Origin of the sequence: Pedobacter sp. Leaf132, from assembly GCF_920984695.1 — a bacterium.
GTDB lineage: Bacteria > Bacteroidota > Bacteroidia > Sphingobacteriales > Sphingobacteriaceae > Pedobacter.
Map to the genome: position 1 here is coordinate 1 of NZ_CAKLBO010000014.1, position 57,671 is coordinate 57,671.

General features: G+C 35.0%; 59 protein-coding genes (1 of these 59 running past the window's edge). 22 read left to right on the forward strand and 37 right to left on the reverse strand.

The genetic code is table 11. The features are described 5' to 3' along the window. Positions 1-210: 210 nt before the first annotated feature. Entirely contained in the window at positions 211-873 is a 663-nt protein-coding gene (gene mnmD, locus LUA86_RS18210) for a tRNA (5-methylaminomethyl-2-thiouridine)(34)-methyltransferase MnmD (protein WP_231465479.1), read from the reverse strand. 182 nt (positions 874-1,055) lie between these two features. On the opposite strand from mnmD, the gene LUA86_RS18215 reads away from it, so the two are divergent. Continuing rightward, a complete protein-coding gene (locus LUA86_RS18215; RefSeq protein WP_231465481.1) occupies positions 1,056-1,394 on the forward strand; it encodes an MmcQ/YjbR family DNA-binding protein in 339 nt (112 codons plus the stop codon). 138 nt (positions 1,395-1,532) lie between these two features. Here LUA86_RS18215 and LUA86_RS18220 read toward each other — a convergent pair whose 3' ends face one another. Both LUA86_RS18220 and LUA86_RS18225 read right to left on the reverse strand, forming a co-directional pair. Next, the gene (locus LUA86_RS18220) at positions 1,533-2,303 is read right to left on the reverse strand and encodes a DUF2625 family protein (protein ID WP_231465483.1); all 771 of its coding nucleotides are present in this window, start codon (positions 2,301-2,303) and stop codon (positions 1,533-1,535) included. A gap of 169 nt (positions 2,304-2,472) precedes the next feature. Next, on the reverse strand, positions 2,473-4,509 hold the full coding sequence (locus LUA86_RS18225) for a M13 family metallopeptidase (RefSeq protein ID WP_231465485.1): 2,037 nt from the start codon (positions 4,507-4,509) through the stop codon (positions 2,473-2,475). Between the two features lie 596 nt (positions 4,510-5,105). Between LUA86_RS18225 and LUA86_RS18230 the strand changes: the two genes are divergently transcribed. The 5 genes from LUA86_RS18230 (at position 5,106) to LUA86_RS18250 (ending at position 9,828) form a co-directional block, all read left to right on the forward strand. Further along, positions 5,106-7,085: a heavy metal translocating P-type ATPase gene (locus tag LUA86_RS18230; RefSeq protein WP_370634395.1), complete on the forward strand. Its 1,980-nt coding sequence runs from the start codon at positions 5,106-5,108 to the stop codon at positions 7,083-7,085. A gap of 102 nt (positions 7,086-7,187) precedes the next feature. Next, a complete protein-coding gene (locus LUA86_RS18235; RefSeq protein ID WP_231465487.1) occupies positions 7,188-8,534 on the forward strand; it encodes a DEAD/DEAH box helicase in 1,347 nt (448 codons plus the stop codon). Positions 8,535-8,537: 3 nt separating this feature from the next. After that, positions 8,538-8,810, forward strand: a complete 273-nt coding sequence (locus LUA86_RS18240) for a hypothetical protein (RefSeq protein WP_231465489.1) — start codon at positions 8,538-8,540, stop codon at positions 8,808-8,810. 100 nt (positions 8,811-8,910) lie between these two features. Beyond that, entirely contained in the window at positions 8,911-9,246 is a 336-nt protein-coding gene (gene gldC / locus LUA86_RS18245; protein ID WP_056871223.1) for a gliding motility protein GldC, read from the forward strand. 168 nt (positions 9,247-9,414) lie between these two features. Then, positions 9,415-9,828, forward strand: a complete 414-nt coding sequence (locus LUA86_RS18250) for a hypothetical protein (protein ID WP_231465491.1) — start codon at positions 9,415-9,417, stop codon at positions 9,826-9,828. Here LUA86_RS18250 and LUA86_RS18255 read toward each other — a convergent pair. The 10 genes from LUA86_RS18255 to LUA86_RS18300 all read right to left on the reverse strand — a co-directional run bounded on the left by LUA86_RS18255 (position 9,818) and on the right by LUA86_RS18300 (position 17,595). Further along, complete coding sequence (locus LUA86_RS18255; RefSeq protein ID WP_231465493.1) at positions 9,818-10,321, reverse strand: lipocalin family protein; 504 nt, start codon at positions 10,319-10,321, stop codon at positions 9,818-9,820. The genes LUA86_RS18250 and LUA86_RS18255 overlap by 11 nt on opposite strands. A gap of 51 nt (positions 10,322-10,372) precedes the next feature. Beyond that, positions 10,373-11,431 carry a hypothetical protein gene (locus LUA86_RS18260; RefSeq protein WP_231465495.1) on the reverse strand — a complete coding sequence of 353 codons (1,059 nt, stop codon included), beginning with the start codon at positions 11,429-11,431 and terminating at the stop codon, positions 10,373-10,375. After that, positions 11,424-13,079 carry an NAD(P)/FAD-dependent oxidoreductase gene (locus tag LUA86_RS18265; RefSeq protein ID WP_231465497.1) on the reverse strand — a complete coding sequence of 552 codons (1,656 nt, stop codon included), beginning with the start codon at positions 13,077-13,079 and terminating at the stop codon, positions 11,424-11,426. The genes LUA86_RS18260 and LUA86_RS18265 overlap by 8 nt, the downstream gene beginning before the upstream one ends. Further along, entirely contained in the window at positions 13,057-14,568 is a 1,512-nt protein-coding gene (locus LUA86_RS18270) for a polyamine aminopropyltransferase (protein ID WP_231465499.1), read from the reverse strand. Before LUA86_RS18270 ends, LUA86_RS18265 begins: the two co-directional genes overlap by 23 nt. A 2-nt stretch (positions 14,569-14,570) precedes the next feature. Then, positions 14,571-14,795: a DUF350 domain-containing protein gene (locus LUA86_RS18275; protein ID WP_231465501.1), complete on the reverse strand. Its 225-nt coding sequence runs from the start codon at positions 14,793-14,795 to the stop codon at positions 14,571-14,573. A 6-nt stretch (positions 14,796-14,801) separates the two neighbouring features. Beyond that, positions 14,802-14,975 (reverse strand): hypothetical protein, encoded by a 174-nt coding sequence (locus tag LUA86_RS18280; RefSeq protein WP_231465503.1) that lies wholly within the window; start codon positions 14,973-14,975, stop codon positions 14,802-14,804. After that, positions 14,976-16,289 carry a DUF4178 domain-containing protein gene (locus tag LUA86_RS18285; protein WP_231465505.1) on the reverse strand — a complete coding sequence of 438 codons (1,314 nt, stop codon included), beginning with the start codon at positions 16,287-16,289 and terminating at the stop codon, positions 14,976-14,978. Next, complete coding sequence (locus LUA86_RS18290) at positions 16,289-16,642, reverse strand: S-adenosylmethionine decarboxylase family protein (RefSeq protein ID WP_231465507.1); 354 nt, start codon at positions 16,640-16,642, stop codon at positions 16,289-16,291. The genes LUA86_RS18285 and LUA86_RS18290 overlap by 1 nt, the downstream gene beginning before the upstream one ends. A gap of 77 nt (positions 16,643-16,719) precedes the next feature. Next, positions 16,720-17,106 (reverse strand): hypothetical protein, encoded by a 387-nt coding sequence (locus LUA86_RS18295; protein ID WP_231465509.1) that lies wholly within the window; start codon positions 17,104-17,106, stop codon positions 16,720-16,722. A 9-nt stretch (positions 17,107-17,115) separates the two neighbouring features. Next, positions 17,116-17,595, reverse strand: coding sequence for a methylated-DNA--[protein]-cysteine S-methyltransferase (locus tag LUA86_RS18300; RefSeq protein WP_231465511.1), 480 nt, complete (start codon positions 17,593-17,595; stop codon positions 17,116-17,118). 277 nt (positions 17,596-17,872) lie between these two features. Between LUA86_RS18300 and LUA86_RS18305 the strand changes: the two genes are divergently transcribed. The 4 genes from LUA86_RS18305 (at position 17,873) to LUA86_RS18320 (ending at position 21,112) form a co-directional block, all read left to right on the forward strand. After that, on the forward strand, positions 17,873-18,538 hold the full coding sequence (locus tag LUA86_RS18305; RefSeq protein ID WP_231465513.1) for a heme exporter protein CcmB: 666 nt from the start codon (positions 17,873-17,875) through the stop codon (positions 18,536-18,538). A 71-nt stretch (positions 18,539-18,609) separates the two neighbouring features. After that, complete coding sequence (ccsA, locus tag LUA86_RS18310; RefSeq protein WP_231465515.1) at positions 18,610-19,272, forward strand: cytochrome c biogenesis protein CcsA; 663 nt, start codon at positions 18,610-18,612, stop codon at positions 19,270-19,272. A gap of 66 nt (positions 19,273-19,338) precedes the next feature. Continuing rightward, positions 19,339-19,545: a CcmD family protein gene (locus LUA86_RS18315; protein WP_231465517.1), complete on the forward strand. Its 207-nt coding sequence runs from the start codon at positions 19,339-19,341 to the stop codon at positions 19,543-19,545. A gap of 145 nt (positions 19,546-19,690) precedes the next feature. Next, positions 19,691-21,112 (forward strand): Glu/Leu/Phe/Val dehydrogenase, encoded by a 1,422-nt coding sequence (locus LUA86_RS18320; RefSeq protein ID WP_231465519.1) that lies wholly within the window; start codon positions 19,691-19,693, stop codon positions 21,110-21,112. A gap of 818 nt (positions 21,113-21,930) precedes the next feature. Here LUA86_RS18320 and LUA86_RS18325 read toward each other — a convergent pair. The 4 genes from LUA86_RS18325 to LUA86_RS18340 form a co-directional block, all read right to left on the reverse strand. Beyond that, on the reverse strand, positions 21,931-23,535 hold the full coding sequence (locus LUA86_RS18325; protein WP_231465521.1) for a Na+/H+ antiporter: 1,605 nt from the start codon (positions 23,533-23,535) through the stop codon (positions 21,931-21,933). A gap of 55 nt (positions 23,536-23,590) precedes the next feature. Beyond that, positions 23,591-24,940: a hypothetical protein gene (locus LUA86_RS18330; protein ID WP_231465523.1), complete on the reverse strand. Its 1,350-nt coding sequence runs from the start codon at positions 24,938-24,940 to the stop codon at positions 23,591-23,593. Positions 24,941-25,010: 70 nt separating this feature from the next. Continuing rightward, on the reverse strand, positions 25,011-27,041 hold the full coding sequence (locus LUA86_RS18335) for a hypothetical protein (protein ID WP_231465526.1): 2,031 nt from the start codon (positions 27,039-27,041) through the stop codon (positions 25,011-25,013). A 1-nt stretch (position 27,042) separates the two neighbouring features. Next, positions 27,043-27,726 (reverse strand): hypothetical protein, encoded by a 684-nt coding sequence (locus LUA86_RS18340; RefSeq protein WP_231465528.1) that lies wholly within the window; start codon positions 27,724-27,726, stop codon positions 27,043-27,045. A gap of 262 nt (positions 27,727-27,988) precedes the next feature. Here LUA86_RS18340 and LUA86_RS18345 point away from each other — a divergent pair, with 262 nt between their 5' ends. The 8 genes from LUA86_RS18345 (at position 27,989) to LUA86_RS18380 (ending at position 34,252) form a co-directional block, all read left to right on the forward strand. Continuing rightward, positions 27,989-28,423: a cytochrome c maturation protein CcmE gene (locus tag LUA86_RS18345; protein WP_231465530.1), complete on the forward strand. Its 435-nt coding sequence runs from the start codon at positions 27,989-27,991 to the stop codon at positions 28,421-28,423. 4 nt (positions 28,424-28,427) lie between these two features. Further along, positions 28,428-30,893 carry a heme lyase CcmF/NrfE family subunit gene (locus tag LUA86_RS18350; RefSeq protein ID WP_231465531.1) on the forward strand — a complete coding sequence of 822 codons (2,466 nt, stop codon included), beginning with the start codon at positions 28,428-28,430 and terminating at the stop codon, positions 30,891-30,893. A 2-nt stretch (positions 30,894-30,895) separates the two neighbouring features. Beyond that, the gene (locus tag LUA86_RS18355; protein ID WP_231465533.1) at positions 30,896-31,660 is read left to right on the forward strand and encodes a Rossmann-like and DUF2520 domain-containing protein; all 765 of its coding nucleotides are present in this window, start codon (positions 30,896-30,898) and stop codon (positions 31,658-31,660) included. 40 nt (positions 31,661-31,700) lie between these two features. Next, positions 31,701-32,033: a 2Fe-2S iron-sulfur cluster-binding protein gene (locus tag LUA86_RS18360; RefSeq protein WP_231465535.1), complete on the forward strand. Its 333-nt coding sequence runs from the start codon at positions 31,701-31,703 to the stop codon at positions 32,031-32,033. 92 nt (positions 32,034-32,125) lie between these two features. After that, positions 32,126-32,371 carry a Fe-S cluster assembly protein IscX gene (gene iscX, locus LUA86_RS18365; protein WP_231465537.1) on the forward strand — a complete coding sequence of 82 codons (246 nt, stop codon included), beginning with the start codon at positions 32,126-32,128 and terminating at the stop codon, positions 32,369-32,371. Between the two features lie 102 nt (positions 32,372-32,473). Continuing rightward, positions 32,474-33,001 (forward strand): HAD family hydrolase, encoded by a 528-nt coding sequence (locus LUA86_RS18370; RefSeq protein ID WP_231465539.1) that lies wholly within the window; start codon positions 32,474-32,476, stop codon positions 32,999-33,001. 215 nt (positions 33,002-33,216) lie between these two features. Further along, positions 33,217-33,603, forward strand: coding sequence for a hypothetical protein (locus tag LUA86_RS18375; RefSeq protein WP_231465541.1), 387 nt, complete (start codon positions 33,217-33,219; stop codon positions 33,601-33,603). 82 nt (positions 33,604-33,685) lie between these two features. Then, entirely contained in the window at positions 33,686-34,252 is a 567-nt protein-coding gene (locus LUA86_RS18380; protein WP_231465543.1) for a nucleoside triphosphate pyrophosphatase, read from the forward strand. A 1-nt stretch (position 34,253) separates the two neighbouring features. Here the strand turns inward: LUA86_RS18380 and LUA86_RS18385 are convergent, their stop codons facing one another. The 4 genes from LUA86_RS18385 to LUA86_RS18400 form a co-directional block, all read right to left on the reverse strand. Next, on the reverse strand, positions 34,254-35,168 hold the full coding sequence (locus tag LUA86_RS18385; RefSeq protein WP_231465545.1) for an exopolyphosphatase: 915 nt from the start codon (positions 35,166-35,168) through the stop codon (positions 34,254-34,256). A 3-nt stretch (positions 35,169-35,171) separates the two neighbouring features. Continuing rightward, the gene (locus LUA86_RS18390) at positions 35,172-35,888 is read right to left on the reverse strand and encodes an SDR family NAD(P)-dependent oxidoreductase (protein WP_231465547.1); all 717 of its coding nucleotides are present in this window, start codon (positions 35,886-35,888) and stop codon (positions 35,172-35,174) included. Positions 35,889-35,979: 91 nt separating this feature from the next. Then, the gene (locus LUA86_RS18395; protein ID WP_370634397.1) at positions 35,980-37,317 is read right to left on the reverse strand and encodes an ABC transporter permease; all 1,338 of its coding nucleotides are present in this window, start codon (positions 37,315-37,317) and stop codon (positions 35,980-35,982) included. Beyond that, positions 37,317-38,216, reverse strand: a complete 900-nt coding sequence (locus tag LUA86_RS18400) for an ABC transporter ATP-binding protein (RefSeq protein WP_231465551.1) — start codon at positions 38,214-38,216, stop codon at positions 37,317-37,319. Before LUA86_RS18400 ends, LUA86_RS18395 begins: the two co-directional genes overlap by 1 nt. A 332-nt stretch (positions 38,217-38,548) precedes the next feature. Here LUA86_RS18400 and LUA86_RS18405 point away from each other — a divergent pair, with 332 nt between their 5' ends. Further along, complete coding sequence (locus LUA86_RS18405) at positions 38,549-39,400, forward strand: DUF6882 domain-containing protein (RefSeq protein ID WP_231465552.1); 852 nt, start codon at positions 38,549-38,551, stop codon at positions 39,398-39,400. 69 nt (positions 39,401-39,469) lie between these two features. Here LUA86_RS18405 and dnaJ read toward each other — a convergent pair whose 3' ends face one another. From dnaJ to LUA86_RS18435, 6 genes are all read right to left on the reverse strand, one after another. Then, positions 39,470-40,636, reverse strand: coding sequence for a molecular chaperone DnaJ (gene dnaJ / locus LUA86_RS18410; protein ID WP_231465554.1), 1,167 nt, complete (start codon positions 40,634-40,636; stop codon positions 39,470-39,472). Positions 40,637-40,725: 89 nt separating this feature from the next. Continuing rightward, on the reverse strand, positions 40,726-41,307 hold the full coding sequence (locus tag LUA86_RS18415; RefSeq protein WP_231465556.1) for a nucleotide exchange factor GrpE: 582 nt from the start codon (positions 41,305-41,307) through the stop codon (positions 40,726-40,728). A 216-nt stretch (positions 41,308-41,523) separates the two neighbouring features. Further along, positions 41,524-42,207 (reverse strand): cell division ATP-binding protein FtsE, encoded by a 684-nt coding sequence (locus tag LUA86_RS18420; RefSeq protein ID WP_231465558.1) that lies wholly within the window; start codon positions 42,205-42,207, stop codon positions 41,524-41,526. A 1-nt stretch (position 42,208) separates the two neighbouring features. Next, positions 42,209-42,412, reverse strand: a complete 204-nt coding sequence (locus LUA86_RS18425; RefSeq protein WP_231465560.1) for a fructose-6-phosphate aldolase — start codon at positions 42,410-42,412, stop codon at positions 42,209-42,211. A gap of 52 nt (positions 42,413-42,464) precedes the next feature. Then, positions 42,465-44,375, reverse strand: a complete 1,911-nt coding sequence (locus LUA86_RS18430) for a gliding motility-associated C-terminal domain-containing protein (RefSeq protein ID WP_231465562.1) — start codon at positions 44,373-44,375, stop codon at positions 42,465-42,467. Between the two features lie 65 nt (positions 44,376-44,440). Beyond that, entirely contained in the window at positions 44,441-45,454 is a 1,014-nt protein-coding gene (locus LUA86_RS18435; protein WP_231465564.1) for an acyl-CoA reductase, read from the reverse strand. Between the two features lie 79 nt (positions 45,455-45,533). Here LUA86_RS18435 and LUA86_RS18440 point away from each other — a divergent pair, with 79 nt between their 5' ends. Next, positions 45,534-45,884: a 4Fe-4S dicluster domain-containing protein gene (locus LUA86_RS18440; protein WP_231465566.1), complete on the forward strand. Its 351-nt coding sequence runs from the start codon at positions 45,534-45,536 to the stop codon at positions 45,882-45,884. Between the two features lie 192 nt (positions 45,885-46,076). Here the strand turns inward: LUA86_RS18440 and LUA86_RS18445 are convergent, their stop codons facing one another. Continuing rightward, on the reverse strand, positions 46,077-46,529 hold the full coding sequence (locus LUA86_RS18445; protein ID WP_231465567.1) for a universal stress protein: 453 nt from the start codon (positions 46,527-46,529) through the stop codon (positions 46,077-46,079). A 110-nt stretch (positions 46,530-46,639) separates the two neighbouring features. Here LUA86_RS18445 and LUA86_RS18450 point away from each other — a divergent pair, with 110 nt between their 5' ends. Beyond that, entirely contained in the window at positions 46,640-47,425 is a 786-nt protein-coding gene (locus tag LUA86_RS18450; RefSeq protein WP_231465569.1) for a C40 family peptidase, read from the forward strand. A gap of 1 nt (position 47,426) precedes the next feature. Here LUA86_RS18450 and LUA86_RS18455 read toward each other — a convergent pair whose 3' ends face one another. The 9 genes from LUA86_RS18455 to hisG all read right to left on the reverse strand — a co-directional run bounded on the left by LUA86_RS18455 (position 47,427) and on the right by hisG (position 56,861). Continuing rightward, on the reverse strand, positions 47,427-48,326 hold the full coding sequence (locus LUA86_RS18455; protein WP_231465571.1) for a WD40 repeat domain-containing protein: 900 nt from the start codon (positions 48,324-48,326) through the stop codon (positions 47,427-47,429). A gap of 527 nt (positions 48,327-48,853) precedes the next feature. After that, entirely contained in the window at positions 48,854-49,444 is a 591-nt protein-coding gene (gene hisIE, locus LUA86_RS18460; protein ID WP_231465573.1) for a bifunctional phosphoribosyl-AMP cyclohydrolase/phosphoribosyl-ATP diphosphatase HisIE, read from the reverse strand. 194 nt (positions 49,445-49,638) lie between these two features. Beyond that, positions 49,639-50,394, reverse strand: a complete 756-nt coding sequence (hisF, locus tag LUA86_RS18465) for an imidazole glycerol phosphate synthase subunit HisF (protein ID WP_231465575.1) — start codon at positions 50,392-50,394, stop codon at positions 49,639-49,641. A 295-nt stretch (positions 50,395-50,689) separates the two neighbouring features. After that, a complete protein-coding gene (hisA, locus tag LUA86_RS18470; RefSeq protein ID WP_231465577.1) occupies positions 50,690-51,439 on the reverse strand; it encodes a 1-(5-phosphoribosyl)-5-[(5-phosphoribosylamino)methylideneamino]imidazole-4-carboxamide isomerase in 750 nt (249 codons plus the stop codon). A gap of 51 nt (positions 51,440-51,490) precedes the next feature. Then, positions 51,491-52,081: an imidazole glycerol phosphate synthase subunit HisH gene (gene hisH / locus LUA86_RS18475; RefSeq protein ID WP_231465579.1), complete on the reverse strand. Its 591-nt coding sequence runs from the start codon at positions 52,079-52,081 to the stop codon at positions 51,491-51,493. Between the two features lie 310 nt (positions 52,082-52,391). Next, positions 52,392-53,525 carry a bifunctional histidinol-phosphatase/imidazoleglycerol-phosphate dehydratase HisB gene (gene hisB / locus LUA86_RS18480; RefSeq protein WP_231465581.1) on the reverse strand — a complete coding sequence of 378 codons (1,134 nt, stop codon included), beginning with the start codon at positions 53,523-53,525 and terminating at the stop codon, positions 52,392-52,394. Between the two features lie 3 nt (positions 53,526-53,528). Next, positions 53,529-54,569: a histidinol-phosphate transaminase gene (gene hisC / locus LUA86_RS18485; protein ID WP_231465583.1), complete on the reverse strand. Its 1,041-nt coding sequence runs from the start codon at positions 54,567-54,569 to the stop codon at positions 53,529-53,531. Positions 54,570-54,651: 82 nt separating this feature from the next. Further along, on the reverse strand, positions 54,652-55,950 hold the full coding sequence (hisD, locus tag LUA86_RS18490; protein WP_231465585.1) for a histidinol dehydrogenase: 1,299 nt from the start codon (positions 55,948-55,950) through the stop codon (positions 54,652-54,654). 59 nt (positions 55,951-56,009) lie between these two features. Then, a complete protein-coding gene (gene hisG, locus LUA86_RS18495) occupies positions 56,010-56,861 on the reverse strand; it encodes an ATP phosphoribosyltransferase (protein WP_231465587.1) in 852 nt (283 codons plus the stop codon). A gap of 271 nt (positions 56,862-57,132) precedes the next feature. On the opposite strand from hisG, the gene LUA86_RS18500 reads away from it, so the two are divergent. Beyond that, positions 57,133-57,671 carry the beginning of a L,D-transpeptidase family protein gene (locus tag LUA86_RS18500; RefSeq protein ID WP_231465590.1) on the forward strand. 1,027 nt of this gene lie beyond the right edge of the window, so the window shows 539 of its 1,566 coding nt (coding positions 1-539); the start codon lies at positions 57,133-57,135; its stop codon lies off the right edge, out of view.

A 57,671-nucleotide genomic window follows, 5' to 3' on the forward strand; every position in this document is an offset into this window, starting at 1 on the left:
GGTGGTTGGAAAGGTTATTCATCACAGAGGAAGCCTGGTGCAACAACCCTAATACTCGGTCTCCAAAAATTCTATAATATCTATTTAGGATTCGAAATCCAAAAAGATGTGGGTACACGGTAGGCTTTACCCGGGTTTAGTTACTAAAGATTTTGCAACTATTAAAGTTTTCCTGCAAAAAGCCCATCATCCATCTTAAACCAAAACACTCTACATTTTCAATGCTCTAAGCATTTCCCTTTTGCCGGGTGCCCCAGGTAATTTCTCAATGGTGAAATTACAGGCTTTAACAGCACGCTTAAGTTTTCCGGTAATTGCATAAGTAACAAAAGTACCTCCAGGTTTTAAAAGGGTGCAGGTTTGCGCTATAATTTCGTCACTCCACATTTCGGGTTGATGTTGCACAGAAAAAGCATCATAATAAACTAAATCGAAAGTTTTCTCAGTTTTAAATTCTGCTAATGTGGTATGCGGAATTTGAAGCTGGCAAAGCGGAGATAGGGCCTTAATTCCTTTCAAGCTATCTTCATAGTTTGTTATAAAACTATTCCAGGTATCAGCAGAAACATAAGCGGAATAACCGGTTTGGTTCAGCACATCGATTGTTAAGGGAAAGGCCTCTAAACTGGTATAATTTAACTTTATATTGTTTTGTACGCAATATTCTAAGCTTAAAATAAAATTAAGTCCGGTTCCAAAACCTACTTCAAAAATCGAAATTTCTGATTTTCCTGTTGACGCAAACTTTAAGCCAGCATCAATAAAAACATGATTGCTTTCTTGCAATGCACCATGCTTGCTGTGGTAATGCTCTCCAATGGTTTCGTTGTATAAGGTATTTGAACCATCAGCAGTTTGGGTAATAATATTCATTAGCAGGATTAAAGGATTAGAAGATTTTCAGGATTAAAATGATTATCGGATTTAAAGATTCTTGAGTAGAATTGTTAATTTCGTATCTAACGCAAACATAGTGAAATTTGCATTTGTTTTCCCTAAACCCTAAACCCTAAACCCTAAACCCTAAACCCTAAACCCTAAACCCTAAACCCTAAATGGATATAGAATCATTCAGAGAATATTGTTTAAGTCTGCCCGGTACAACAGAAGGCATGAAATGGGATCATTTATGCTTTATGATTGAGGAGAAGATTTATGTTATTGCAGATATTGATCAGGGCAGTCGCTTCTCTATAAAGTGCAATCCGGATGAATTTGATGCATTAACAGCCAGAGATGGCATTGCCCAAGCTTATCATTTAGCCAAACGCCAATGGATTCAAATAGAAAATATGGATGTATTGAACGACAAAGAACTTAAAGCCAGAGTTGCTGAATCACGAGCATTGGTACTTGCAAAGCTGCCTAAAAAAATACAAGCCAAATACGCTTAAGAATATGCGATAGCACTAGTGTTATAATCTGAATTAGACAACAAAATCATCATTGCAAGGCACGAAGCAATCTATTTGTGATGTGTCTTATTGAAAAAGATTGCTTCTTGCCTCGCAATGACGGCCTTAATCTAAACCTTATTGCTTTGATGTATCTCTCTTGATGCCTTTATCAGCATTAAGCTCCTTCGATTTCATAATGTTGAAACGGTACATTTCTTCTATTCCAACCAATTTTCTCGAGCTTTTTTCGATATCCGTTCCGGCTTCCCATAAATAAGGTCTGAAACTGTAGGTTTTTGTATCTTCTAAGTTGCCAATAAACTGATCCCACGTACTCCAGCGTAATCCCTTATAAAATTTAGAAAGATCGCTATCGAAGCAAAAAATTAAAAACTCGCCATAACCAGCACCTAATGGCTGCCAGGTTAAAGTATTTGGCTCCAGGTAATACATGTTTTTTACATCTTTACCTAAACCCCCATAATTTATCGCGAAAAAACCACCTATGGCATCATCTGCTACTAAAAGATAAGGAATATCATCGCCATATTCTTTAATCGTTTTGCCTTTGTTCCACTCTGCAATATCTCTTGTTATACGGTCGCTACCCGAACCTAAAATTCTAATCCATCCATTATCAATCAAAATACCACCCGTATTGTAAATAACAGAGCCAAGCGTAGCATAGGTAGTCATCTGGGCGTTGTATAAAACTTTATTGGCCTTTGCCGTATCAACAGGTAAAACGGTTACTTTATTTTTAGCAGAATCTATCCATTTTTGAACCAAAGGCCAGGCCGGATCTGTTTTGTTAATCAATTTATCAAGGCTAATCAGTTTGTTTTGAGCAGAAGCTGATGTGCAAACTATTAATAATGCTAATACTAATTTTAAGATATTTTTCATGTAGGCGAATCGTATTTTCAAAGATAGAATGATAATTAAGAAAACGAGTGCTTGTTGTGTAGAATAAAAAAAACGCCCCGATTACTCGAGACGTTCTTAGGTTTGATATTCCTCTCAGGGATGAATATCGTTCAAATATTATTTAAATATAGAAGTTTTGAATTTATGATTACCACATTCTAATTCTATCCTCTGGTTTTTTGTATAATTTATCACCAGGTTTAACATCAAAGGCAGTGTACCATGCATCCATATTTACCGGTGCACCAATTGTACGGTACGGGCCAGGTGAATGTGGGTCGGTTTTAATTAACTGTGCTGCGCTTTCTGGTAAAATATTACCTCTCCACACTTGTGCCCATGCTAAAAAGAAACGTTGGTCTGGCGTAAATCCATCAATCTTTTCATTGCTTTGGCCTTGTTTAGTCATTTTGAAGGCTGTGTATGCTGCATTTAAACCGCCTAAATCGCCAATGTTTTCACCCATTGTTAATTTTCCAATTACATGAACGGTATCTAAAACCGTGTAAGCATCAAATTGCTCACCCAATGCTTTTGTTTTTTCTTCAAATTTTTTACGGTCTTCTGCGGTCCACCAGTTCTTTAAATTACCTTTTGCATCATATTGGCTTCCGCTATCATCAAAACCATGACTCATTTCGTGACCGATAACAGCACCAATACCACCATAATTCAAAGCATCATCTGCATTTGGATCAAAAAATGGAAATTGTAAAATTCCGGCAGGGAAAGTAATAGAATTCATTGTTGGGCTGTATGAAGCATTAACGGTTGGCGGAGTCATGCCGAAACGAGTACGATCTACCGGTTTACCTAATCTGCTTACATTTTCATTATATCCCCAAACACTTGCGTTACGCAAATTTTGGAAGTACGTTGCTCTATTAATATTAAGGCCTGTATAAGTTTCCCATTTTGTAGTGTAGCCAACTTTAGGTTCAAACGCAGCAAGTTTTTCTAAAGCTTTAGTTTTGGTTTCAGCACTCATCCACTCTAAGCCTTTAATTCTGATTTCGAATGCTTTGCGTAAATTAACAATCATGGCATCCATGCGGGCTTTAGCTTCCGGTTTGAAATATTTTGCAACATAAAGCTGACCTAATAATTCGCCAATTGTGCCATCTGTTAAAGACGACATGCGTTGCCAACGCGGTGTTTGTACTTTTTGTCCGGTTTGTGCTTGCGTAAAGGCAAAACTTGCTTTAACAAATGGAGAACTTAAACTTCCGGCAGAACTTTTCAAAACGTTCCATTCCAAATAGGTTTTCCAATCTGCAACTGAAATCGATTTCAACATAGCATCCACACTCGCCATAAATTTCGGCGATGACACTAAAACAGTATCCTGCCCTTTGATGTTAAATTTTGGTAAATATGTTGCCCAGTTAATACCCGGAGTTTGTTTGCCTAAATCTGTTACAGTAAGTTTATTGTAAGTTGCATAAGGGTCACGCATTTCTAAACGGCTCATTTGCGCTTCTGCAAACTGCTTTTCGATTTTAAAAACCGTTGCTGCCTTTTGTTTAGCTACTTCAGGGCTGCTACCTGTTAAACTAAATAAGGTAGTCATGTAAGTATCATAAGCCTCGCGAATTTTAACACTACGCGTATCATCTTTCAAATAATAATCACGGTCTGGCAAAGTTGTACCACCTTGGCCAATGTTAACCATGTATTTATTTACGTTTTTACGATCCTGGCCAACACCAATGCTAAACATAGAACCACCAATTCCATTTACACGCATGTAAGCAGCCTGGTCTAAAACACCCTGAATATCTTTAATCTGCTTTATTTTTTCTAAATCGGCCTTAATTGGAGTATAACCTAATTTTTCGATGGTTACTGTATCCATTGCAGCGGCAAAGAAATCGCCTACACGGCGTTTTACTGAGCCGGCAGGAGCAGATTTATCAGCGGCTGCTTCTTCTACCAGCGATTTTACCGCATTGATGTTAAAGTCTCGAAGTTCGTTAAAAGAGCCCCAACGAGTTTCTTTGGCCGGTACAGGATTGTTTTTTATCCAGGTACCGCTTGCGTATTGATAAAAATCATCGCCCGGTTTAACCGATAAATCCATGTTTGCAGGATCGATGTATTTTTTTGGAGCTTGTGCATTTGCAGAAAAGCCAGCCGCAACTATGCCAAGTGCAGCAAAATATCTTTTCAAATTTTGGTATTTCATTCGCTTAAATAAGTTAGTTATTTGTGCGAAATTTATGAAATACAAATTAATACTGAAGCAATATATTAGAAATATTACTTGTAAAACCAGTAGTAAATTTTTGTTAAACCAAGCCGTCTTAAGAATTCACTTGGCGAGAAATGGAACTTTAGAGATTTCATCTTTTTTAATTCTTAATACACTATTAACATTTTTTAACATTATTTATTGTGTGCTACCCAATTTTTTTATTATCAAGAATGATTAAAGATAATTTCATTTTCCATAAAATTAGTCTTTTTAGTTATACGATATATGAAAATGATTGTTGGGTTTTTCATTTGTTCTGCAGTCCCGCCATTCGCTTCAATCTTTGGCTTTTAAAACTTACGAAGTTAGATGAGCATTTTTTGATAGGAAACTTCGTAAGTTTTGCCAAAGTATTTCCGCTTCTGTCAGGTTTATTTTACTTTTGATAGTACTACGATTAGCGCCACCTAAACCCGACAAAGTGGAAAACCCGGAAGCCAATTTTTCTTTGGCTGAGGATTTGTAACGGTGGCGGGATGAAAGAAACCGAAATGCACCTAAAATTGCTTTTCAAAAAAATAATCTAAATGAGTCATTCCCACGATAAAGAAGAAAGTTGCTGCAGCAGCAAAGCGCATGAACATACTCATGAGCACACACATAGCCACGAAGATAGCGATGAACATGACCATGACCACGGTGGCGACCCTTCATCATTTAAAACCTATTTACCGGCAATAGTAACTTTGGCTATGCTGCTTATTGGTATTGCTTTCGATAACTTTTTTAAAATTGAAGCTTTCAATAAAATTCGTCTTTACTGGTACATTTTAGCTTATTTGCCGGTTGGCGTACCCGTATTAAAAGAAGTTTGGGAAACTTTTAAAGCCAAAGAGTTTTTTACAGAATTTTCTTTAATGTCTATCGCTACAATTGGGGCTTTTGCAATTGGCGAATACCCTGAAGGTGTTACTGTAATGCTTTTTTACACCATTGGCGAGCTTTTTCAATTAGCTGCGGTTAATCGTGCTAAAAGAAATATCTCAGCTTTGCTAGATGTAAGGGCTGATGTTGCACACGTTTTGCGAAATGGTAAATATGAAGATGTTGAGCCTGAAAAAGTTGAAATTGGCGACATTATACAAATAAAAGCTGGAGAAAAAACGCCTTTGGATGGTGAACTGTTATCTGAAAAAAGCAGTTTTAATACCGCTGCTTTAACCGGAGAAAGTAAACCCAAAACCATTAATAAAGGCGACAATGTATTAGCAGGAATGCTAAACATAGATGCAGTAATCGAAATTAAAGTTACAAAGGCATTTGCGGATAGTGCTTTATCCAGGATTTTAGAAATGGTTCAAAATGCTACAACACGCAAAGCAAAAACCGAATTATTTATCAGAAAATTTGCCAAAATTTATACACCAATCGTATTCTTTTTAGCTTTAGCATTGGTAACCATACCCATATTAGTTTTGGGCAACGAATATCATTTCCAAACCTGGTTGTATCGCTCATTAGTATTTTTGGTAATTTCTTGTCCTTGCGCATTGGTTATTTCCATTCCTTTGGGCTATTTCGGCGGAATTGGAGCAGCATCATCTAACGGAATACTTTTTAAAGGCTCTAACTTTTTGGATCTCATTACCAAGCTTAATACCGTTGTAATGGATAAAACGGGTACGCTTACAAAAGGTGTTTTTAAAGTTCAAAAGATTGAAACTAATATTGATGAACAGGAATTTTTAAAATATCTGGTATCAGTAGAAGCAAAATCTACCCATCCGATAGCGAAAGCAATTGTAGAGCATGTTGGAAATATAGACTTTCATCAGGCAGAAAATATAAAAGAAGTTGCTGGTATGGGTTTGCAAGGAACGGTGAACGGCAATGAAGTATTGGCTGGAAATACTAAACTGCTCGATAAATTTAATATTTCTTACGATGTAGCCATCAGAAACATTGAGGAAAGTATTGTAGTTGTGGCGGTTGGTGGAGAATATGCTGGTTATGCTTTAATTGCTGATGAAATTAAAGAAGATTCGGCTGATGCCGTTAAAAATCTTCACGCAAATGGCATTAAGCAAGTGGTTATGCTTAGTGGTGATAAAACATCAATTGTTAAAAAAGTTGCCGGTGTTTTAGGCATTGATTCATTTTATGGCGATTTGCTGCCTGAAGATAAGGTGCGCAAACTTGAGGAAATTAAGCAGGATAAATTAAAGGTAGTTGCATTTGTAGGTGATGGTATAAATGATACACCTGTTTTGGCGATTAGCGACATTGGTATCGCTATGGGTGCAATGGGTAGCGATGCCGCAATCGAAACAGCTGATGTTGTGATTCAGACCGACCAGCCTTCGAAAATTGTAATTGCAATTAAAATAGGTAAAGCGACAAAAAGTGTTGTAATTCAAAATATCGTTTTGGCATTTGCGGTTAAGGCTTTGGTTTTAATTTTAGGAGCAGGTGGTTTAGCAACCATGTGGGAAGCGGTTTTTGCGGATGTTGGTGTGGCTTTATTGGCAATTCTAAATGCCGTGAGGATTCAAAAAATGAAATTTTAATTTCATAGTCAGGTCTGTTTAGCAATTAAAAAGGCATTCTGATACTTTACCATTTACCTTACATCTTCAAACCCTCAACCTTAATGACTATCTTTGCAGGCTATGGCGAAATCGTTCGAAGAATTTAAGTTAAACAGGCAAATTTTAAATGCAGTTGCCGATGCAGGTTATACCGTTGCCACTCCGATACAGGAAAAAGCAATCGCCCCGGTTTTATCCGGACAAGATATTTTTGGTATCGCTGAAACCGGAACAGGAAAAACGGCCGCCTTTGTGCTGCCAATTTTAATGCAGTTAAAATATGCACAAGGTGAAAATCCGAGGGCTTTAATTTTATCGCCAACCAGAGAATTAGCCATGCAAATTGCAGAGCAGGTAAAACTATTCTCTACTTATACTGATTTGCGTTCATTGGTAATCTTCGGCGGCATTGGTCCTAAAACTCAAAAAGAACAGATTGCAAAAGGTGTAGATATTTTAATTGCCACACCCGGAAGATTTTTAGATTTATATTTAGCCGGCGATATCAATACACAAAGTCTTAAATTTTTGGTGCTTGATGAAGCTGATAAAATGATGGATATGGGTTTTATTGGCTCTATTCACAGAATTTTAGAAATTGTTCCGCGTAAACGCCAAAATTTATTGTTTTCGGCTACCATGAGCGAGTTGGTGCAAAAAATTGCTGGCGATTTTTTAAATAATCCATTGGTAATAGAAACTTCAACGCAAGCTACGCCAGCTGCAAATGTTACTCAAACGCTTTATTACGTACCAAATTTTAAAACTAAAATTAATCTTTTACAACATTTACTAAAAAACGATGAAGCTTTTACCCGCCTAATCATTTTTTGTAAAACGAAATCTGTAGCCGATAATATTTTTAGTTTTATTGAGCGTAGGTATGGTGCGGAAAACGTTCGGGTAATACATGCCAACAAAGGGCAGAACACCAGAATTAATTCCATCAATAGCTTTAAAGAAGGTAATATTCGTGTGCTTGTTGCTACAGATGTTGCGAGTAGGGGAATTGATGTGAGCGATGTTAGCCATGTGATTAACTTTGATGTGCCAATTATCATCGAGGATTACGTTCACCGGATTGGACGTACCGGAAGGGCTTTTGCCAAAGGCGATGCCATTACTTTTGCCACCGATGCCGAGAAATATTATATCCGTAAAATTGAAAAATTAATTCGCCAGTATATTCCGGTAACCGAAATTCCGGAAGGCGTATATATAGATGAAACGCCTTACGAAGAGCGCCAGCACATAGCCCGTGAAATTGACATGCAAAAACGTAAGGATGACCCTGATTTTAAAGGTGCTTTCCATGAGAAGAAGAACGCAAAAGTAATAGAACAACGAGCCAGAGATAAGGCAAAGGCAAAAGCCGGAAAAGAAATTAAAAGTTTTAAGAAAGGTAAACGTTTCGATAAGAAAAAGTAAGTGATGAAACTTAGAATTACGCCTTTAAACATTATTAGTGCAATTAGTTTTGGCTTGGTGCTTGTAAATATTTTAGGTTCTAAAAATAACGCTCCGAGGCAAATTGATATGAGTGGATTTTATTTACTCATTCTGGGCTGCCTTATTTTGGTCACTTTTATTACTGATTTGGTTTTTCGTTTTACGCTAAAAGATTTAAAAAAAATCTGGATTGTAGAATCCATCTTTATCGTAATTACCGTAATCTTGATGGTAATATTACAAAAGGTGATGTAAGCGAATGATTAATTCTTTAGATAAAACCGCATCTTTGCAATCGTAAAAATAAACCGATAAAACCGGTTTATCCTCTTATCGGTTTAATCAATTTAAGAAAATGAAAACAGCAGAAATAAAATTAACAGTTGAGTTAGATGAAGGTAACAACCCGGATAACATTCTTTGGGAAAGTACAGATTCTGGAAATGCAGATAAGGTGCCAGCCAAGGCGATGTTTTTATCAGTTTGGGACCATAATTATAAAAATACTCTAAAAATAGACCTGTGGACTAAAGATATGCCGGTTGATGAGATGAAACGTTTCTTCTATGAAACTTTGCAAACTATGGGCGATAGCTTTTTAAAGGCTACAAATGAAACATTAATTGTTGAAGATTTACGCGATTACTGTGCTCATTTCGCTGAGAAAATGGGTATTGTAGAAGGGCAGTAGGGAAGGATTTTCGATTTGAGTATTGAGTATTGAGATCTGAGTATTGAGATTTGAGTATTGAGTATTGAGTATTGAGATTTGAGTATTGAGATTTGAGAAAATACCAATCAGGTTAGTCAATTTTTGCTTATCCCAACCAATCAAAAAACTAAAACTAAAATAACTTATATGTTAATTTTAAATAAATTTAGGGCGTATTTGGGCATTTTATTATGTGTAATAGCAAGCTTTTGCCCTATGTTAAAAGTGCCGATAAAAGGGAATTGGAACTTATATCAATCTGATGCTCGTTTATTTATTATCACTTACGCTATCCTTGCGGTTGCAATACTTATCCTTTTTATCAGAAAAGCTGGTGCATTTAGGTTTATAAGTTTTGTTATGGCAATTTGGTATGTTTTAGCTGTTGTTGCAGTTTATTTTACAGCAAACAACTACACCAAATACGGTTTTGCCAATAAATTAATTGGCAAAGTAGTTCATTTCCAATGGGGATGGATTGTATTTTTAGTTGGTGTTATATTTTTGCTTTTCAGTACTAAACGCGGTGAAAAATTAACAGCCCAAATGCCTAACCCTTAAATTGCGAAGTAAGTTTACTTACATCATATCCTTTAGCCTTACAGCGGGCAACTATATCATCATGAGTTTTTTTCGGCATTGTTTGATTACGGCTCATGATGAATAGAAATTTATGTTCCGGATGGCCTACTACAACATACGAATAATCATCAGCAAGTTCAATAATCCAATAATCTATCTTTATTGGCCATATAAATTGAGCTTGTAATTCACCATTATTTCCTTCTTCTGATGGAAACATTTTGGAGCTTCTTGAATAAACCTTTTCATCATTAGGTTTTTTGTATGTGGTTAAAACATTATAAAACCCATCTTTATTTAATGTGTATTTGGTTGTGGTTTCCCTGCTTCCTTTGTCAAAAATTGTCGGTATAGAATATAAGGAATACCAGGTTCCTGCATATTTTTTTAAATCTAACTTATTAACCGGTAAGTTTTTATCAGCAGAAATAAAGCTAAAAAGAACTATAAGTGTGGTGCAAATCGTTTTCATAACATCAGGAGGTTTGATGTTACCTACGCAATTTTTTAATATATAGTTTCTTTAAAATTTGCTTTTCTGTTTCCAGATAAAGCCATCGAGCACATAATGTGTGGCTTGCGGTAGTGCCAATAGCGGTATAAGTAATGCTAGAAATTCATTGCTGTAAACTCTTGGCAGGCCTGTAAATGGCTTAAATATAGATTGATGTTCTTTCCAGATTAAACCATCCCATAGTCCTTCTTCCAAATAGGCAAATAAAATTAATATTACTAAAAAGTAGACAATTCCATATTCGCCAAAACATAAATTTAATAATCTGCTTTTAGACAAATTGTAGTCTATTTTTTTCTTTTCAAAGAACCAAATCAAAGCCATGTAAGGTATGCCATGAGAAATTACATTTAAGGTTGTAAAAGCCATATCGCCATTAAAATAAACGATACCAAAGTACCAGGAGAGAAATGTACCAGCAACCAAAAGGTTTTTTGGGATATTTATCCATTTCAATTTTATGATTAGATAGATTTCTTTTAGGCAGTAAATGGCAATAATTATAAGGTATGTAGCAGTTGAGTATTTAATAATAACATTGTTTTCAAAAGAAAAGAAATCTCCTTCAACAAACCAATTAAAATTTCGGGCAGGCGTAAAATGCCAATAAATTAAGGGATAAAGGGTTGCTGTATATATCGCAATTTTATCAATCGTTTTTATTACCGATGGAAGTTTTTCTTCTCTGCTATACAACCTCATGAAACCATATTGCTGCCTCACAAAATGATAAACGGCTAAATAGGCCAATATTCGCCAAAACCAGAGGGCATCAAAATGATAGAGCATGACACCGATTATGTAACATGTAATCGGGATAATTATGAGTAATGAACTTTGTTTGTTAAAGGTGTTTGGGTTGAAGTAGGTGCGGTACAGCGTACTGTAAACATGCGCTACATCAATAAAAACAATTAATATAACCCAATAAGCTACAGGAATGCCAGAAGCATTTTGGAATTGCGATGGAAATAATAAAACCAACAGCAACGATAAAAAAGCAGGCGACAAGATGAAAATAATATCTGTTGCTTTACTATTTAACCAAGGTTGCTTTCGATTATCCATTATTATTTAAGATTTGTTTTGCAGCATTTATACCTTGATGGAAAGCTTCTTCGAATATCGAAATTCCACTTAAATCACTATGTGCAAAGAAAATTTTATTTTCAATTGGTTTTCTTGCTTTTTCTAAGTTATCACTCCAGATAAAGTTTTCAGTTGGTGCAATCATTCCATGCCCCCAAATCCAGATATCAATATTTTCAATTGCCTGGCTTAGGTTCGGATGCATCATTTCTAACTCCGGAATAATAATATCAAGCCATTGGCTGTAATCTCTGGAATATGCCGCTAATCTGGCTATGGAAGGTTCAAAATCGCATAAAGGCAAGTAGTAAGTCAGGATTTTTTTATCTTCAGAAATTTTTAAATGTTGTTGTGCCGAGTTTACATAACCTACTGATGGTGTATTAAAGGCAACATTATCCCAACATAATGTTATACCTTTTGAATCAGGTAGCTGGTTTATAGTAATATTTGCCACCAACCAGGGAGCATAGCTGAAGTTTTTGTAATTTATTTCACGGTCAAAATTTTTAAGCAAACGATTATTTACAAATTGAGGTGAACATAAGATAACCTTTTCTGCTAATATGGATTCTGTAGAATTTGTTGATAAATTAAAAATAGTGGCGCTCAAACTTCCATCTGCCATTTTTTTAATTTCGTAGCACATGTTCGATGTTTTAATGTGTTCTTTTAGGCCAGTCGCCAGTTGCTTCATAATCCAGCCATTACCTTCAGGCCAAGTCAAGATTGCATTTTGCTCTGCGTTTGCAGCTCCACCTCTTCGTGATGCAAAATAGTGTAATCCTGCCCATGCAGATATCTTATCCATTTTTTGACCGTAATCATCTTTACAGGCATAATTTAAATACCAAAGCAAATATTTAGAGTCATAACCATTTGTGTGTAAATAACTTTCAAAAGTTATTTTATCTAATTTTCTGTATTCCAAATCATTAGAAGATGAATGTACCGGGATGTTAAATACAAACTTTCCATCGTTCCCTTTGGTGTTTTTAAGTTTTTCTACATCATTTAAAAATCTTCGAATTTGTATTTTATCGGCTTGTGGTACACCGAAATCCGGAATCAAACCTTCTTGCCATTCACCGTTAATCAACAATCGTTCTTCCGGATCGAAGGTTAGGTAATAATCGTTGTAATATGGCAAATCGTTCTCGAAATGCGTTATCACATTAATTTCTTTTAAAAAATCTATTAATAATTCATCATCGTTATTAGCAATAGTAATATAGTGCGCACCTAAAGGGTAAGAAGATACTTTATTGCTACTATAATGGGAGCTTCCACCAATATGATTTTCAAGCTCAATAATTTCAAAATCCAATTCTCCGCTATTTTTCAGCCATCTTCCGGCTGATAGGCCTGATATTCCGCTTCCAATTATTAAGATTTTTACCTTTCTGGTTTTACTTGCCGGTGGAATTTTAATTTTATCGCGTAAAGCATGACCAGCTTTTGCATTCGGACCAAATAAATTACCCTTAATATTGTAATTGTTTGATTTTAATTTTTTGTAGCAGCTATTCAAAAATATGCCGCCTGTAATTAAGCCAATTCTTAATAAAAATGAACGACGTTTTAAGTAGGCTGTAAAATCATCTTTATAAAACGTTTGCCCACTCATCTTCGAAGTATTTAACTAAAATTTGGTTGTTTAATTTATTCACATCAGTTTCAACTTTGCTCATATCTTTCGGAAAGAAAAGCATAAGGTCTAAACTTTCTTTCGAAATAAATTTTAAACCGGGTAAATACTGCTGTGGTTTTTTATAAACATTCTCTGGCTCGGTTGCCATAATATAGCCCCACTCGCCAAAAGAGGGTACATAATTATGGTATGGGATAGTTTTAAATCCAACACTCTCTAAAGTTTTATTAACGGTCCAGAATGATTTTGGTGCCACATAAGGTGATGTAGACTGAACAACAATTAGGCCTTTTGGTGCTAAAATGCTTTTAACCAAGGTGTAAAAAACATTGGTGTACAATTTACCAACGGCATAATTAGATGGATCGGGAAAATCTATTACGATGAAATCAAATTTCTTCCGCTGTGCTTTAATCCAGCTAAATGCATCGGCATTAATTACTTTTACTTTAGGTGATAGAAGAGAATTTTTATTTAAACCTAAAAGGATTTTATTGGATTGAAAGAGCGTAGTCATGCCTTTATCCAAATCTACTAATGTAACAGAATCAACATTAGGATATTTTAAAATTTCTCTAACAGCCAAACCATCGCCGCCACCCATTACTAAAACGTGCCTGGCAAATGGCAAAGCCTGCAAACCCGGATGAACTAAGGCTTCATGATAGCGATATTCATCGTCAGAACTGAATTGTAGATTTCCATTTAAAAATAACCTTAATACTTTGTTTTTTTTGGTTAAGATAATTCTTTGATAAGGAGTACTTTTCGAATAAATTATCGTATCACTATAGGTTTGGCTCTCAGAAAAACTAGTGATGCGTTCTGCATACACAAATCCGGCAAGTAACACAATTATGCTGATTAGTGATGCAGATTGTAAATATTTTGAAGCTTTAATTTCTTTTTTAAAGCTGACGCATACAATTAAAGCCACTAATACATTTAATATTCCAAAAAGATAAGCTGTTTTTACTAAGCCTAAATGGGGTATTAATAAAAGAGGGAAAATTAGAGAGGCCAAAAGCGCTCCGATATAATCGAAGGTAAATACTTTCGAAACTAAATCTTTAAACTCATACCTATCTTTAAGAATACGCATGAGCAAAGGAATTTCTAAGCCTACTAAAATACCTGTTAAGCTCACAAAACCATACAGCACAATCCTAAAAGAAGCAATGCTTTCAAATACGAGAAATAGAATTGTGGCGCTAAAGCCTCCAACTAAACCAACTAATATTTCTATTTGGATAAACCACGATAAAATGTTTTTATCAAAATATTTAGAAATCCAGGAACCAATGCCCATCGAGAAAAGGTAAACGCCAATTATGGTAGAAAATTGGGTTACCGAATCGCCTAGTAAATAACTTGCTAAAGTTCCGGCAATTAGCTCATAAATAAGTCCGCAGGTAGCTACAACAAATACCGATATTAATAAAAGCGCTGGAAGTTTTTTGTTCATGTTTAACTATGTATAGCAGAGCTGATTATAATCGCGATAGCGATAATAAAAGCAGAAGCTACGATAGCTAAAGCTATATTTTGCTTCACTAAAATTTCTTTCCAAAGGTTTTCTGGCGTTATTTTTTCAATAACCCAAAATGCGATGAAAAGTACAGCAATACCTACAACAGAATATACAATCGAGGCAACAATGTATTTGATGTTAATTAATTCATTTATAGTCATAACTTTTTATTTATGGTAAAATCTATTTGCAGTTCCAACATGTGTTCTATTGCCATTAAATTCGGTGTTCTTTTCTACCTTATCTTCGTAGAAAGCAATGCCATTTAAGCCGCAATATGTGTAAATGCCAACAAAAATTAGCAATACAATCAGGTAATATTTTATCGGTTTTATATCCATTTAATCGCTAACAAAAGGTGAATAATCACTATTTTCCCATCGTTTCTTTTCAAAATTGCGCATTAGGTAATAACAAACGATTGGGTAGATACATATGGCGAGCATGGTTAACAATGTATTTCGCCACATGCTTGAATTTGCCACCGCTCTTATGTAAATGCTGTTACTGGAATGATCTCCTGTAGATGGATAAATATTTAAATGATATTTTCCATTCGGGATATTTGAAACCATTATCTTTTCTTCTCTGGAACCTTCTGACCAGCTTTCACCACCCTCGTATCCATGGTAATATTCTATTCCCTTGCTAACCTCCCAGGTTCTGTTGTCACTTTCATTTACCAAAACAATTGTAGTTTCAAACCAGTTGTTATCTAGGTTTGCACTAATTTTAAATTCTATATTGGATGAGCCGTCATTAATTACAAATGATGGTGTGATAAATGATTTATATGAATTTTCATCGCCTTTATCATTTTTTGATATTGCAAAATCACTGTTAATTAGTTCCTTTTCAGATTTGAAAATATCGAGCACGAAATGTAAACCTAAAACTAACAATATTGCTATTATGGATATGTTTAGCGACGATATCCATCTATCATAAGATAAAGATGGCTGATGAGCACCAATTCCAATTTGAATTGGTAAAACAGTTCTGTCAAGGTTAAATGTTTCTGCAATAAAGTTTGCGTCTAAATACTCTCCAATGTAGTAATTTGGGTTTCTGCTATCATTATTAATTACTTCTTTAACAACCATCAGCGGCGGGGCTATAAATTCTGATGCTGCTACCTTTTCATTAATAATATCCCAATCAACCTCGCCCAACATCGCATTAATAATGGGTGTGTATTTATTAAATAATTTATAATCTACATCGTGGTAGCCAAGGGTATCTCCGTAAGACATTGGTACTTTAAAATCTGGAATAAATTTTTCGCCGCCAATCAAGCTCCAATTGCCGTTAAATTCTGCAATTGTAATGTAGCCTTTATCTAAACTTGTGAGCATATATTCCCGCCACTCGTATTTTGTGCCCGCTTCTTGCTTTTCCAGGTAGGCAATTACCTTGAAATTCGTATCGCGAATGGTTGCAGTTGAGCCAATTTTTAAAAGTGGCGTAAGTTTGGGCTTCTTTAGTTGCTCTTTTTTTATAGTTTCTTTATCAGCATTTAATTGCAAATAAGAAAAGCAAAAAGAGCAGACTACGTAGTTGCTTTTTGAAATATCATACAGCGTTATATTCTGCTTACAAGCCTGACAAACAGTTGCTTCTGATAATTTAAAAAATGGTTGCGTTAAGTTTTCCATTAACGAACAATTTGGGTTTTTTGAATTTCTTTGCCTTCAAAAAAATTCAATACAGATTGATAAATAGATTTTACTTTTTCAGTATTATCTTTTTTGTAATTGGATAAGAAGATATCGAATGTTGCTAAATTAAACTCCGGCCAAGTATGTATAGAAAGGTGAGATTCTGTTAAGCAAATTACAGCTGTAAAACCACCGCCTGGAAAATCATGGTAAACTTCTCCAACTTTTTCCAAACCATTTTCTATGATCAACTGGTTGAAAAGAGTTTTGCACTCATCAAAAAAGGATAGTTTGTTAACTTCATCAGAAGAAAATTCTGATAAAATGTGTAGTCCTGGTTTATATGTCATTGAGCGTTTGGTATCACTCAAAATTATAAATTATTTTAAATTGTAAAAATTTTTAATCGTATTCTGCAGTATGTTATCTAATCTTTAATAAAATAATCATCGGCATCATTTCCCAAAGGGATGTAAATTCTTTCCCACTCATCACCTTCAATTACTTCCCAGGTATGCCCGGCGCCTTTAGTGTCATTAGCAATTAAAACTACGCCAGGTTCGAGGATAAAGGTATCTCCGTTAGTTACCGTAAATTTCAGTTTTCCTTTTATGGTGATTACGAATTGTCGTCTTGGTGCTGGGTGAGGGATGTTTTCTAACCTAGATACATCCGTTTTAGCAAAAAAATAATTTGCATTAATGTTTTGCTGTGCAGGAATTTTTCCAGTTTCAAAACTGCAGTCATCATTATTTATATTAATTAATCGAATGGCTTTTAAAAAGGATTGAGTTTCGGCAAAATCTGTGGTCATCTTTATTATTTAAAATTTAAGTTCTGTTTGTCCTCTTTGAGCAACCTCTCTTTCGTGTTGCAGTAACCATTGTTTTCGCCACAAACCGCCAGCATAACCAACTAATTTTCCATTACTGCCAATTACTCTGTGACAAGGAACCACAACGGCAATATCATTTTTACCATTTGCAGCCGCAATTGCTCTTATGGCTAATGGATGGTGTGCCGAAAATTTAGCATACGTTGTAGTTTCTCCGAATGGGATAACTAATAAATTTTGCCAAACTTCTTGTTGAAAATCTGTGCCTTTCTGTTTCACAGGGAAGTTGAAATCCTTTAAATCGCCATTAAAATAAGCTTGCAATTGTGAAGCAACCTGTTTTGTAAGGTCGTTTTCTTGCAAGCCATCAATATCTTTTTCTGCAAATGTTACTGCAGTAACAAAATCATCTTCAACTAAGATGGTTATTTTGCCAATTGGTGATTCGATAGTAGATGCGTAGTTCATAAAAATATTTTTTGCCACGGAAACACGGATTCACGGAACAAAAAGAACTAAATTTTTCATGGTCTGTGTTTCGATTGCTAATCTTTTTCGATTAACTTTTAAATATTGGTTTCTTAATTTTATCGCGGAAATACGGAGCTCATTGAATTGGTGGAAATAAATTTTAGTGTATCGTGTGTTTCCGTGGCAAATATACTGCGCTTAATCTTTAAACAATATTACAACAAACCTACAATTTCTACTGGCAATATTTCGCAATAAAAGTATCTTTGCGTTTATGCAACTGGCCAAAGAGGTTAAATATTTAATCCACAAGGAAGTACTTTTAGAATGGCGTTCCAAATATACCATCAATGGAGTATTGCTATACGTAGTTTCTACAATTTTTACCTGTTATTTATCTTTTATTAGTTTGGGCGATAAACTTGCCTGGAATGCTTTGTTCTGGATAATTATACTTTTTGCATCAATTAATGGGGTTTCAAAGAGTTTTTTGCAAGAAACTAAAGGTCAGCAATTGTATAGCTACGTTTTAGCAAGTCCGGCTGCAGTTTTAATATCAAAAACCGTATACAACATTTTACTCATGTTGGTTTTAACTACCATTGCATTGGGTTTTTATACAATGGTTTTTGATTCTTTTACACCTCCAGATTTACTTTTGTACTATGTAGCTGCAATAATGGGAAGCATAAGTTTTTCAACGGTTTTTACTATGGTTTCGGCTATTGCGAGTAAAGCCGGAAATGGTGGAATGTTAATGGCAATTTTAAGCTTTCCAATTATTATCCCAGTACTTATTCTTTTAATAAAATTAGCCAAAAATGCTGTAGATGGGTTGCCCTGGGAAAATAGCTATGATGAAATTGGCATGTTGCTTTTGGTAAATGTACTTACAGTTGCTACTTCATTATTGTTATTTCCATACCTTTGGCGGGATTAAAAATGGACGGTATAAATGGATGATGGAAAGGAAAAAAAATACTTAATTCATTCATTCAAAATTAAATATATATGAATAAAACTTGGTGGAAAATTTTAGGTTCGGTTTTAGTAATTTACACTGCAATAGCAGGTTTGTTGTTGGGCGTACCTCGATTACCTATTTTAAATGAATCTATCAGAAATTTGTATTTCCACGTACCCATGTGGTTTGCCATGATTCTTTTATTCTCTATTTCGGTTTTTTACAGCATCAAATCACTAAGCTCAAAAAGCGAAATTAATGATTTAAAGGCTGTTGAAAGTGTAAACGCAGGCATTATCTTCGGCCTTTTAGGTTTAGTAACGGGCGCCATTTGGGCTAAATATACCTGGGGCCAATTCTGGAGTTTCGACCCTAAGCAGAATTTTGCAGCCATATCTGTTTTACTATATTTCGCTTATTTAATACTTCGCAATGCGATAGATGAAGAACAAAAAAGAGCCAAAATTTCGGCCATTTATAACATCTTCGCGTTCCCTATGATGGTTGTTTTACTTTTCGTTTTGCCTCGACTAAAAGATTCTTTGCATCCAGGGAATGGCGGTAATCCGGGCTTTAATAGTTATGATTTAGATAGTAGAATGCGTATGGTTTTTTATCCGGCATGTTTAGGTTGGATATTAATTGGTTACTGGGTTTATACTATTCGTTTCAGGTTGCGGTTAATAGAAAATAAGCAACAACACAATTAGAAGCTGGAAAAAATCAACCTGCAAAACATTTCAACATTAAACTTTTCAATACGAAATAAAATCACAATGAAAAAGATATTATTCTCACTTATATTAATGTTAGCAACCATACAATTATTTGCTCAAAATAACGATATCGAAATGGCCGACACTTTGCGTAGCAATGGTAAAATCTACGTTGTTGTGGCTTGCATCGTAATAATTTTGCTCGGTTTAATAGCTTATCTATTTTCAATCGATAAAAGATTAAAAAAAATAGAAAAAGAAAACTAACCTAAAAACTAAGTTTAAAGGTTTTAAACCTATTTTTTGAACCAAAATTGATTGGTGTTGGCTATACACTAAGTATTTTTTCATTTGGATATATGCTGTTTTTTTAGGCAATTTTGCAGCATACTTAATTCATAAAAAATAAATAATGGCTAATCTAGCAGACGAGAACAAGTTTTTTGCAGATGTTTGTAAGAACTTTGACAGTGCGGCTCAATTCACCAATCATCCGGAAGGTTTATTGAACCAGATTAAAGCGTGTAATAGTGTGTATCGTTTCCAATTCCCAATTCGTAGAGGAAACGGTTTTGAAGTTATCGATGCATGGCGTGTAGAACACTCGCATCACATGAGCCCAACTAAAGGTGGTATTCGTTACAGCGAAATGGTTAACGAAGATGAAGTTATGGCGCTTGCAGCCTTAATGACATACAAATGTGCCATCGTTAACGTTCCATTCGGAGGTGCCAAAGGTGGTATCAAAATCAACACAAAACAATATAGCGTAGCTGAGTTAGAAACCATTACCCGTCGTTACACTACAGAGTTAATCAAAAAGAATTTTATTGGTCCTGGCATCGACGTTCCTGCTCCTGATTATGGTTCGGGCGAACGCGAAATGAGCTGGATTGCAGATACATACATGACTATGAATCCGGGTCAGCTGGATGCTTTAGGTTGTGTTACAGGTAAACCTATTGCTTTACACGGTATTCGCGGACGAAAAGAAGCGACCGGTCGTGGTGTTGCTTATGCTGTGCGTGAGTGTGTGGATGTAGCAGAAGATATGGCTAAAATTGGCTTTAAAGCTGGTTTAGGCGATAAAAGAGTAATTGTTCAGGGTTTAGGTAACGTAGGTTATCATTCTGCTAAATTCCTTGCTGAATTTGGCGCAACCATTGTTGGCCTTTGCGAATACGAAGGTGCAATTTACAATGCTAACGGCTTAAATGTTGATGAAGTTTTTGCACACCGTAAAAACACAGGTTCAATTTTGGGTTTTCCGGGTGCTACAGATTTCAAAAATTCGATGGAAGGTTTAGAGCAAGATTGCGATATTATTGTTCCGGCGGCTTTAGAAAACCAATTTACAGAACATAACATCCGTAACATTAAAGCAAAGATTATTGCTGAAGGTGCTAACGGACCAACTACGCCAGAAGCTGAAGCTATTTTCACTGAAATGGGTGGTATAATTATTCCGGATATGTATTGTAACGCCGGTGGTGTTACGGTTTCATATTTCGAATGGTTAAAAAACCTTTCTCACGTAGCTTTCGGGCGTATGGAAAACCGTTATGCAGCCAACTCAAATGCTAATTTAATTGCTACTTTAGAAAACCTGACTGGTAAAACCATTCTTCCGGAACACCGTTTAATGATTGTAAAAGGTGCATCAGAAATGGAGTTGGTAAATTCAGGTTTAGAAGATACCATGATTCATTCGTATCATGAAATTCGCGAAACTTTGCAAGTAAAACCTGGTACAGGAACTTTAAGAACTGCTGCTTTTGTTAATTCAATTGATAAAATTGCAGTTTCATATATGAACTTAGGCGTTTGGCCATAGTCAAATAGCCGTCATTGCGAACCTCGATTTTGCTTCGAGATGTGGCAATCTTTAAAAAAAATCCTTGCAGATGTATAATTTGCAAGGATTTTTTTATTTGGAAAAGGTAGAGTTCAGTTCGATGTAGGTTGGGGTTAGTCTCGCTTTCCTGCCCTTCCGGCAGGCGGGTGTTTCAATCTTTTTCGAACAACTTCTGTCATTCTGAGGAACGAAGAATCTGTTTCATCGGTTGCAGATGCTTCGTGCCTCAGCAAGACAATGATATCTGCGTTATTACAATTTAAAAAGTATTTCCACATCAATCGGGTTTAAAACAACGGTCAGTTTAGCGAGTCATACATGAACGTTCGTCATTGCGAGGCACAGCCTGCCCCGACAATTCGGGGAAGCAATCTCCTTTGATTGTTGCTCTTCGAGATGTTCTGAAAGGCATCACGAAGTTTTAATAAGTGAGGATTTAAAATCCTTATTCATTTTATATTCCTGCTGCATTATACTAATATCCAGAATAGCGGATTTTGTCATCACAAGAAACGAAGAGTTCCTGTTTATTATAGGCAGATTTTTCATCGGTTGCAGATGCTTTGCCGAAGTGTCGGGATGGGTTGTGCTTCAGCATGAAATTAGTTATCAATATTTTTGGTTGGTTGCACTTAAACCGAAGCACTACAAACTTTACCTTTTAAACCCGACAACAGCGGCAGCCCCGAATTTTTTATGAGGGCTATAGCGAATGGCGGGACTGGCGTTTCCGAAAAGCGTTTGACCCTTCATTTTCAAAAAGAAGTTAAAGTAATGACTTGAAAAAGCCACTATAACTAAGTAATAATCCCTAATTCTTCTAAATCCAACCTCCATTCTTCCTTTCTAATTACTTCATCGTCGTAGTTTTTATTCTTCTTTAAATGATGGAGTTCATCCCTTTGTACCTTGATTAATGCGAGTACAATTTCGTGGTAAGCTTTTAAATCCCGCCTATCGATATCGCCTTTTCTAAAAGCATGAATGGTGCCTTTTTTCTCGTTTAAAGAGTGTTGCAATTCTGCTTTTAAATTTACCATTAACTCGTTATGGGTGCATTGGTCTCGGTAATCAGCATTCAATTTATCTAAAGAAAGGTCGATTAATTTAAGTTTAATTTGATTGGTTTGTTCTTGCTCAGAGAGCTTACTTTTAGGTTCAGGAATATTTAATAATTTGATAACGAATGGAAGTGTTAAGCCCTGAACAACCAACGTAATAAAAATTACAACAAAGGTTATGAAAAGTATTAAATTTCTAAGCGGAAATGGGATTTGTTCAGAAATCATAACCGGAATAGAAAGCGCTGCAGCTAATGAAACCACGCCACGCATGCCGGCATAAATGATTACCACGAATGAATGCCAGGTCATGTCTTTATAACGAACCCGGGTTTTTTTATTTAAAAGTTGGGTAATGCCTGCTGTAGAAATTAACCATAACAAACGCACCACCAAGGCTAAAACGCTAATGCCTGCTCCATAACCTATGGCTTTTAAAATTGGGTAATCTGGACCTAAACCGTTTACAATATCGGGCAAGGCTAAACCAATTAATATAAAAACTACGCCATTAAGCATAAATACCAAAGCAGACCATACGGAGACTGTTTTGATGCGGGATTGAGATGTTAAAATTACATGTGATTGGCTTGAAAGCAGTAAGCCACCAGAAACAACAGCCATTACACCCGATGCCTCAAAATGCTCTGCTACGATGTACATGAAATAGGGTGTAAGGAGCGTTAAAACGGTATCTATGTTATCTGTAGTGGGTAAAAAGCGATGTACTGCATAAAATATGCCGCCAATTGCCAAGCCGATAATAATGCCTAAACCAGCTACAGAAACAAAGCTGGTGGCTGCATCTTGTAATACAAATGTGCCACTTATAACTGTTGCCAAAGCAAATTTGAATACAATTAAACTGGATGCATCGTTTACCAAACTTTCGCCTTCTAACAATGCCGTAACGGTTTTAGGAATTTTTAAACCTTTTAAAACTGCTGCTGCGGCAACTGCATCGGGCGGAGAAACGATTCCGCCCAGTAAAAAACCTAATGCTAATGTAAAACCAGGTATAAAAGCTACTGAAGCGTAAGCCACGGCAACGGAGGTTATGAAAACCAATCCAACGGCCATTAAAAAGATGGCGCCTTTGTATTCCCAAAAATCTTTCCAAGAGGTAAACCAGGCAGCCTCGTAAAGTAGCGGTGGTAAAAATAGCAGGAAAACCATATTTGGGTCGATTGTTAAATGTGGCATACCCGGAATAAATCCGATTGCCAAACCAGCTAAAACCAAAAATATGGGGTAAGAAATTTTTATTTTCTGGCCAACCATAACCAACAAGGTTACCGCAAGAAGTAAAACAAGAATCAGGATTAAATTATCGTGAAGCATTTATGAGATTTTAGAAGTTAATTTACAAATTTTAAGATATTTTGAGGCTGTTTGTTTAAAAACCATTAGCCAGCTGAAATAAGGCGTTAATATTTTCATTTATTAAAGATAATTGAACCTCTATTACAATTTTACCATGCTCAGTTTTTTTTCCTTCGGCATTTAATTTTTTAAAATCTTTAAGATATCGGCTAAGCATCGGTTGGTTTATTTGCTTGTTAACTTGCTCGAAATCGACATTCATGGCAAAAAAATTATTCGCTTTTTCAAATGTATTGGTGGTAGATATTTTTTTATTTGTACTTAAAACCAATTGTTTAGTATTGCCTCCAACATATATTTTATACAATGGGAATATGGTTTTGTTTAGTGTTAAACTATCTGGATTAATATAATTTTGGCGGTTTAGGTAGTTTTTTAATCCTGGCGCATCAGCATTTATATTTATAACCAGATTTGGAATTTCCTTTGCTTGAAGCGTTATTTTTTCAACCTTCTCAAAATTGTCGTTATAATCGTAAGTAATTACCGAATCGGTTTGTTGGGTTGTATTTAGCCATTCTAAATCAATATAACCCTTAAAGTATTTTGCCAAGCTATCGCTCTCTAAAAATGTATTTTTAAAATTGTAGCGTCTGTTTAAAGCCGGTAAAAAATTAGCATTTAGCCAAAAACTTACTGCAGCGTTTTTATTTGCGCTGCGATGATTTGAATTTTCCTTAAATATTAGTCCTTTAGGTTGATTGAAAATTCCAGTGAAAACAACATTTCCATTATTAAAATTTAATTCTGTAAAGTTATTTTCATTTTGATAGCAAATGTGTTTATGATTGTCAATTATGCTCTTGAACTTGGTTTTCTTGATAGTTTCAAAATTCTTTTCTTTTAGAATATCGTTTAATATCAAATTATAATTGGCTATTTCATTTGTTATAACCAGGGCAGCTGCTTGTTCATTATACAAAATAACAACGTTGCCAATTTTAGATTTAGCCAAACCTAATCCGTTTGTTGCTTTGGTAATTTTGAAATGAAGAACGTTTTTTAAAAAACTTTTAAACTCTTTGTAATCTTTAACAGAAAACCTTGAAAAGAAAGCGGATGAAGATTGGTTTTGAATGGTATAAAAATAAACGCTGGCCTTAATTTTTAGTCCGTGGTTTAAACTATTAAAATTTATTTTTTGATCGGTTTTTGTGCCGGATTTTAAATAAAAGCCTGGGTTAGAAATCATATTTAAAGCAAGGCTTTTATAAATTTCATCTACATTAACTTTTACCAGCGAAGTCGAATTTTTAGGTATAGCAACATGATTGGCCTGGTATTGCCTGTATTTAAAAGCACCAACAAAAAAAATAAGCAGCGATAAAATTATCGCTGCCGTTATTTTTAAAAATTTCTTCATAATGTATTTTGCTACAGATAAACACCGCTTAATTACGAGCAATTATGTGTTTTATCTATGCTTATAATTTCTATTTAGCTGCATTCTCTATTAAAGAAAACAAATATTTTAAAGCATTTTCATGTCCGTTTGGTATTTCAGCACTAATATCTGCCGAAACCAGATTTCCTTTAATTGGGTTAGATTTCATATACACATTCCCCATCTTCCCCAAAGTTTCGTTAAATTTTTTAGCGGTTTCTTCGCCTCCAAATTCTTCTGACGGCACTTTACCAACCAAATTTTTAGCGTTAAATAAAAAACTGAAGTTATTTTTAGCCAATAAATTTTTGTGCATTTTGCTAGGTGAAGCATTAAAGCTGTTATTGCTAATGCTTTGCATTTCTGTTAAAGAATTGCCAAAGAACACAATGCCATCTTTAATCATAAAATAAATATCTACCGGACTTTTTTTCTCTTCGATTTTATAGATGTTTTCTTTAACACTTACATAATTTTTGTTAATGCCATATTTAATCAACTTGTTCATCAATCTATTATCTTCTGAAGAAAACATCAATAAGAAATCTGGCAGTGTTTCTTTCTTGGTTTTGGTTACCTCTTTACGATTATAATCATCATCATACTCGTATGATGTATAAGTTACATCTTTACTGTTTAATCCGTTGATAACAAATAAAGCATCTCCTTTTATTACCTCACTAACCGCTTCTTCATCTAACAAAAGAGAAAATAAATCAGTTCCTAATTCAATTTCTTCATCTAAACTTTTGCCTAAAAAAGAACCATAGGTTTGTTTTATAAGCTTAGGAAATTCTTCTAAATAGGCTTTGGTATCGATAGAATAACCCATAAAACCAATTGCTTTTTCGCTGTCTACATATTTCAGGAATTTTTTGTTCAGTTTCCTGTTCATTATTTTTTTGTAGGCATCAGCTTGTTCTTTGGCCAATTCTAAACCTGTAGAAATACGAAAACTTTTATCATCCATAAACAGTTTTGCATTTAAACTGCCATAACCTTTCATTATTCCGGCTTTGCCGTAAGTGCCAAATTCTGGAGCGATAGAATTATAAACATCTTGTAAACTCGAAACCCAGAGTTCGGCAATTGCTTTATTATCCAAACTTGAAGTATAAGATTTATTGTTTTCGATAGATTCGTAATTTCCAGCAAATACCTTATCTGCCTGTTCGGTCATCCAAACGAAAGCCAGCCGCTTCATTTTTGCATCTTGTTCAGCTCTTTCTTTTTGATATTCATCGTATTGCTCATCATAATTTTTTGTTACTGTTGTATCATCGCCCTTGGTATCCGTCATAATAACAGCTTCCTCTTCCTCTACAATTTTTGGCTGAACTTTTTTGGCTTTGGCTGTTACCTTCCTCTTGGCAGAACTTTTTTTGGCTTTAGCTTTTGATATTGCCCCCTTTTTTGTAACTGCCTTTTTCTGAACTTTGGCTTTAATAACCGGCGGTGCTTCTACATCTTCCACCATAACAGGTTCATCAATTGTGGTGATGTAGGTAGAATCTACAGCAACTACTGCACTATCGTTGGCATAATCGTACATGCTTTGAAACCTTACATCTTTAATTCCGTATTTCGCCGATTTAACAGAATCAGCAAAAAAAGAACTTTTAATGCTTCCGGTTACGAAATACATCATATTATTATTCCATTTAATTATGCTGGTGCTGTCTGGCAAAATCATCGTTCTGATGTCGCCATTCGTATTTATTTTATTTTCCTTGTTATTAATTAAACTTTCAAACTTGTTAGCATCCTTAAGCGGGATAAGAAAACAATTGTATGTAATACTATCATTTAACTGATTGAAGTAATACATGTTTTTATCGAGATTGATGCCGAAATCTTCAATGCTCGTAAAGTTTTTATCGAGCGATTTAGAAGTTTCTGCAAGTAGTTTTTTGCCCACAAAAGATTCGTTAAAATCTTTAACAAACATCAACTTGAAAACATTATTACCCTTAATTGTAGCGACTGTAAAGGCATTTGCAGGTATTTTCTTAACCAAATCTTGAGCGTAAGTAAGTTTGGCGCTTATTAAAATTACCAGAGCGATGAGCAGTTTTTTCATTTTATTTAGATAATTGTATTTGATTGGAGACGTTAATTTTTCCATTTATTAAATCGGTAATGCGGCTTTTAAGCATTACGGCTTTTTTAGTTTTAGATAGATTTGATAAAGGATTACTGGCACTTGCTATGGGAGTTTCAAACCGATAAATACTGGTGTAGTTAGCGCCATTAAATACCGCTTTATCTTGGTTTTTTAGTTTGTTAAACTCAGTTTTGGCAGTGCTAACAGACTGGTATTTCCTTGAAAATGTTTTAGTGGCTTTATTATAACTGTAAGATGATGTGTTGGTTGCCTTAATTTTTTGCCTGGCCAGAATGTTTTTTGTAATGTTATTGATGTTTGAAACATCTTTAAAGGTAAAACTGATGGTGGCGATATAGTTATTAAAATCAGCTGTGCTTTTTACATTTGTAAGGCCTTCAGCTTTTTTAAGATAGGCAACCGCTTCAGCTAATTCTTGCTGAATTTTTTGCTTGCTGGGTACTTTGTAGCCTTGCACACTATCTAAAAGCATTACCGATGCAACTTTAGTTTTGCTTTGGCTCAAATTTATTGTTAATAAAACATCGCCGGTGCCATCATTTCGCATAGAAATCTCTTCAACAACTTCAAAGCACGAGCTTAATATAGGTACTATAACAAGAAATAGTAAAAGTTTATAGAACTGTTTAAGGTTCATCATAATAAGAAATTAGGTTTTGCCTGGGATGTAAATCGGGGAACGATTTTAGTTGGCCAAACTTAAAAATTTATAAGCAGTTTTTTAGGCAAATCAGAAATTATTAAGCCATTTCTTTAGAATAGTTATAAATAGACTAAGCAAATGATTTTTAATCATACAAATCATCAGCTAATTGTCAATATAAAGACAAGAAAAATGTAAAAGAATATTCGCTAAGGCTATTTTTCTATCTTTGTTGCCAGCTTTTGAAACAACATATAAAATGAAAAAAAGTGCAATAATTGGATTGATTACCATTGCAATTTCTGTGGGAATCTTATTTAGCTTAAATGCAAATACTGATACTTATTCAAATTTTAACGAAGCATCAACTTCTGGTAAAGAGGAGCATGTAATGGGCTATTGGGAAAAATCTAAAGGTACTTATTATGATGCCATGAAAGACCCAAACCACTTCGGTTTTCACATGAAAGATGAAAAAGGAGAGGTGCGTGAAATTGTTTACAATGGAACGAAACCACAGGATTTTGAAAAATCTGAAAAATTAGTGCTTATCGGTAAAATGAATAAGGACAAATTTTATGCGTCGAAAATATTAATGAAATGCCCGTCTAAATACAACGATAATTTGGTTGAAATCAATAAAGATGGCAAGGTGGATACGGTAGGAAAATACGGCGAGAAAAAATATAATTAATTTAATGGATATTCAATTTGTAGGCGAAAACCTGTTACCGGGTAAAATCGGACAGTTTTTTATTGTGTTGGCGTTTAGTGCATCGTTACTTTCAACAATTGCATACTTTTATGCTAGTCGCGATAAAAATTTAGAAGATAAATCCTGGAGAAATCTCGGGCGAATTGGATTTTTAGTTAACTGGGCCAGTATTATTGGCATAGGTTCGGTATTGTTCTACCTAATTTTAGGTCATTACTACGAGTACAACTACGTTTACGATCATTCATCAAAACAACTTCCTGTTTATTATATTATTTCTGCTTTTTGGGAAGGACAAGAAGGAAGCTTTTGGCTTTGGGCATTTTGGCAATCGTTTTTAGGTGCTTTATTAATCTGGAAAGCCAAAGATTGGGAAAGCCCGGTAATGGCAGTTGTTGCATTTTCTCAAGTATTTTTAACATCGATGTTATTAGGTGTTGAAATTTTTGGCGAAAGAATCGGAAGTTCTCCATTTATCCTGTTAAGAGATGCAGTAGACTTAAAATCGCAGGCTCCTGTGGTTTTTGCTAATCCAGAAAATTTTAAAAACTACCTTAAATTTATAACCGATGGTAAAGGTTTAAATCCCTTATTGCAAAATTATTGGATGGTAATTCACCCGCCAACCTTATTTTTAGGTTTTGCAAGTATGGTAGTTCCTTTTGCTTATGCAATTGCTGCTTTATGGCAAAAAAGATATAAAGAGTGGATTAAGCCTGCAATGCCATGGACGCTTTTCGCGGTTATGATTTTAGGAACGGGAATTATTATGGGTTCTTTCTGGGCTTACGAGGCACTAAACTTTGGTGGTTTCTGGGCCTGGGATCCGGTTGAAAATGCATCATTAATCCCATGGTTAACCTTAATTGGTGCGGTACACGTAATGATTGCCTTTAAAAATACTGGCCATGCTTATTTTACGGCAATTGTATTGGTATTTTTAAGTTTCTTGTTGGTGCTTTACGCATCATTCTTAACCAGAAGTGGCATATTAGGCGATACATCTGTACACTCATTTACAGATTTGGGCATGTTCGGCCATCTCGTATTATATAATGTTGTATTTGCTGTTATCGCAGCTGTTTTAATCGTAAAACGATGGAAAGAACTTCCAATAACAACTAAAGATGAAGAAACTTATTCTCGCGAATTTTGGATGTTTATTGGCGCTTTAGTAGTAACAGTTGCCTGTATTCAAGTTATATTTTCTACTTCAGTACCGGTGTTCAATAAAGCTTTTGGCACTAATTTTTCTCCTCCAATTGATGCAATAAAATATTACAATCAATGGCAGGCACCCTTTGCGGTCTTAATTACTTTAATTTCAGGTTTTTCTCAATACTTGAAATACAAAAGAACCGACCCGCGTAAATTTTACAGTAGCTTAGTTTCGGCAATTTTATTCTCGTTAGTTATAACCGCTGCAGTTGTGTACATAACTGATATCTACACCAACACCATGTACATTCTGATTACTTTCAGCTGTATGTTTGCTATTTTATCTAATGCTAGTATTTTATATCAGGCTTTTGGTGGAAAGGCAAAATTGGCAGGTTCTGCAGTAGCGCATATTGGTTTTGCATTGTTAATTCTTGGTGCTTTAATTTCAGCGGCAACCAATAAGCCTTTATCTATTAACAGTAATAATTTTATTCCGGTTAAGGATTTTGAAAAAACTGAGAAGCCTGGTGAAAATATCATGCTTTACAAAAATGAGCCTAAGCAGATGGGCAAGTACACTGTAACTTATGTTAGCGATACAGTGCAGGCGCCAAATACCACGTACACTTTAAATTTTAAAGTAATGGATAAAGAAGGCAAGGTTAAGGAAGACTTTGATTTACATCCACATGTACAGGATAATGAAAAGATGGGTTTAATTGCATCTCCTGATACAAAACATTACTTAACTTATGATGTGTATACGCACATTACCAGTGCAGCCATAAGGAAAGAATCTCATGATGATCATGAAGGTCATTCGGATGACGAAAACTATAAAGCACCTCGTATTATAAAGGTTTCAGAGGGAGACACTGTTCACACTTCAAGTGGAATTATTACCGTTAAAGGCTTAAATAATAAACCTGTAGCTAAAGATTTAGCTTTAGCAAAAGGTGATTTTGCAGTCGGTTTGCCTTTAGAAATTAATTCAAGCGGAAAAATTTATAATACGGAGCCAATTTTTTTAATTAAAGGAAACAATACATTTGATTTTGGCCGGAAGATTGACGAATTGGATTTAAAATTCCGTTTTACCCGTGTATTGCCTGATGAGAAGAAAGTTGAACTTCAGATTTTTGAAAAACCTCAGCAAGCAAAGGATTGGGTGGTGTTTAAGGCGATTGAATTTCCTTTTATAAACCTTTATTGGGCAGGTACTATTGTAATGGTTATAGGTTTCTTACTATCTATTTTCAGAAGAAGAAAAGAAGCTAAAATTGCATAAGTATGGATATCGTATTATTAGGTTCTGGAAATGTTGCCACACATTTAGCCAAGGCATTGGTAGCCAAAGGCGAAAATATTGTTCAGGTTTACAGTCAGAATTTAAATAATGCTCAACACCTTGCTAATGAGGTAGATGCAGAAGCGATTTCGAGCTACGCAGATTTAGTAAGCACAGCTGATTTATATATTATCTCGGTAAAAGATGATGCAATTGATGAAGTTGCAGCTAAACTTTCAGGTGTTAATGGCTTGGTGGCACATACATCGGGCACTACAGATATTAATGTTTTGTCGAGGCATGGCCTAAAATGCGGCGTTTTTTATCCTTTACAAACTTTTTCTAAGGGTAAATCTATTTCTTTTGAAAATATTCCACTCTGTATTGAGGCAGATTCAAAAGATAATTTATCTCAATTAGAACATTTAGCAAATAAACTAACAAACAGCGTTTATATGTTAGATGGAGCGAAGCGCAAGGTTTTACATTTAACTGCGGTTTTTGCCTGCAATTTTCCAAATCATTTATATGCCCTGGCTGCCCAGATTTTAAATATTAACAATCTTGAGTTTGATATTATAAGACCACTAATTGCTGAAACAGCAGATAAAGTGATGACGAATATGCCAGTTGATGTTCAAACCGGACCGGCTGTTCGTAATGATCAAAACACTATAAACGAGCATTTAAACATGTTAAGTAGCCTGCCTGCATTGCAGGATATTTATCAAACTTTAAGCAACAGCATTAAAATAACACATAAATAGCACAATTGCGGCTTTTGCTTATTACTTTTGCAACACAATTATGAGCATTTTTAAACTAAAAATAAATTTTGAAGAAGCAGATCACGAATCGGTAGAATTACCAATTGCAGCCGGTGAATCTGTTTTAGACGTTTGCCTTGATAATGGTATTGATTTACAACACAACTGTGGCGGTGTTTGTGGTTGCAGCACATGCCATGTTTATGTAACCAAGGGTATGGATAATATCGAAGAAATTTCTGATAAGGAAGAAGATTTTATCGATAGAGCTGTTCGCCCGCGAATTACTTCTCGTCTGGGTTGTCAATGCATTATAATTAATGGTGATATCGAGGTTACCATTCCAGATCAATCTGGTTTTATGGGCCATTAGTCAGTCTGGAGTATTTAGTCCGAAGTGTATAGAAGTAAACATGTTCACACCTTTCGGCAATTAAAACATTTAACTTTACAATCTAACATAACATGAATAACGATAAATTTGCATTACCATTTTACTGGAACGATTATGAAGATATTGCAATGTCTTTGTATGAAAAATTTGGTGACGAATTTGGGGAAACAAAAATTTACCGCATTCGCTTTACCGAGTTATTAGAATGGGTTTTATCATTACCAAACTTTAAAGGTACCCGCGAAGAAAGTAATGAAGGTCATTTAGAGCAAATACAATCTGCCTGGGTTTACGAGTGGAGAGATAACCAAGATTAGTTTTGTTTTGTGCTTCGTGTTGCCTATTATAAGTTTAGGAAATCTAAAATACGAAGCTTAGCTTCTCAACTTTTACCTCTTAACTTTTCAACCTACAGCAAGATGTTTCTTCAAAAGCTAAAAGAAATTACCACATTCATTTTTGATGTTGATGGTGTTTTAACTGATGGTTCTGTTCAGGTAACAGATAACGGACAATCGCTTAGAACTTTTAACATTAAGGATGGTTATGCAATGCAGTTAGCTGTAAAAAAGGGTTATAATGTTTGTATAATTTCTGGCGGAGACGGTATTGCAATGGCTAAACGTTTCTTTAATCTCGGTATTAAGGATGTTTTTTTAGCCGCCGGCGATAAAGTAGAAATTTTTAATAATTACCTAAAGGAAAATCAAATTAACGCCTTAGATGTTTTATACATGGGCGATGATATTCCGGATTTGAAGGTTATGAAATTGGTAGGTTTACCAACTTGCCCTGCAGATGCTGTAGAAGAAATAAAAGCCATTTCAACATTTATATCGCCATATAATGGTGGCAAAACTGCCGTACGCGACATTATCGAAAAAGTAATGAAAGTACAAGGCAAATGGTATGATGAAAATCCGCTGGCCGTAGATTCTGGGAAATAGCCCATTTTCAAAATTAATCAATCCTCAAGCTAAGCTGAATTCACTAGCATTGTTTTTTAATGTTTTGAAACCCAATTTTTACTTGTTCAAAATTTGTGTTTTAAGCAAATAAATATACTGCGCTTTTAATCGTAATAACTAAGTTACAACATCGGGTTAAACCTTTACTAATTGCAGAACTCCAATAAGTCTAAATTCAACTAAAAACAAATAAGATGAAAAAATTAATGATGATTTGTGCTTTGTTATTTTCAGTAATAACTTATGCAAATGCTCAGCAAGGTGGCGGACGTATGGGTGGTACACCTGAAGAGCGTGCTAAAAGAAGTACGGATATGTTAGCTGAAAAATTAAAACTTAGCGACGAGCAAAAAACTAAAGTTTTGGCAATTTACACCGCTCAAGGTGCAGAAATGGCAAAAGCTAGAGAAGCAGCAGCTGGCGACATGTCGGGTATGAGAGAGAAAATGACGAAAATGAATGAAGAAACCAACACCAAAATTGATGGTGTTTTAACGGCAGAACAAAAACCTGCTTTTAAAGCTTGGTTAGATGAACGCAAAAAAGCAATGGAAGCCCGTATGCAAGGTGGCGGACAATAATTTTTTTAGTAAAAAATTTGAATAAGAAAGCGGCTTTAGGTCGCTTTTCTTATTTTTGCCTCATTCAAATTAGATATTTATAATGCTTCAGGATTTATCAATTGTACTCGCCTCAAAATCGCCACGCCGGCAAGAACTTTTAAAGCTTATGGGCTTAAATTTTAAAGTAGAGTTAAAAGATGTAGATGAAAGCTATCCTGAAAATTTAAAACCTGATGAAATTGCTGTTTACATATCTGAAAAAAAAGCTAAAGCCTTTAAGTTTGAGCATGAAATTGTGATAACAGCTGATACAATTGTGGCTTTAAATGGCGAGATTTTGGGTAAACCAAAAAACAGAGAACATGCACAGGAAATGCTTGCTAAATTATCAGGAAACAAACACGAGGTTTACACAGGTGTTACCATCGTAAAAGGCGATAAAATTTCATCATTTTATGATAAAACCGAAGTTGAATGTAGAGTGGTAAGTAGTGAAGAAATAGATTTTTACATTGATAATTTTAAACCTTACGATAAGGCTGGTAGTTATGGCGTGCAAGATTGGTGGGGTTTGGCAGTTGTAAAGCGCATGAATGGCTCATACACTAATGTGATGGGCTTACCTACCGAAAAATTGTATGGCGCATTGCTGAAATTTACTTTATAGATTAAATCATTGATGCAAGAACACCCATTTTCAAATCATAAGTAGATAATTTTAGCTGATTAATTTTTGTTCGGCCTAATACGTAATTCGTTAACAGGGACGCAATTACAATCATATCTACCCTTAAAGGAATAAGGCCCGGCAATTCTGTTCTTTGCTGATGAGTACTGTTTAGTAGCCTCAAAGTGGTTTCTATGTAGTCATCATAATTAATATCGTACGTTTTAATGTTTTCGATTGATATATTTTGGTTATTTTTTATGATGATAAGCTCTGCAAATGTTTCAAATGCACCCGCAGAACCAATTAAAATTTGTGGCTGATGCTTTTCGCAAACCTCAAATAAATCTTGTAATTGGGTTTGTATGTGGAAAAGGATAGCATTTTTATCATCATCAGAAATTGGGTCTGATTTAAAAAATTGCTGAAGCAAGCGGGCTGCACCAATGTTGTAACTCTTTTTCCAAATTAATGATTGTGTATCGCAGAGAATAAATTCTACGCTTCCGCCGCCAATATCCATTATTAACGATAAATCTTTTATCGCTCCGCTAAGTTTAACGGACTTGTAAATCAGTTCAGCTTCTTCTTCGCCTGTTATGGTTTCAATTTCTATTAAAGCTTCATTTTTTGCAGCGTTTACAAAATCTTGGCCATTTTTTGCACTTCTTACAGCAGATGTTGCAGTTGCTCTTAATCTATCAACATTAAATTCATCTATCGTTTTGCGGAATCCCTTTAAAGCATTAATGCCTCTATCAAATGCAAGAGGAATAATTAAATTTTGATTTATTTTTCCTTCTCCAAGTTTTACAGCAACATTGGTTTTATAAATTAACTCAAATTTCTCATATACAAATTCTGCAATTATTAAATGAAATGTATTTGTACCTATATCTATTACCGCAAAACGCATGTTTTATAATTTTTTACATATATTTCTCGGAGTAGCTTTAAATAGCCATGCAAACAAACGCCATCTACTGCTTACGTAAATTACGCTTTTTTTCTGTTCAATACCTTTTATAATTTGTCTGGCTGCTTTTGCTACGGGTGTTACCCAAAATAATTTGTCGCCCTTTGCCATTGCGGTATCAACATAGCCAGGCCTCACATCCAAAATATTTATGGGTAACTTCATTTGATAAGCCTTACGGTAAAGCGCTTCCATGTAGTTTATCTGGTAAGATTTGGATGCATTATAAGCTGGTGCAATGTTATTGCCCCTTAAACCTGCTATTGATGTAATTGCTGCAATTTGTCCATGTTGCTGATTAGAAATATAATAAAAGGCCCAATTGATAACATTTGTAAACGACATTACATTTGTACGAATGGTATTTTGCTCTATAACATTGTTTAGTTCTTCATTTACATCGCCGATACCTGCACTGTAGATAAATATATCCAAGCCACCCAATCTTTCAACCAACTCATTTAAGTTATCAATAAGATTTTCATCGTCGTTAACATCAAAACACGATGTGCAGATTTTTTCAGGATTACTACGCTCTATCTCGTTTAACAATAACTGCCTTTTGCCCGTAATTCCAACCTGATAATTTAATGCTGCCATTTGTCTGGCTAATTGTTCTCCAATACCAGATGTAGCACCAATAATGATAACTTTCTTCACAAAAAAATAGTTTTTAGCTGCCGTAAAGTTAAAATGAAATTAGAGTATTCTTTGTATGTTTAAATCGATATAGCTTGAATATATCTCTACATTAATTTTTGTACCAAAACCATTTAAAAACTTCTTTCAAGCTAGGTTTTTTGCCATACATTAAAATACCAACGCGGTAAATTCTTGCGGCAAACCAAACCGTTCCTATAAATCCAACTATTAAAATACCCATTGATAAACCTAATTCCCAGGCAGGCACGCCATAGGGTAGGCGTACAGCCATCGCAATAGGAGAGGTAAAGGGAATCATCGATAACCAAAAAGCTATATTTCCGTATGGGTCGTTAGTTACTACACTTAATGATAATGCGTAGCCAAGCAGTAGCGGCATCATTACCGGCATCATAAACTGTTGTGTTTCTGTTTCACTGTCTACAGCCGAACCAATTGCGGCATAAAGCGCACTGTAAAAAAGGTATCCACCTAAAAAGTAAAAGATGAAGATGCTTATTATTTTACCAAGCTCTAAATTTTGAATACTTTGTTGGATATTTCCAATCGGGCCATCACTTAGCGCAGCTTTTTGTATTTGTTGTGCAGACGGATTGACCGGTCCAACCTGGCTATTGGCCACTATTTTTTTAGCATCTTCTTTATTTACAAAAATACCTACGGCCACGGCCGAAATAGAAAAGGTTAATATTATCCAAAGTAAAAATTGAGTTAAGCCAACCATGGCTATTCCAATAATTTTACCCAGCATTAGCTGAAATGGTTTAACTGAAGAAATCATAACCTCAATAATTCGGCTGGTTTTTTCTTCGATAACGCCACGCATAACCTGTACGCCGTAGAGCATAATAAACATGAACATCAGTACGCCTGCTACAAATGCGATTATTGTACTGGCGCCTGCACTGCTGCTTTCCTCTTCACCTTTATCACTAATTTTTTTTGTGTTGATATTGATATTGCTCTTCAGATTATCTAAATCTTTCTGCGATATTCCGGAACGTTTTAATTTATAATCCCGAATTAAATCTTCAATTGAGTCTGATATTCGACCATCAAGTGTTAAACCTGCCTGTTTTTTTCCAACAAGTTCTATGCCTTTGGGTGCATTTATATCAAAATCGGGCAGGAGTAAAATATAATCATAGCCACTTTTGTTCAAGTTTGCCTTTAACTTATCAAAAGGTTGATTTACATATTCGTACGTTACGTTTTTATTGGAGGCGAGTTGTTCTGTTAAGGTTTTATTTTGATTGATAACAGCGATTTTATCAGTTTTATCATTAATACCTTTGATAGAAAAATAAATAATCAGGCCATAAAAGCCCGCAATGATTAAGGGTGTTAAAAAAGTCATTATAATAAATGATTTCTTTTTAACCCTCGATAGATATTCCCGTTGTATAATGAGTAAAGTTTTGTTCATCATTTAGTTTTTACACGTTCAATAAAAATATCATTCATGCTGGGCACAACTTCCTCTAAGTGGGTTATATCTACCTTCGGAAGCATAAACCTTAAAACATCATTAGCAGTGTAATTGCTCTTTAATTTAAATTTCAATCTGGAAACGTTTTTAAATTCGCTTCTTTCTTCAATTTCGAATATTTCATTATTATCAAAATTCTCATTGCCAACAAATTCAATGGTGTAAGTATTGTTTCTGTACGATGCTTTTATTTCGTCTACACTACCATCTAGTATTTTTTTCGATTTATGTATCAGGGCAATATTATCGCATAATTCTTCCACGCTTTCCATTCGGTGTGTAGAAAATATAAAGGTTGTTCCTTTTGCGTTTAATTCTAATATCTCGTTCTTTATTAAATCAGCATTAACAGGGTCGAAACCCGAAAATGGTTCGTCCAGAATAATAAGTTCCGGGTTATGCAAAATGGTTGCTACAAACTGAACTTTCTGTTGCATACCTTTGCTTAAATCTTCAACCTTCTTATTCCACCAGCTACCCATATCTAATTTTTCGAACCAAAATTTAATGCGTTTGGTTGCTTCAGCAGTTGATAAACCTTTTAGTTTGGATAAATAGAGCACTTGTTCGCCAATCTCCATTTTTTTGTACAAGCCGCGTTCTTCGGGCAGGTAACCAATTTGATTAATGTGGTTAGAATTTAGTTTTTTGCCATTAAAAATTACTTCGCCACTATCGGGCGCTGTAATTTGAGTTATAATTCTAATTAACGATGTTTTGCCAGCTCCATTTGGCCCAAGTAAACCAAAGATTTTTCCTTGCTCAACATTCAGACTTACATCATCTAGCGCTATGTGGTTGGAATATTTTTTAACAATATTTTTTACGTCAAGCATTACGGTTAATGTTTTTGATTATTAGTCGGTAAAATTGATTAAACGTTACAAATTTCTTAACACTTAACGCCATTGTTACCATTAAATATCTGAAAACTTTAGGCGAAAAACCATGATGTTATAATTAGAAATTTTTTGATTTTTTATTTTCGTGTAATAAAGTAAATAGTTTTTCGTTATAAATTACTAAAATTCAGTGTTTTATAGATGAAGATCCTCATTCTTTTCATTTAATTAAGCAGTCTGCTTTTTATATGATTTGATATATTTTATTTTCGATGCTTTCGCAAAGCGATTAAAAATTTTTATCATTATAATTCTAACCAAATAGTATGTTACATCAGTTAAATAATCTAAATGATGCTAGTAAAGAAAAAATTAGCCGTAGCAACGTAGTTAAATTTAGAACTAGCTCAGGCTCTTTGGTTACGCATTTAATTTCTGATAGAACAGATTTACTCAAGAAATTTTTCCAGCGGAAAGATGATAAACCTTATGAAGCAAAAGTAGTTTCCATGAAATATACTAAATTTCATAAATCAGAGCAGGATTTAATCGAAAGGTTTGGCACTATTGCTTTTGATAAGCAGATAAATATTGCTAAAGTCATTGGCGATAATGCCTGGAGTTTAGATATGGTTAATGAGAAAATTAATTTTGGTAACGAGATTGAATTTTCATTTAAAATTTTGGGTTCATATTCTCGTACAACTAATACCTGGTTGTGGGCCTGGGCAAATACTGCAGTAGGGCATGATGAAAAATCTTTACTTCATGCAAATGAATTAAAAGCCTATGGTGAAGAAAATGACATAGAATTTTTAAAACTTGATAGTTTTGAAGCCACAAATATTGATATGCATTTAATTGGGTTAACAGCTTCGGGCCTTTTTAAAACTACTGGTTACTATATAGCCGATTATGGTGCCGGAGCAATGGTTTTTACCATTCAAAACGATGAAATTAATAAATTTGATGATGACGAACTTGGTAGAATATTAACTGTATTTAATCAATTTATAGCTGATTTTGAGATTGACCAAATTCGTGCTTTTAAATTTTATTTAAAAGAAAAAGGCTACGACGTTGTTGAAGAAAAAAATAAGATAATAGGTACAAAACTTGAAAAAGTTGTTTCGGCTGAATTTGATAACAAAAATTCACGAATAGAAATTAAAGCTTAAATCGCAGATATTTGACCATAAAAAAAGCCGATACTTATTAAAAGTATCGGCTTTGCTATTATATTTATTTTATTCAAAATATTCTTTCATTCTATCGAAGAAACTTTTTTCATTTTTACCAGGTTGTGGTTTAAAGTTAGCAGAATCTCTTAGCTTTTCTAACATGCTGCGTTCTTCGCTGCTTAATGCCTTAGGTGTCCAAACATTTATATGGATAATCTCATCACCTCTGTGATAGGAATTTACTTCTGGTAAACCCTTGCCTTTAAGGCGTAATAATTTTCCACTTTGTGTGCCTGGTTCAATTTTAATCTTCGCTTTACCATCAATGGTTGGCACTTCTATGCTCATACCTAGTGCGGCATCAACAAAGCTTAAATGCAAATCATAAACAATATTATTGCCTTCGCGTTTTAAGGTTTCGTGTTGTGTTTCTTCGATTAAAATAATTAAATCGCCTGGTACGCCACCATTGGGAGCTGCATTACCTTTACCACTCATGCTTAATTGCATGCCTTCGCTTACACCAGCAGGAATGTTTATGGTAATGGTTTCTTCACCACGTACAACACCATCACCATGGCAAACATTACATTTTGCAGTAATTTGTTGTCCGCTGCCATTACAAGTAGGGCAGGTAGATGCAGTTTGCATCTGACCTAAAATGGTATTGGTTACTCTACGAACTTGTCCGCTACCGCCACAAGTTCCGCAAGTATTTACTGATGATTTATCTTTGGCGCCGGTACCATCGCAGGTTTTACAAGAAATTAACTTGTTAACCTTAATTTTTTTCTCAGCTCCGTGTGCAATTTCTTCTAAAGTAAGCTTTACTTTAATACGAAGATTTGAGCCTTTTGCAACTCTACGGCCGCCACGTTGCTGGCCACCACCTCCGCCGCCTCCAAAAAAGCTTTCGAAAGGGTTATGACCTCCAAATATATCGCCAAACTGGCTGAATATGTCGTCCATATTCATGTTGCCACCGCCGTAACCACCCGAAGCGCTACTGCCTACGCCAGCATGTCCGAATTGATCGTAACGCTGCTTTTTCTCAGCACTGCTTAATACTTCATAAGCTTCAGCAGCCTCTTTAAACATATCTTCGGCAGCTTTATCTCCGGGATTTTTATCCGGATGATATTTAATTGCCATTTTACGATAAGCTTTTTTTATCTCATCTGCTGATGCGCTTTTGGTTACGCCAAGTACATCATAATAGTCTCTTTTACTCATTTTCTTTTTTAATGATTGAATGCTTAAATGAATGGATGATGGAATGTTTATAATATTCTTTCATCCAAAATTCTATCATTCAAAATTAATTACGCTCCAACTACAACTTTTGCAAAACGGATAACCGAATCGTTCAAAGTATATCCCTTTTCTACCTCGTCAATCACTTTTCCTTTTAATTCTTCTGTTGGTGCAGGAATATTCGTAATCGCTTCGTGGAAATCAGTGTTAAAATCATTATTGATGCTTTCTACATCTTTAAGACCTTTTTGCGCTAAAGTATTTTTTAACTTACTGCTAACCAATAATATACCTTCTTTAACAGGTGCAACCTCGGTTGCAGTTTCCATGGCCTTTAAAGCACGGTCAAAGTCATCAAGAACGGGTAATAGCGAAACAATTACATCTTTACCAGCTGTTTGCAATAACTCTACACGTTCTTTTTGGGTACGGCGTTTATAGTTATCAAACTCTGCATACAAGCGCAAGTATTTATCATTAAGTTGTTGAACTTCAGCCTGAAGTTTTTCTTCAATACTTTGTTCTTCAACCTTTTCTGTTTTTTCTTGTGCATCAGCATTCTCTACATTTTCTGGTGTAGCGTTTTCTGATGTATTTTCAGTATTCATTATATTTTCTTCTGTATCGTTATTTTTCTTCTTATTAAACATAATTTGAGGCTGAATTTTTTGGGTAAGTACACAACTATTTTGCCATTAACACAAATCAGCCAAGCTGACAGATTTATTTGCATTTATCTGACCAGATTGGCTGATTGACTGACAAGGGATTGCCGAGTTTGATTAAAGATTTTAGATATATAGAATCTTAAATCTAAATCATATTTTTTCTAAAAATTGGACTTAAATCTTAAATCTAAAATTAATTTAAGCTATTTGAGCATCTTCATGCACAACTCCATTTTCGCATTTGATAATTCTCGATGGAAAAGTTCTGATGATGTGATAATCGTGGGTTGCCATTAAAACTGCTGTACCATTTTGGCTAATTTGCTTCAAAAGGGTCACAATTTCTTCAGATGTTTCCGGGTCTAAGTTTCCGGTTGGTTCATCGGCTAAAATAATTTCGGGGTCGTTAAGTAAAGCACGGGCAATAACAATTCTTTGCTGTTCTCCACCCGAAATTTCGTGAGGCATTTTTTTAATTTTAGAACGTAATCCAACTTTATCCAGAACATCTTTTATGCGTTCGTTAATTAAGTTTTGGTCTTTCCAACCGGTTGCTCTAAGTACAAATTCAAGGTTTTTTTCTATTGTTCTATCTGTTAATAGCTGAAAATCCTGAAAAACTACACCTAATTTTCGGCGCAAAAACGGAACTTGATTTTCGGTTAAATTTTTAAGGTCGAAGCCGGCAATGTTGCCATTTCCATTACCAATATGTAAATCGCCATATAATATTTTAAGTAAACTGCTCTTTCCAGAACCTGTTTGCCCAATTAAGAAAACGAATTCATCTTTTTCTATATGTAAATTTACGTTTGATAATACTAAGTGTTTCTGTTGAAAAACATCAACATTATTTAAATGAATTACTGCGTTGCCTGCCATTTTATATTTCTAATTTAGCCATCTGCCCAAAAGGTAAATCTTTTACCATTTCCATAATGTAGTCCAATTTATCGCCTAAGCCTAACTTATCGAGCGATTTATCAGGTCTATCAACCCTAAAATAAGCAAGCAAAGTAAACTTATCATCTCTAAGCTGTACGTAATCAGGTATTTTGGCGATGCCTTTAACTTTTAGGATATACATTGTGTTCAAAAATAGCATTTCAAAACGATAAGCGAAAGTATGCGACTGGTTTTTATCTAACAATGAACACCCAACCGGAGAATATTGGGAAATCTTCGTTGAGGTAAATGGTGTAATAATATGCTGCGGTGGGCAAATCTTTCCCTTGCGATTTACCATTCCAAGGACTGTATGGTCCGTTGTTTTGGTACACCAGATTTCCATATCTGTTTGTGATTTTTATTCTCGCATCTGGAAAGGTATCAAGTGCAGGAATCGTCCAGAAATCGTTAATACCATCCCCATTGGGTGAAAAAGTATTTGGAATATTTATTTGAGGCTGGACCTTAACAGACATCTCATCAGAACTTGAGAGGCATCCTAAAGTAGATTCTGCAAAAAGCGTGTAAGTAATATCTGATGGTGGTGTTGCAATTGGATTTAGCTTTGTTGCATCATCCAAATAAGTTGCCGGCAACCAATAATATTTAACGCTGTCTCCACTAACTTTTCCATTTAAAACTACACCTTTACCCGTTATCGTAAAAAGGTCGTTCCCAGCATCGGCAACCGCATTTTTTAAAACATTAACAGTTAAAGTTGTGGTTGCAGAGCAAGTTCCGTTTGATACAGTAATGGTATATGTGGTTGTTTCTTTTAAGGTTGCGATAGGATTTGAAATATTGATGTCAGACAATCCGGTGGTTGGGAACCACTTGTAAGTTGTGCCTCCATTTACTAATAATTGTATGGGTTGGCCTTCGCATGTTGAAACTGATTTGTCATTAATAGGAACAACTGGCGGCTCTAGGGTAACTTCTGTTGAGGAGGATGCCGTGCAGCCATCTTTTGTGGCTGTTACCGTGTAGATGCCAGCCATGTTTGCTTGAACGTTGCTTAAAACCGGACTTTTTTCGTTGGAAGTAAATCCGTTTGGCCCCGTCCATGAAAAAGATTCGCCGTTTGTAGCAGATAGTTGAACTGTACCCCCAGCACATACTTTGCCGCTATTAACCGCAATAGTAATAAGTTTGGGGTTTACGGTTATTGTAAACGGTTGTGATGCTGTTCTGCAGTTTACCGAGCCAATATTTTCCTGTTCTGCAATTAATAAGCGGTACTTATATACGCCTACTGCAGCATTGGTTAAATTTACATTTAATTCGCTGTTTGTTTCATTAGCAATATCCTGCCAATTTACACCATCATATTTTTGCCAAACAAATGCAGGATTGTTGTAATTTTCTATAATGTTTGCACCTAATTTATACGTTGTAATGCTTCCTTCGCAAACAGATATATCGCTTTTTCCGTTGTTTATAATTGTATTTATAACAGGGCCGCAGGCTCTAAAAGTAATATCATCAAGCGCAATATCATTACCACCGCCGCCCGGGCCATTATTTGTTATTTTTAAAACTAAATCAGTTTGATTTTCCGTTTTGAAAGTGGTTGCATATTGAATCCAGGTGGGCGTTGCGCTTTCCGGTATATCCTTAGTTTCGTATTTATGTAAAATATTACCACTTGTAGTTTCAATGGTAAAAGTGATATTTGGTTTATTTTCAACGTAATTTAAAACATTGATAATCCATGCCGAAAACTCGTAAGTTGTATTTGGACAAAGATTTGGAATTACAGCCTGATAGAAAATGCCCGGATTATTGGATGCATTGACTATCATCATATATCCATTAGGGTCGTTAGGTGTATGGTTTGGTATTTGATGCCACCCTCTTGTACTATTGTACATGCCATTTGTACTTTTTGCAATGGTATACTGCCCATCATTGGGGGTACCTGCAAGATAATTGTAATTTGTATTGGCGGTGCTTAAAGGAGGGGCAAATTGAGTTGAACCAGAACCAAAATTTATATTTATTACAGGGTCGCCCAATGCTCCTTTACAAACCTCTTGAGCAAATATGTTGGAATATATTAGTGTTAAAAATAAAAAAATAAATGATTTAAGGCGTTTTGACATTAATCCGGCGAATGTATCGCAATATCTTAATTAAATTTGAATGGCTATTCTATGCAAAGTAAAGTTTATATAGCATTAAGAAACTCAATTGTATTCACATTATCAGCATAATCCCAAAGCTTTGGGTGCTGGCTTTCTCCAAAATTGAAATGTTTTAAATGTAAACTCGCTTTAGTAACTATACATTGAATGTTTTCTTCCTGTTTGGTCAATTTCGATTCAACTTCTTCTAAACTATTATATTCTTCGTAAAACAAAACAGCCAAAGGCGATGAAAGGTTTTCATCTTTTTTAAGAAGTAAGAAACCGTTGTCAAAATGCTTGGCTGCATTTACCAAATAAATGGATTTATTGTAATCGTAATTGTTCTGGTATTTAAAGTGATTAATTACCGGTAAAAAGTGTTCTATACCTTGGTAAAGTTTTGCGATGTCATATCCTGAAGGGAAATATATTTTAGAAACATTTCTGCAGCCTAAACCAAAATAATCAAAAATGTCGAAACCTAAATTAGCGATATCTTCTTCGGTTTCTTCGCCGGTTAAAATTGCAACACTATTTCGGTTTTTTCTAATTATGTTTGGCACCTTGCTAAAATAATAATCGAAATAACGCGATGAATTATTACTTCCAGTTGCAATTACGGCATCAAAATCCTTAAGCCTTTCTACATATTCAATTTTAACTCTAAGCTCGGGTTCAATCTCAACTAATAAATTTAATACTGCTCTAATTAATTTATCATCAGCAGATGATAATTTGATTAATGCAATGTTGCCTGTTGCTAAAACGGCCAATACATCATGCAATCCAACTAAAGGAATATTTCCTGCTAAAATTAATCCTACTTTTTTAGGCTTTGATGTAAATTTTGCGGTGGTAAACCAATCTTCAACATCGCTTTTATGCAACATTTTTGAAAAGGATAAGATAGACTTATTAATGTTATCCGCAGTAAACCACGGATTGCTTGCTTCAGCAGTATGCATGGCGCTTTCTAAATATTTTGCCGGTTCACCAAGCTTTTCACCCAATTTTATTAATGCGATTTTTACCTTTTCTTGAGTTAATGCTGACATATTTAGAATTATTATTAATGGATTATGTGCTATATTTGCAGCTGCAAAGTTAAACTAAGCAAAAGAATTAGACGAAGACATGGCAATTAAAATAACTGATGAGTGCATAAATTGTGGGGCTTGCGAACCAGAATGCCCAAACAATGCAATTTACGATGCCGGTACTGCATGGCGTTTTTCTGACGGTACAAATTTAGATGGTATAATAGATTTCGGTAATCAACAGATTGATGCTGGAGCAGCGCAAGATGCTGTTTCGGATGAAGTTTATTATATTGTTTCTGATAAATGTACGGAGTGTAAAGGTTTTCATGACGAACCACAATGTGCGGCGGTTTGCCCGGTAGATTGTTGTGTAGATGATGAAGATATCCGTGAAACTGAAGACGAATTGTTAGCTAAAAAAGCCTGGTTACATCAGGAAAACTAATTATAACGGTTGGCAGTTAGTTGTTAACAGTTTTGGTTTCAGAAATCATAAAAAATATATTGGTAAAAGGTTCTAATGAAAGTTAGAACCTTTTTTTTATTAATTTTAATAGTTAGAACAATATAATAGAATGGCGATTTTTCATTAACCAATGAACCAATGAACCAATGAACCAATGAACCAATGAACCAATTAATCTATATCGCTTTTATTTGGAATAATTAAAACCGGACAGGCCGATTTTCTGGCAACGTGTTCTGCAACGCTACCCATTAAAAAATGATACAAACCTGTTCTGCCGTAGGTTCCGATAACAATTAAGTCAGAACCCCATTCATCAGATTGCTGGATAATTCCATGCGCTGCAGTATCCACAATACTCAAATATTCAGTAGTAATTCCGTTGCTATATTTTGATTCTATCTCCTTCAACAAAACATGACTATTTTCTTCGCTGTTATCGTATGTTTCCATAAAAACCGGCGCTAACGTTAAATCGGGGTTTACATTAGCAGGAATCGGTTCAATAATGTTTACCAATGCTACAGCTGCACCAAACTTTTCTGCAATGTCGTAACCTGCTTTCGCAGCTTTTTCAGAACAAGTGCTGTTATCAACAGCTATCAATATTTTTTTAAAATTCATGTTGAGCAGATTTAAATTCTATCATTATAAAAATAACAATTTTGATAGCAAAATGTTAGTGGCTCAATGTAATTTGTTAATTTTACTGCTTCTAATAAGAAAATTATTAAATGGAAAATCAATACGGTATTTGCAGAATTGCAGTGGCTCCATTAAGAGCTGAACCATCTGATAAAGCGGAAATTGTTTCGCAGTTGTTATTTGGTGAGCATGTAGAAATTCTCCAGAAAGAAGAACGTTGGTGGCTTGTACAAAACGGCTACGATGGTTATCAGGGTTATATAGATTTTAGGCAATTGGCAGCTATAACTCAAGAGCAATTTACTAAAATGTATGATAATCAGTTTATTGCGCCATTAAGCTTTAATAACGTTTTAACAGCTGCCGATGGCACTTTATACCACCTAAGCCCGGCAAGTAATTTGCCATTTTTAGCTGATGAATATTGTTTTGCAGGCACCGAAAAGTTTAAGATGAACTTTGAACCTTACGATAGCTCTAAATCGGATTTTAAAAATGATATTGAATCGACTGCAAAGTTTTTCCAAAATGTTCCTTATTTATGGGGAGGTAGGCATTTATTTGGTTTAGATTGCTCGGGTTTTGTGCAAACTGTTTTTAAAATGTTGAATATTAAGCTCAACCGAGATGCCTCGCAACAAGCAGAACAAGGCGAATTGGTGGGTTTTTTATCTGAAGTTAAACCTGGGGATGTAGCTTTCTTTGATAATGCCGAGGGTAAAATAACACATGTTGGTATAATGCTGAGTCCGAATGAAATTATCCATTCATCTGCAAAAGTAAAAATTGATCCTATTGATAACGAAGGGATTTTTAATCGTGAATTAGGCGTTTACAGCCATAAATTAAGAATTATAAAAAGGTTTGTGGAGTAACTCAACCCTCTATTTCCCAAATTATAACTTGTCTGTCATCACCTGTAGAAATTAAATATTTTCCATCGTTACTCCATAAAATTTTATTAATGGAATGGGTATGGCCAATTCCGAGTTTTTCTAAACTCAAAATTTTGTAAAGCTTAAAGTTTTCTGCATCCCAAATTTTTATGCTCTTATCCTGACTGCTTGTAGCAAAATAGGGAAGGCTTGGGTGGAAAACAACATCATAAACGGTAAACATATGCGCCGGAATGGTTTGCATCAATTCGTAATCAGGCAAACTCCAGATTTTTAGTTGTGCATCCCTACTTCCAGAAATCAAATATTTTCCTTCTGGATGATAAGCTAAAGAGGTTACAGGTAAGGTGTGACTTTCTAGATTTTGCTTTATGCTATAATCCGAAAGATTGTAGATTTTTATTAAATGGTCTTTACAACCAAAAGCAATTTCGCTTTCATCGGGAGTAATGGCAATCGACCGTATGGTATCATAAGCAGCCTGAAAGCGATAAATTTCAATAAAATCATCAAGCGACCACACTGCTACGGTCCCATCTTCGCCGGTGGTTATTAATTCGTTTTTACTTTTTACAGTTTGAATATTGAAAATAGGTTTGGTATGAGCATTGATTCTTGCAATTACCTTATCCGCAATATAATCGTAAACACTAAATGCACCACTTCGTTCTCCAACAAAAAGTTGGTTATTGTAATAATGTAGATAATAAACAGAACTCTGCACAGGCAATTTAACCCTTAAAAAGGCCATGGTTTCGAGCGACCATTCTACAACGCCTTTATCATTCCCGGCACTGAAAAATGTTTTATCATCACCTGCATTTGCTAAAGCATAAACTGGATTTTGATGACCGGTAAGGGTTTTTAAGTGGTTAAGCATCAGTTTCTGAACAAAATTTTAGCAAACAAAAGGACTACTTGTTTAATTGTACAAGCCTATTGGCTCTAAATGCAAGTACAAACTGAAGAATTATTAAGAGGTCGAAGATTAGCCTGGTTACTCCAAAGTAGATAATTTCGTTCGATAAGCTTGTTTGAAAAAGTATTTGAAAGGTAAGCAAAGCTGAGGCTAAGGAGAAAAATACGCTCAAAAAGCCCAGCACTAAATGCCACTTTTCAAATTTCAGGTTGTTTCTGATGAAATGAAATAAAGTTACCCAATTGAAGAAAATTGAGGGTACGATAAGGGCTAAATCTAGATAGTTATCGCCGTTTTTTAAGATTGCAATGAAGATTATCCCTAAAAAAAGATTAAGGTAACTTAGGTATTTAAGCATTTGGTTTACAGTTCTTTAATGTTCAACTTTTGGTTGTTGAGCGTTATCATCAACCTGAATGTATTTCAGTTTTTTTTAAGATGCTGATTCAGTATATATGGAACAGCATGACGTAGAATCAATCAATGTTTTATTTATGTCTCTTCTCTAAATTCTTCGCAATATCCTGAATAGATAAGCCTTTTTCTTTTAAAAGAAATAACAAATGGAATACTAAATCAGATGCTTCACCAATTAATTCTTCTTCGCTTTCAGCCAATGCGGCAATTACAGTTTCAACGCCTTCCTCACCAACTTTTTGAGCAATTTTATTTAAGCCTTTACTCCTCATTTTGTTAATGTAAGAGCCTTCAACCGGATTTTCGTATCTATCGGCTATAATATTCTCCAACTCGAAAATAAAATTCTGGTTAAATTCTGTGTTGAAGCAACTGCGGTTTCCTGTATGGCAAGTTGGTCCAACCGCATCAGCCTTAATTAAGATGGTGTCGTTATCACAATCAACAAAAAGTTCTTTTACATAAAGAAAATTATTGCTGGTTTCTCCTTTTGTCCAAAGGCGATTTTTTGTGCGTGAGAAAAAAGTTACTTTGCCTTCCAACTGGGTTTTCTCTAATGCTTCAGCATTCATGTAGCCAAGCATTAAAACTTCCAAAGTTTTATAATCTTGAATGACCACGGGCACTAAACCATCACCATTTTTGTTAAAATCTATATTCATTGTTTTTATCAAGTTTCGTCATTGCGAATAAAATTAAACTCTTTAAGGCAGCTTGTTTTGCCAATTCGTCACCCTAAATTCAATTCAGGGTCTCTATCTTTTTAAGATGCAGAAATAAATTCAGCATGACGACCTACTTATAGAGCTGATTAAGATTGCTTCGTGCCTCGCAATGACGAGTGTTTTATTAAATTTTATATCCTAACCGGAATATTATTTCTTTTTAGTGCGGCCTTTAAATCAGGAATTAGAATTTCGCCATAATGAAATACTGATGCCGCAAGTGCTGCATCAACATTTGCCTTTTGAAAAACCTCTGTAAAATGTTCCGTGATCCCTGCGCCACCCGATGCGATGATAGGGATGTTTATCATTTTATTGATTTTACCAAGTAAACTACAATCAAAACCAGCTTTTGTGCCATCATGGTCCATTGAAGTTAGCAGGATTTCTCCTGCACCTAAATCTTCAGCCTGCTTAATCCAGTTTTCGGTTTCTAAATCTGTTATTAATCTTCCGCCGTTTAAATGAACCATATTTTTTCCATTTACTTGCTTCGTATCAACAGCTAAAACTACAAACTGTACGCCAAATGCTTTAGCTAAATCTTCAATTAGTTGAGGATTACGAACAGCTGCCGAATTGATACTGATTTTATCTGCACCAGCATTTAACAAAGCTTCTGCATCAGCGATTTCAGTTATTCCGCCACCTATGGTAAAAGGAATATTCAACTGGCGGGCAACTGATTTTACCATATCAATCATCGTTTTTCTACGTTCATGAGTGGCAGTAATATCCAGAAAAACCAATTCATCAGCACCTTGTTGCGCATATTGCGCTGCTAATTCTACCGGGTCGCCTGCATCACGTAAATCAACAAAATTTACACCTTTAACGGTTCTGCCGTCTTTAACGTCGAGGCAGGGGATTATTCTTTTACTCAGCATTGTTTTGCTATGTTTCCGTCATTGCGAGGCACGAAGCAATCTGTTTTGCTAGAGAGATTGCTTCGTGCCTCGCAATGACGAGTATTTAATGTTTTCGTTTTAATAGACCAGAAATAATCGAGGCACAGCCACAAAGAAAGCAAGGCAAAAAAAGCCACATACAAAATTCACCAATTGTACCTAAAATCTTATAATATTTGCCCACATAGAAGAAAGAGTTAATTATTATTAACATCATTATAAATGATGCTGCTAATAAAATTATTCCCCATTTAAGCATATTGTTTATCACATTTTATATCGAACTCAACATCTTTAAATTCCAATCCTTAACTTGTTCAATCGTAATTCTATCTTCATAAATGGCTTTTCCAACTACAACACTTCTTATTGGATATTTTGCTAATTCATAAATGTCTTCCATAGAGCTAACGCCACCTGATGCAATTAATTTAATCATCGGCGAATGTTCTAACAGTTTTTTATATAATTCAACGGCTGCACCGCCCAATTTACCATCTTTGCTAATATCGGTACACAAGAAACGGAAGAAACCAAGCGCCAGGCATTTATCAACATAATCCATCAATTTAATTGGCGAACTTTCCATCCAACCTGAGTATTTAATCACTTCGTCTAAAACATCAATGGCAATAACAATGCGGTTTGCATAGTTGTCTTTTTTAGCAAAAGCATCACTTAACTGTTGTAAAAAATCGGGGTTGGTAATGGCTTGCGTGCCAACAATTACACGATGAATTCCTGCATCAAGTAAATTTGTAACCTGTTCAATTGTACGGATTCCACCTCCGTACTGCACCTTCATTTCAGTTTTCTTAATGATTTCGAAAAGTGATTTTTGATTGCTAAAATCGCCTTTGGCACCATTTAAATCGATAATATGAATAAAATCAGTTCCGTTTGAACGATATTTCTCTATCATTTCGGCAATTGAAACATCGTATTCTGTTTTCTGGTTATAATCGCCTTCACGCAGGCGAACAACTTTTCCATCCAAAATATCAATAGCAGGAATTATATACATTTTTTTTAAGTTAAAAATTGAAATGAAATTTATCTAAATATGAGCTATTACTCAACCTAAGTTTGAAAAATTTTTTAAAATCTGTTCGCCAGCATTGCCCGATTTTTCAGGATGAAACTGAACACCATAAAAGTTATCTTTTTGTACCGCTGCCGAAAACTTTAGTCCGTAGTTGGCAGAGGCGATATCAAAAGTAGGGTTATATTCAATAAAGTACGAATGAACAAAGTAAAATTGCGCATTAGGTTCAACACCTTCAAATAGTGAATTGTTTTTATGCTCAACCGCGTTCCAACCCATGTGGGGGATTTTGATATTCAGCGACTTATCGAATTTTTTGGTTTTAACCGGAACAATGTTTAAGAGATTTGCATCACCTTCTTCAGAATGTTCAGTAATTAATTGCATACCTACACAAATGCCCAGAACCGGTTTATTTAAGGCTTTTATGGCATTTATTAATCCGGTGTGTTTCAATTTTTCCATTGCAGCAGCTGCATGGCCAACACCAGGAATGATGATGTGACTGTATTTTTCTAAATCCGTTTCGGAGTTTATCATGCCATATTGTACATTCAAACGCTCTAATGCTGCGGTTAAAGAAAAAATATTGCCAGCGCCATAATTTACTATTCCAATCATTTAGTATTAAGTATTTAGTATTAAGTATCAAGACGAAATGTCTAGCAAACCTAAAATTATCTCTTTATAAGCATTTGAAAACGAATGTTAGTTTTTCAAAGGTTCTGTAGTCCCGCTATTCGTTTCTCCCGATGAAAAATCGGGATTCACTACTATCGGGTTTATTTAACAAAGGTTTTTTGCAATAAGTTCTCCACCACGTATTACGAAGCTGGGTTTGTGCGAGCTGAAGCAATCTAAACATGTATCTTAGATTGCTTCGTCGTGCCCCCTCGCAATGACGATTTTGCTAAACCTTTCCCTTTTACCCTTACAAAAGTCCCTTTGTACTTGGCAAAACCATTTTTTCCGCATCGCGTTTAATTGCCATTTTTATCGCTTTTGCAAAGGCTTTAAATATAGCTTCTATTTTATGATGTTCGTTATCTCCTTCGGCTTTAATGTTCAAATTGCATTTAGCAGCATCGCTGAAAGATTTAAAGAAATGATAAAACATCTCGGTAGGCATATCTCCAACTTTTTCCCGCCTAAATTCCGCATCCCAAACAATCCAGTTTCTGCCACCAAAGTCTATGGCAACCTGCGCTAAACAATCATCCATAGGTAAACAAAAACCATAACGTTCTATGCCCAATTTGTTACCCAAACCTTTTGCAAAGGCTTCTCCGAGCGCAATTCCTGTATCTTCGATGGTATGGTGTTCGTCTATATGTAAATCGCCTTTGGCAATAACTTCTAAATCAACACTTCCATGTCTGGCAATTTGATCTAACATGTGGTCGAAAAAGTTTAAGCCTGTTTCAATTTTTGCTTTTCCGGTTCCATCTAAATCTAAATTAATGGTAATATCAGTTTCGTTAGTTTTACGAATGTGATTAATTTTTCTGCTTCCGGCTTTAAGCAGATTGTATATATCTTCCCATTTTTTGGTTTCTAGTACGATAATATCCAATAAAGTTTCATGCTTATCTAATGCCTCAGTAGAACCTAAAGCATCATTCTGACGTAGAAAAATTGCTTTAGCACCTAAATTTTTGGCTAACACAACATCATTTAATCTATCTCCAATTACGTAAGAATTTTTTAAATCATAATCTTCGCCAAAATATTTTGTTAACAAAGCTGTTCCGGGCTTACGTGTAGGCGCATTATCTTTAGCAAAAGTTCTGTCAATAACCACCTCACTAAAATTTACATCTTCGCCAGCAAAAGTATCTAACATAAAATTATGAATAGGCCAGAAATTTTCTTCAGAATTTGATGGCGTTCCCAAACCGTCCTGATTTGTAACCATTACCAGTTCATAATCCATTTCGTTTGCAATTTTCGAAAGGTAGTAAAGCGAGCGGGGATAAAATTTCAACTTTGCGAAACTATCTACCTGCTCATCATCTGGTTCAATATTTAAAGTTCCGTCGCGGTCTATAAATAATACTTTCTTCATCTTTTAAAAATTTTTCAGAATGTTTAATAGTCTATCATTTTCTGCTTTAGTGCCCACGGTTATTCTTAAACAACCTTCACACAAAATTACTTTGGAGCGGTCGCGTACAATAATTCCTTCATCAACTAAATTATTATAAATTTTAATGGCATCTGTAACTTCCACTAAAATAAAATTAGCATCCGAGGGATATATTTTTGTAACAATATTTAGGTTATTTAATTCGGTAGAAAGCCGCTCTCTTTCTGCAACCGATTCTTTAATCCAATCGTTTACCTGGGCGATGTTTTTTAGCGCTTCAAAAGCTAAATCCTGAGTAGCCTGATTGATATTATATGGTGGCTTAATTTTGTTCAAAACATCGATAATTTTTGTTGATGAAAATGCTATTCCTAAACGTAAGGCTGCAAGTCCCCAAGCCTTCGAAAATGTTTGCAAAACGACCAGATTTCCGTACTCTGTTAACTCCTGAATAAAGGTTTTTTGGCGGGCATAATTTATGTATGCTTCATCAACTACAACAATGCCTTTAAAGTTGGTTAAAATCGTTTCAATATCTTCGCGATTTATCGAATTTCCTGTAGGATTATTTGGCGAACAAATGAAGATAATTTTTGTGTTGTGGTCAATCGTTTCTGCAATTTTTTCCAGGTCTAATTGGAAGTTTGGCAATAGGTTTACTTTACGAATTTCAACATCATTAATATTTGCAGAAACTTCGTACATCCCGTAAGTTGGCGGCAATATGACCACGTTATCTTTGCCGGGATTACAAAAGGCACGATACAATAAATCGATTGCTTCATCGCTGCCATTACCTAAAAAAGTATTTTCTATTGGTACACCTTTAATTTTACTTATAGCATCCTTTAAATCCAACTGCAATGGGTCGGGGTACCGATTATAGTTTGCAGGTAGGGGAGAACCGTAGCTGTTTTCGTTTGCATCTAAAAATATAGATGCCTGACCTTTAAACTCATCTCTAGCGGTAGAATAGGGCTTTAGGTTTTTTATATTTGCTCTTACTAAGTCGTTAATGTCCATTTTTTTTAATGAAAGTCCGATTTCGGCAGTCCGAAAGTCGGATGATATTATATAATGATGTGATATATGTATTACATGCTTTTTATCCTCGGTTTTCAGCTTTGAGGCTTCTTCTTATTGTAATAGCATTTTTATGCGCTTCAAGTCCTTCAGCGGCGGCAAGCGTTTCAACTGTTCCACCAATATTTTTTAATCCATTGGCTGATAGGTGCTGAAAGGTGATTTTCTTAAGAAAAGCATCAGTTGAAACACCAGAATAAGCTTTAGCAAAGCCACTTGTAGGTAAAGTGTGATTAGTTCCTGAAGCGTAATCGCCTGCACTTTCTGGAGTAAGATTGCCTAGAAAAACCGAACCGGCATTGATTATTAGCGGAATAAGCTGCTCAAATTTTTCTGTTGCCAGAATAAGATGTTCGGGTGCATATTCATTTGAAAAATCCATTGCAGCATTCAAATCAACAGCAAAAATTACGTAAGAATTTTCAATTGCTTTAGCTGCGATATCCATTCTAGGTAGTTTAGCTATCTGAATATCAATTTCTTTTAAAGTTTCATCTAATATTTTGTTAGAAGTAACGACTAAAACAGACTGACTATCAATTCCATGTTCTGCTTGTGCAAGTAAATCTGCAGCTACAAATGACGGATTGGCAGTTTCATCTGCAATTACTAAAACCTCCGATGGTCCGGCAGGCATATCAATTGCCACCTTATTTTGAACCATTGTTTTTGCCGTTGTTACATATCTGTTTCCTGGGCCAAAAATTTTATAAACCTGCGGAACGGTTTCGGTTCCGAATGCCATAGCTGCAACTGCTTGCGCACCACCAATAAGGTATATTCTTTCTATGCCTAAAAGTACGGCACAGTAGGCCAAATAGCAATTGGTTTTGCCGTCACTTTGTGGCGGAGAACAAACAACTATTTCTTTACAGCCAGCGATAATTGCAGGTGTAGCAAGCATCAAAAATGTACTTGGTAGAACCGCTGTTCCGCCAGGAATGTATAAGCCAACTTTTTCAATTCCTCTAGATTCCCGCCAGCAAATCACACCAGGCATGGTTTCTACTTTTGCTTCATTTTTTATTTGAGACTGGTGAAAAGTTTTAATGTTAGAATAGGCGGTTTCAATGGCCGCTTTTGCATCTGCAGGAATTGTGTCGGCGATAGCTTTTAATTCATGAGCATCTAAATAAAGTTTTTCAAGTTCAACTTTATCAAACGTTTTGGCAAAATTAATTAATGCTTTATCTCCATCATTTTTTACCGTTTTTATGATGTCTTCAACACGTTCTTCAACCAATTTATCATCTTCAATTTGTCTGGAACATAGTTCTTCAATTTTTGATTTAGATAAATCTTTATAATTATAGACTTTCAATGTGTTATGTTTTTAAATTAACTATTAGTTAATAACAATTTAAGCGTTTTTAACCTATTTTAAGTGATAATTTTTTCAATTGGCATCACTAAAATACCTTCTGCACCGGCGGCTTTTAGGCTGTTAATTTTGTCCCAAAAATCTTCCTCTGCAATAACAGAATGAACCGCTACCCAATTAGGTTCAAAGAGCGGAACAATGGTAGGGCTTTTAACACCTGGTAACAAATCGACAACTTTTTGAAGGTTATCTTTTGATACATTTAGTACCACATATTTGTTTGATTTGGCACTTAAAACAGAACGAATTCTTTGCAGTAATTCTGCAACTTCTGGGTTGCCTGTTATCGATTTATTTCCAATTAAAACTGCTTCAGATTGCATTACATCTGCAAAGGGTTTTAGTCCGTTGCTTTTTAAAGTTCCGCCTGTAGAAACGATATCAAAAATGGCATCACTTAAGCCTAAACCCGGACCAATTTCTACCGAACCGGAAATGGTTCTGATGTCTGATTTTATTCCCTTTTCTGTTAAAAATTTTTCGAGAATTACGGGATAAGAAGTTGCAATCGCTTTGCCATTTAAATCGTCTAATTTTTGAATCTCGCTGCCGGTTTGTACGGCGATTTTAAGTGTACATTTACCAAAGCCAAGGCGCTGCAAATATTCTACATTTGCCTTGGTTTCTGTAATTACATTTTCGCCAACAATTCCTAAATCGGCAATGCCATCTTGTACATATTCTGGAATGTCATCATCACGAAGAAATAGAATTTCTAAGGGGAAATTTTGAACAGTTGATATTAAGGAACTCTTGTAGTTTTCAAAAGAAAGGCCACAATTCTTTAATATTTCTACAGATTTTTCGTTTAACCTACCCGATTTTTGGATAGCAATTTTTAGTGTTTTCAAAGTATTGAATATAGAGTGTGCAAGAAATTATTCTACGGAAAAAAGTTTTGAAGTACAAAACAAACATATCATATCGCCTATCGGCGATGATGTAAATGTAAGTGATGGTTCAAAGTTAATTTCATAAATATATTTCTGCCAATATCAATGCTTTAGCTGATTAGCGATGGCAAATATAGTGTTTGAAATGGTAAATCAAAAAATAATGGCACTTAATTTGCCATTATGTGTTTAAAATTACCATAACCTTATTTTTGCATTAAACTGTATTGTGTTGAAGAATTTCCGCTTTCTAATTATTCCTATTATTTTTTCAATATCAGCTTGCGGGTGGTTTAAGCAAACGCCTGAAATAGGAAAAGTTTTATCTGAACACTTTCAAAATAAGATATACAAAGATTTTGACACCATTGCTTACGATAGTGTTTTCGTAAAAACGATGGATGATTTATCTTCAACATTTATTAATCCAAAAACCATTAAAGCTTTTTATGCATCAAATGCTAATGAGCCCAGAATGGTAACTAAATTCTACATCAATGGGGAACTTGATACACTAATCAGTTACCTTCAAAATAGCAATGTTCACGGTTTTAATCCAAAAATCTTTAAAATTGATGAAATAAAAAGTCTTTTGAACGAACTTAGTGCAAATAAATTTAAAACTGTAGAAGACAGTTATCCGGTTATAGCAAAAATAGAATTACTCGCTTCGAATGCATACCTTAATTACAATAATTACTTAAAATTTGGTGTGGTAAACCCACGGAATATTTTTTCAAGGTATTACATTAAAGTTAAGCGGCCGGA

What these genes read in the sequence shown, in the direction of transcription:
- mnmD (WP_231465479.1), bottom strand. Translation starts at nt 873, where the DNA reads ATGAATATTATTACCCAAACTGCTGATGGTTCAAATACCTTATACAAC.
- LUA86_RS18215 (WP_231465481.1), top strand. Translation starts at nt 1,056, where the DNA reads ATGGATATAGAATCATTCAGAGAATATTGTTTAAGTCTGCCCGGTACA.
- LUA86_RS18220 (WP_231465483.1), bottom strand. Translation starts at nt 2,303, where the DNA reads ATGAAAAATATCTTAAAATTAGTATTAGCATTATTAATAGTTTGCACA.
- LUA86_RS18225 (WP_231465485.1), bottom strand. Translation starts at nt 4,509, where the DNA reads ATGAAATACCAAAATTTGAAAAGATATTTTGCTGCACTTGGCATAGTT.
- LUA86_RS18230 (WP_370634395.1), top strand. Translation starts at nt 5,106, where the DNA reads ATGAGTCATTCCCACGATAAAGAAGAAAGTTGCTGCAGCAGCAAAGCG.
- LUA86_RS18235 (WP_231465487.1), top strand. Translation starts at nt 7,188, where the DNA reads ATGGCGAAATCGTTCGAAGAATTTAAGTTAAACAGGCAAATTTTAAAT.
- LUA86_RS18240 (WP_231465489.1), top strand. Translation starts at nt 8,538, where the DNA reads ATGAAACTTAGAATTACGCCTTTAAACATTATTAGTGCAATTAGTTTT.
- gldC (WP_056871223.1), top strand. Translation starts at nt 8,911, where the DNA reads ATGAAAACAGCAGAAATAAAATTAACAGTTGAGTTAGATGAAGGTAAC.
- LUA86_RS18250 (WP_231465491.1), top strand. Translation starts at nt 9,415, where the DNA reads ATGTTAATTTTAAATAAATTTAGGGCGTATTTGGGCATTTTATTATGT.
- LUA86_RS18255 (WP_231465493.1), bottom strand. Translation starts at nt 10,321, where the DNA reads ATGAAAACGATTTGCACCACACTTATAGTTCTTTTTAGCTTTATTTCT.
- LUA86_RS18260 (WP_231465495.1), bottom strand. Translation starts at nt 11,431, where the DNA reads ATGGATAATCGAAAGCAACCTTGGTTAAATAGTAAAGCAACAGATATT.
- LUA86_RS18265 (WP_231465497.1), bottom strand. Translation starts at nt 13,079, where the DNA reads ATGAGTGGGCAAACGTTTTATAAAGATGATTTTACAGCCTACTTAAAA.
- LUA86_RS18270 (WP_231465499.1), bottom strand. Translation starts at nt 14,568, where the DNA reads ATGAACAAAAAACTTCCAGCGCTTTTATTAATATCGGTATTTGTTGTA.
- LUA86_RS18275 (WP_231465501.1), bottom strand. Translation starts at nt 14,795, where the DNA reads ATGACTATAAATGAATTAATTAACATCAAATACATTGTTGCCTCGATT.
- LUA86_RS18280 (WP_231465503.1), bottom strand. Translation starts at nt 14,975, where the DNA reads ATGGATATAAAACCGATAAAATATTACCTGATTGTATTGCTAATTTTT.
- LUA86_RS18285 (WP_231465505.1), bottom strand. Translation starts at nt 16,289, where the DNA reads ATGGAAAACTTAACGCAACCATTTTTTAAATTATCAGAAGCAACTGTT.
- LUA86_RS18290 (WP_231465507.1), bottom strand. Translation starts at nt 16,642, where the DNA reads ATGACATATAAACCAGGACTACACATTTTATCAGAATTTTCTTCTGAT.
- LUA86_RS18295 (WP_231465509.1), bottom strand. Translation starts at nt 17,106, where the DNA reads ATGACCACAGATTTTGCCGAAACTCAATCCTTTTTAAAAGCCATTCGA.
- LUA86_RS18300 (WP_231465511.1), bottom strand. Translation starts at nt 17,595, where the DNA reads ATGAACTACGCATCTACTATCGAATCACCAATTGGCAAAATAACCATC.
- LUA86_RS18305 (WP_231465513.1), top strand. Translation starts at nt 17,873, where the DNA reads ATGCAACTGGCCAAAGAGGTTAAATATTTAATCCACAAGGAAGTACTT.
- ccsA (WP_231465515.1), top strand. Translation starts at nt 18,610, where the DNA reads ATGAATAAAACTTGGTGGAAAATTTTAGGTTCGGTTTTAGTAATTTAC.
- LUA86_RS18315 (WP_231465517.1), top strand. Translation starts at nt 19,339, where the DNA reads ATGAAAAAGATATTATTCTCACTTATATTAATGTTAGCAACCATACAA.
- LUA86_RS18320 (WP_231465519.1), top strand. Translation starts at nt 19,691, where the DNA reads ATGGCTAATCTAGCAGACGAGAACAAGTTTTTTGCAGATGTTTGTAAG.
- LUA86_RS18325 (WP_231465521.1), bottom strand. Translation starts at nt 23,535, where the DNA reads ATGCTTCACGATAATTTAATCCTGATTCTTGTTTTACTTCTTGCGGTA.
- LUA86_RS18330 (WP_231465523.1), bottom strand. Translation starts at nt 24,940, where the DNA reads ATGAAGAAATTTTTAAAAATAACGGCAGCGATAATTTTATCGCTGCTT.
- LUA86_RS18335 (WP_231465526.1), bottom strand. Translation starts at nt 27,041, where the DNA reads ATGAAAAAACTGCTCATCGCTCTGGTAATTTTAATAAGCGCCAAACTT.
- LUA86_RS18340 (WP_231465528.1), bottom strand. Translation starts at nt 27,726, where the DNA reads ATGATGAACCTTAAACAGTTCTATAAACTTTTACTATTTCTTGTTATA.
- LUA86_RS18345 (WP_231465530.1), top strand. Translation starts at nt 27,989, where the DNA reads ATGAAAAAAAGTGCAATAATTGGATTGATTACCATTGCAATTTCTGTG.
- LUA86_RS18350 (WP_231465531.1), top strand. Translation starts at nt 28,428, where the DNA reads ATGGATATTCAATTTGTAGGCGAAAACCTGTTACCGGGTAAAATCGGA.
- LUA86_RS18355 (WP_231465533.1), top strand. Translation starts at nt 30,896, where the DNA reads ATGGATATCGTATTATTAGGTTCTGGAAATGTTGCCACACATTTAGCC.
- LUA86_RS18360 (WP_231465535.1), top strand. Translation starts at nt 31,701, where the DNA reads ATGAGCATTTTTAAACTAAAAATAAATTTTGAAGAAGCAGATCACGAA.
- iscX (WP_231465537.1), top strand. Translation starts at nt 32,126, where the DNA reads ATGAATAACGATAAATTTGCATTACCATTTTACTGGAACGATTATGAA.
- LUA86_RS18370 (WP_231465539.1), top strand. Translation starts at nt 32,474, where the DNA reads ATGTTTCTTCAAAAGCTAAAAGAAATTACCACATTCATTTTTGATGTT.
- LUA86_RS18375 (WP_231465541.1), top strand. Translation starts at nt 33,217, where the DNA reads ATGAAAAAATTAATGATGATTTGTGCTTTGTTATTTTCAGTAATAACT.
- LUA86_RS18380 (WP_231465543.1), top strand. Translation starts at nt 33,686, where the DNA reads ATGCTTCAGGATTTATCAATTGTACTCGCCTCAAAATCGCCACGCCGG.
- LUA86_RS18385 (WP_231465545.1), bottom strand. Translation starts at nt 35,168, where the DNA reads ATGCGTTTTGCGGTAATAGATATAGGTACAAATACATTTCATTTAATA.
- LUA86_RS18395 (WP_370634397.1), bottom strand. Translation starts at nt 37,317, where the DNA reads ATGAACAAAACTTTACTCATTATACAACGGGAATATCTATCGAGGGTT.
- LUA86_RS18400 (WP_231465551.1), bottom strand. Translation starts at nt 38,216, where the DNA reads ATGCTTGACGTAAAAAATATTGTTAAAAAATATTCCAACCACATAGCG.
- LUA86_RS18405 (WP_231465552.1), top strand. Translation starts at nt 38,549, where the DNA reads ATGTTACATCAGTTAAATAATCTAAATGATGCTAGTAAAGAAAAAATT.
- dnaJ (WP_231465554.1), bottom strand. Translation starts at nt 40,636, where the DNA reads ATGAGTAAAAGAGACTATTATGATGTACTTGGCGTAACCAAAAGCGCA.
- LUA86_RS18415 (WP_231465556.1), bottom strand. Translation starts at nt 41,307, where the DNA reads ATGTTTAATAAGAAGAAAAATAACGATACAGAAGAAAATATAATGAAT.
- LUA86_RS18420 (WP_231465558.1), bottom strand. Translation starts at nt 42,207, where the DNA reads ATGGCAGGCAACGCAGTAATTCATTTAAATAATGTTGATGTTTTTCAA.
- LUA86_RS18425 (WP_231465560.1), bottom strand. Translation starts at nt 42,412, where the DNA reads ATGTATATCCTAAAAGTTAAAGGCATCGCCAAAATACCTGATTACGTA.
- LUA86_RS18430 (WP_231465562.1), bottom strand. Translation starts at nt 44,375, where the DNA reads ATGTCAAAACGCCTTAAATCATTTATTTTTTTATTTTTAACACTAATA.
- LUA86_RS18435 (WP_231465564.1), bottom strand. Translation starts at nt 45,454, where the DNA reads ATGTCAGCATTAACTCAAGAAAAGGTAAAAATCGCATTAATAAAATTG.
- LUA86_RS18440 (WP_231465566.1), top strand. Translation starts at nt 45,534, where the DNA reads ATGGCAATTAAAATAACTGATGAGTGCATAAATTGTGGGGCTTGCGAA.
- LUA86_RS18445 (WP_231465567.1), bottom strand. Translation starts at nt 46,529, where the DNA reads ATGAATTTTAAAAAAATATTGATAGCTGTTGATAACAGCACTTGTTCT.
- LUA86_RS18450 (WP_231465569.1), top strand. Translation starts at nt 46,640, where the DNA reads ATGGAAAATCAATACGGTATTTGCAGAATTGCAGTGGCTCCATTAAGA.
- LUA86_RS18455 (WP_231465571.1), bottom strand. Translation starts at nt 48,326, where the DNA reads ATGCTTAACCACTTAAAAACCCTTACCGGTCATCAAAATCCAGTTTAT.
- hisIE (WP_231465573.1), bottom strand. Translation starts at nt 49,444, where the DNA reads ATGAATATAGATTTTAACAAAAATGGTGATGGTTTAGTGCCCGTGGTC.
- hisF (WP_231465575.1), bottom strand. Translation starts at nt 50,394, where the DNA reads ATGCTGAGTAAAAGAATAATCCCCTGCCTCGACGTTAAAGACGGCAGA.
- hisA (WP_231465577.1), bottom strand. Translation starts at nt 51,439, where the DNA reads ATGTATATAATTCCTGCTATTGATATTTTGGATGGAAAAGTTGTTCGC.
- hisH (WP_231465579.1), bottom strand. Translation starts at nt 52,081, where the DNA reads ATGATTGGAATAGTAAATTATGGCGCTGGCAATATTTTTTCTTTAACC.
- hisB (WP_231465581.1), bottom strand. Translation starts at nt 53,525, where the DNA reads ATGAAGAAAGTATTATTTATAGACCGCGACGGAACTTTAAATATTGAA.
- hisC (WP_231465583.1), bottom strand. Translation starts at nt 54,569, where the DNA reads ATGGACATTAACGACTTAGTAAGAGCAAATATAAAAAACCTAAAGCCC.